Here is a 56,828-nt window from a genome sequence, read left to right on the forward strand (position 1 = left end):
TCTGGTCCACTATGTCCAGCGTTTCAAGGTTGCTCAGACTCGCCAAGGGGGCCACGTTTGCCACATGGTTTCCGGACAAGAAGAGACCTTCCAAATTGGTTAGCCCGGATAGCGGAGAAATGTCAGTGATCGAATTCTCAGACAGCAGCAGGTCTTCCACGTTGGCAAGACCCGCCAAGCCGGAAATGTCCGTGACCTTGTTATTGGACAGGCGCAGAAAGGTGAGATTGGCCAAGCCGCTCAGATCCGAGACATCCGCAACGTCATTTTCGTAGAGGTCAACATGCTTGAGGCTCGTCAGGAGCTTCAAAGGTTCCACGGAAACAACATTGTTCCCAAACAGTCCCAAGTCCGCCAGATTGGGCATGCCTGCCACAGCAGCAATGTCCACGACGTTGTTGTAATTCAGGCCCAGAGTCTGGAGTTTGCCAAGACCTGCCAGCGCAGAAATGTTGACAATGTCGTTTTCTGACAGCTGCAGGACGGTAAGCTCCGTCAACCCAGCCAAGGCAGATAGGTCCTGAAAATTGTTGCCGCGGAGATCAACTTCGTTCACTGAGGTGAATGCTTCAAGCCCTGTGAGCAACGTGATGCCGCGGGTAGCACAACTGAGTACACCGGTGAAGGATCCCGCTTGTGTTTCAGTGATGACTGCATCGGGGGCCTGTCCCAAGGCGACGTTCATGCAGCTTCTAAGATTGCTGTCCGGAACAGCCACATCGCCGGGCGCTGCCTGAGCCGGCAACATGCCAACCAATGCAATCGCGGTGACCGCCGATCCCCCGAGAATCGTCTGCCAAAGTTTCTTCAAAGTATTTTCCCCCATTGTGAATCGCCTTGGCATTTGAGACCTAGCAAATTGATGCCAAAACGTTAAGCATCCCAGTGCTCACATAAACGTATTGTTCGTCTTTGATTATGCCTCAACTGCCACTAACCAAAAGGACATAGAAATGCCCCGCTTTCACTGCCCATAGGAAAGTGATAGCGGGGCATCGAGCCGGTCAAACTAGGGGCGCATGTCACCGGTTTCGATGTAGCGCTGGTGCCAGGAAAGCGCCTCACCCAACAGGTGCGGTGTGTGCTTGCCGTAGGAGTCACGGGAAGCGCGCGCGAAGTAGTCCTCCAGCATGGGCTTGTAGTCAGGGTGCGCACACTTCTCAACGATGACGCGGGCGCGCTGCTTCGGGGCCAAACCACGCAAGTCGGCCAGACCCTGCTCGGTAATGAGGATCATGGTGTCGTGCTCGGTGTGGTCAACGTGGCTGGCCATCGGTACGATGCCGGAGATCTTGCCGCCCTTGGCAGTGGACGGGGACATGAACACGGACAGGAAGCCGTTGCGGGCAAAGTCGCCGGAGCCGCCGATGCCGTTCATGACGTGTGAGCCAACCACGTGGGTGGAGTTCACGTTGCCGTAAATATCGGCTTCGATCATGCCGTTGAGGGCAATGCAGCCCAGACGGCGGATCAGCTCGGGGTGGTTGGAGATTTCCTGGGTGCGGAAAACGATGCGCTCACGGTAGAAGTCAACGTTGCGGTTGAATTCCTCAATGCCAGCCTCGGACAGCGAGAAGGAAGTAGCAGAGGCGAAAGCCAGCGTGCCGTCCTTGATCAGTTCCAGCATGCCGTCCTGGATGACCTCGGTGTAAGCCTTCAAGCCGCGGTAGCCGCCACGGGACAAACCGGCCAGCACAGCGTTGGCAATGTTGCCCACGCCGGACTGCAGCGGCAGCAGCTTGTTGGTCATGCGACCCTTGGCAATTTCGCCGTCGAGGAAGTCCAGCAAGTGTGAGGCGATCTGGTTGGAGGCCTCATCCGGGGCAGCGAAAGCGGAGAGTCGGTCCGGTGCATCCGTCTCAACAACGGCAATGATCTTGTCCGTGTCAACGTGCAGGTACGGAACACCGATGCGGTCTTCAGGATCAACCAGCAAAATGGGCTTGCGGTGCGGCGGCAGTGCGGTGCCGTAGTAAATGTCGTGCATGCCTTCCATGGCAGCCGACTGCTGGCTGTTGACCTCAATAATCACGGCGTCGGCCATGTCCAGCCAGGTCTTGTTGTTACCCACGGACGACGACGGAATCAGCGTGCCGTCCTCACGGATGCCCACCACTTCAATGATGGCAATGTTAATGTCGCCGTAGAAACCGAACCAGGTGTGCTGGGCTACGTGGCTCAGGTGGATGTCCATGTAGTCGAGTTCGCCGTCGTTGATCCGCTTGCGCAGCGCCGGGTCGGACATGTACGGCAGGCGCAGTTCCATGCCCCCCACCTTGGCGAGAACGCCGTCGAGCTCGGGGGCCGTGGAAGCACCGGTGAGAACCTTGATCTTGAACGATTCGCCCTTGGCGTGCACTTCCTCCATCTGCACGGCGAGTGCCTGCGGGACAGCCTTGGGGTAGCCGGCGCCTGTGAAGCCGCTCATGGCTACTGTCATGCCGGGCTTAATCAGCGCTGCTGCCGCCTCGGCTGACATACGCTTCTCCAACAACCCGGCATGGCGGATACGATCGTGCACAGTGGTCCTCTTTCAAAATTTTCCCGGGACATCTTTCAATGTCACCCAGACCACTATAGACGGTGACGCAGAATACACCCAGCCGGGTCTTCCGTCCAGAGTTTTCAGCCAAATGATGGACGACGGCGGCTCTGGGCTTGGGCGCACAGCGGCATGTTCGGGCTCGTGGGGCTTGCGCAACGAACTGAAGATCTGCGGCCATTGCTGATAGAACTAAGGCATGACTGATGCATCCAGCCGCTCAAGTGCCCATGGCGAAGAACTGCTCCCACCGCGTTCGCAGCTGGTGGGCACCCTGGCGTCGCTGGGTGGCTGGGTGGTTGTCATTGTTCCCATGATCGTGATGGCGCTGATAATTTTCTCGGCCGTCACCAACCCCGACGGCGGCATGGCAACCGTGGGCAAGGTTGCACTCATTTTCCTGGGTGCAGCGTTGCTGTTTTGCATGATCGCAGCTCCGCATCTTTTGGGCCAGGCCGTCATTCACCGCGAACGGGCCATGTGGCGCGCCGCTGCCATCACGGGAATTCCCACCGCGGCAGTGGTTTTGTACGTCGTATTCCGCTGGCTCAGCAACCTGGGCTAAAAATGCTTCGCATGCACTGCATGCGTGAACACCCCTAGGCGTGGGCCCGGAACAGATATAATCCATTTGTTGGAATAATGATTACGAGGGCGGAGTTCCTATGTCCCACCCGATGTATGAACATCATGACCAGCACCAGCTCGATGTTGGCGCACGGGCGTCTGCAGTGGCTCGGGTCAAGCCCCGAAATGCCGTATGGGCCGCGCTCATGGCAGTCGTTGGGTATGGTCTTTTTGCGGTGCCAATGATCGTGCTGGTTTTTATCGCCATGTTCAACTCCGCCAGCGGCCCCGGTTTGGGCGGCGGTCACGAGGGCGCTGGTTTCTTTGTATTCCTCTGCGTTGCAGGAATCTTGTGTATGGTCACCAGCCCTGCCCTGATGGCATTTGCGTTCACTTTCCGCAACCGGAGCTTGTGGATAGCAGCCATCTGCACAGCGGCACCAGCACTTGTGGTGGCCTTCATGATCTACATTAACCTCCCGGTGTAGCGAACTGACAGGCTTGCTCCAGCCACACGTGCTAGAAACTTAAGCATGCCCCGTCCCCACAGTGAGATCCCGTCCCAACGCCTGGCAGTATCCCGTTCGCAGGCGCCCGCCCCGGAAGCCCTGCTGCAACGCTCGATCTGGTGGGCCGTTGCCATCACGCTGGTGGGTTGGGTGCTGCTGGCCTACCCGATGGTGTTGCTGGCGCTGCTGTCATTTGTAATCATGACGGGCACGCTGGACAGCACAACAACGGCTGCCAGCGTGGCCCTGGGAATTCTGGGATTCGTGGCCACGCTGAGTATGCTGGCGTTCCCGCTGTTGCTGGGCCTCGCCGTGAAAACTCGACGCCGGCCCTACTGGATTGCTGCCCTTCTCACCGGGGTGCTGGCCATAGCTGCCTGCGTCTACCTCACCGTGGAGTGGCTGATCCCGCTCGGCTGACGCCCGGCAGCGCGACTAGGGTTCGGCGTCGAACTCTATGAAATCCACGGCCTCAGGATCCAGGCGCCGCCGCATGACGTCGATGGCCTCCGGGTTCTGGTCCACCAGCACAAACTTGCGCTCCAGCTCCAGCGCCGCAGCTCCCGTGGTGCCGCTGCCGCCGAAGAAGTCCAGGACCCAGTCGCCCTTCTCCGTGCTGGCGGAGATGATGCGGCGCAGGATGCCCACGGGCTTTTGCGTGGGGTAGCCGGTCTTTTCCCGGCCGTTGGGCGAGACGATGGTGTGCCACCAGGTGTCCGTGGGCAGCTTGCCCAGTGCAACTTTTTCGGGGGTGACCAGGCCGGGCGCCATGTAGGGCTCGCGGTCCACTTCTTCGCTGTTGAAGTAGTACGTCTTGGGGTTTTTGACGTAGACAAGGATGTTGTCGTGCTTGGCGGGCCACTTCTTTTTGGCCCGGGCACCGTAGTCGTAGGCCCAGATGATCTCGTTGAGGAAGCATTCGCGGCCAAACAGGGCATCCAGCAGGACCTTGGCGTAGTGGACCTCGCGGTAGTCCAGGTGCAGGTAGAGCGTGCCGTCATCGGCCAGGAGGCGCCACGCTTCTTCGAGCCGGGGTTCCAGGAACTCCCAGTAGTCCCCGAAGGAATCGTTGTAGCTGAACGCCAGGCCTTTGATGGTGTCGTAGCTGCGGCCCTGGAAGCCCAAGCGCGACCCCGTTTCACTGCGCACATTCTTCATGGTCTGGCGGGTCTGGATCCGGCCGGTGTTGAACGGCGGATCAATGTAGATGAGCCGGAAGCTCTCATCCGGCAATGTTGCCAGGACGCTGAGATTGTCCCCTTTTACAACCAGGTTTTTCCCTGTTGCCTGCCAGGTTGTTGCCGAGGCAGGGTCCTGGGGAGAATCGCTCGCGTCCAATGTCATGCATCAAGGCTAGCTGTGCGGTTGAGCCTGCCGAAACCGGCGCGGCTCAACCGCCTGCTTTTGGGCCAATTCTGGCTTAGACTTCGCTGCGCAGCACGTCTTTGGTGGTGTGGTCGTAGTGGAACGTCACAGGGCCGCCGGCATGCGCGAACTCATGGTTGGCGCCGTCGTTCACGCCGAACGCACCGTAGTTTTCATCCCACGAGCCATTCACCACTGCCTTATAGCTGTACTGCCCGGCCGGCAGGTCCGCGGTGAGCTTCCAGGTGCCCTGCTTGGCATCCAGGCTCATCTGCACGTTGTTGTGGCTGGGATCCCAGTTCTCCACGGCACCCAGCGTGGTGCCGAAGTCGCCGGCCAGCGCCACCGAGGTGGGCTGTTCCTTATGCTCTACGCCGGATTTCTGGCTTGCCTGGTTGTCGGCTTCATTTGCTGGGGTTGCCTTCGCGGACGCCTTCTTCGCGGCAGGCTTTTTAGCTGCAGCCTTCTTGGCGGGGGCCTTCACTGCTTGCTTTGCGGTGGGCTGTTCCGGCAATGCGGTCCCAGCAGGAGCCTGGGCTCCGCTTGAGAGTGCTTCTGCGAGAGTTTCAACAGTGGTGAAAACAACCGTGGCTTTCAAGCCTTCTTCGGTGATCTCCCAGCCGCTGCGGCCCTTGGTCATCCATCCGGCCTTGACCAGATCGGCGGTGGCCTTGGTGAGGTTCTTGTGACCGCGAGGAATGCCGCCACTGAGGATCTCGGCTTCTTCCTTGGTGAACGGGACACGGGCCACCGCCTCAGCGAGGACCACTCCCCCGTTGGGCTTCTCATCAAGCCACGATCCGGCGGCCATGATGTCAAGAACTTCTTTGAGTCGGCGGTTGGTGTTGTCTCGAATGCTCAATGCAGGTCTCCTCTTGAAGCGGGGGTACCTTCCCACTTTGACATGCAAGGTGGTTACTGCGCAGTAGATGACGCGAGACGCGGTGATTGGGCCCGTCGGAACACCGCGACGGCGGAACTGATCGCCATTCGGTCGAACGATTCCAGTTAGAAATGAAACCGGTCATTTCCGTGGCGGGAGTCACTGTCGATGCACATTTGAAGCGCGCTTTGAATGGACTCAAGGTTCTGAATCTTCTCAACGAACGATTCAAGTTGTCGATGCTGGCCGAGTAACGGACGATCAGGATGCATTACATCATTGCGAAGATTGGGCAGGCCTCTAGTCAATCGTTGCCAACCCCCGAATTGTTTTACTCTCTCTTTGAAATCGGGTTGCCGGCCTGCGATCTGAAGCAAGTCCGAGAGTCCGAGAGAGGCAAAGTGATCAATGTATTGATCGCTAAGTTTCAAATTGGTTATCAGTCCTTCGACCTCAAATTTCCGTTTTTCATTCAACGTGGACAGGATTGAGCCCTCGTCAGCATAGCGCCGTCGCAAGAATTTACAGAGGTTCACTTCGACAGCGGCAAGCTTAAGGTACGCAAAAGATTTTCCCGTCGCCGATCCCAAGTCAGCTTCCGTTAGGAATCCGGTGAGGTGGCTGCCTTCTAAGATCAACTGAAAGGGAGAGGCAAGTAACTTTCGTGCCGCATCTAGCAGGAAAGTGTCCGCCGAGATTACTGATTTCAACCCAATCGGCTGCATGGCTTCGCGAGCAGTCAGCCGTGGTTGACAGTCAAATGCGGTAAGTATGCCAATGGGTACTCCCGCATCAAGGACTGGACAGCTACTAAACTGCCTTTCCTCCAAAATTTTGGCCACAACACTGCTATCGTCGGACGCAAGACACGAAACCGCTTCATTGAGCGATCTTGCTATATGACGTGCTCTGATGAACTCAATAGATTCGATCGACGTAGTCATCGGCACTTCCCCTCTCAAGCGGTAGTGGCGGTCGGTGTCACGGCATGAGATCGGGTATTCAATTTCGACAACAAATTTAAACTCGCGAGCGCTAATGTATTTTTACTTCTGAGACGTCGACTACCCGCCCCGAGGGCGGTGTTCCCTCCAGCGAAATCCCACGTCACAGCCCTGATACTAGGTATACTACCTTGCAGACTCCGCAACGCTCATTGAAAATTGACGGCAAATTATCCAGCTTCACCAACGGCCTGCTGCCAAATCCAACAATGCACGCCTATAGGTCCCCGTGATTACGAGCCTCTATTTGGACAGAGGACCTTGTGTTGTTCACACAGCAGGACTCGATGGCCAGCTGGTCAGATGGCCGTTTTCGCGAATGGCTGTAGACGGCCCCCTGGAACGAATACGGAGCCTATGGATAAGCTCGTTTGACGTGCATCCTATCAACAGGAGACCAATGACTGATCTTCATGGAGGGCCGAGATTCTTCGGTCTCGAAAGAAAATATATGAGCACGGCCCAGATTCTTGATCTCCTAGAAGAAATATTGGCCGCCGGCAGTCGCGCGATTCTCAAGGCAATGCCGCGGGGCCCCCTAGACAAGTTCGACTTGGCCGTCTTCGAGCGAGCAGTCTCCACCGGAGATGCTGTACGTCTTCTTCTTTCTAATGACCATTGGGAAACAGCCAGCGCCGCCGTTCGGCAACTATTCGAACTATGCGTACACATGGAACATATCGAAACCTACCCCAACAGGGCCGCAGCTGTAGCCAGATTTTCGGAATACGGAGACTTACAGCAGCTCTTAGGCGCACAGCGAGAACTCCAACACAGTCACTACAAAGGGCAGTCTGCGTCCATTCAAGACGCCACGACAATTGAGATGGCGTTGGCGCACCCTCATAAGTCCCAGTTTCTTCGAACGTCGAAGGATGGGAAAAGAACACATTGGGCGCAGTCGTGGTGCGACAAGAATTTGAAAGAACTCTGCGTCGTATCTGAGCGCAAATTGCGCATGATGAACTACGAAATTCTCTACTCAGCTTGGTCTGAGCAAGTTCATGGCACCCCTGGCTCGCTGTACGAACGTATTCGTTTCCACCTAAGTCCCCAGCCACTCGACTACTACCAAGCCCTTGAGACCGATCGTGTCAACGGCATCGGCACAATGGCCGTCACCATGTTGCTCGAACTCTGGGAACGGCTACCCGGCTCTCCTCCTGGATACGAAGCAGAGCGACATCTTTGGGCAACCCGTCTAACAGACATAGGTACGTTACACGCAATCGATCTAGGTTCCTTGGCCCAGAGGCATACGTGAAAATGTCAGCAATGCCAGGATCCGCGGGCCAGCCATGAGGCGAGTCCATCCCGCAAGACAACGGCTAAAACAGATAGGATTCATGGGGAAAACACTTTCCAATGGCGTCTGTTATTAGGGGGAGACAGCTATTATCGAGCAAATTGTTCCACCCGATCCACATCTGATGGAGTCGATGCGGGCCGTAGGCTACACCCTGCGCACGGCCGTCGCAGACCTCATTGATAACTCGATATCCGCCGACGCCACCACCGTGGATATTTTCTTTGGCGACCAGCCCGAACCCTACCTTGCCATGGCAGACAACGGCTCAGGAATGACGGCGGAAGTGGCAATTGCTGCCATGCGCCTCGCCGGGACCAGTCCGATGAAGACAAGGCACCCGAAGGACTTGGGACGCTTTGGCCTTGGACTAAAGACAGCTTCGTTATCACAGTGCCGAGATTTGATCGTTATTTCAAAACGCAACGGGGCACTCTGCGGCTTCGAGTGGAACATCGATCACATGATCGAAAGGCAAACTTGGAGCCTCCTCGTACTGGCCGAGGAAGAGATACGGCAGCTCCCCCGGTTTAGCGAAATCGCCGACCTTGCCTCAGGTACTCTCGTCATTTGGCGGAACCTCGACAGGCTAGAAGCGACCGTCGGAGACCTCAGCTCGGCGTTCGATACCGCCATGATGGACGTGCGAGACCACCTCGCGCTCGTCTTTCACCGGTTTCTTGCCGGCGAACATGATGGGCGATTCAGCATCTCAATGAACCGCGTTCCCGTAAAAGGCTCCGATCCGTTTCTGGAATCCAATAAGGCCACCCAAGTCGGTCCGTCCGAGTCCTTCTCGGTTGAGGACGAGCGGATTGAGGTCCGGCCATACACACTACCGCACCTCAGCCGCATGTCATCTGCGGACAAGAACCGGGCGCAGATCGCCGGCCGTGTTCGCGACAGTCAAGGGTTCTACATTTATCGTGGACTTCGTTTGGTCATTTGGGGAACGTGGTTCCGAATTGCTCCCAAGGACGATCTCGGGAAGCTCGCCCGGGTCAAAGTCGATATCCCAAATACGTTGGATCATCTGTGGTCACTGGATATAAAGAAAGCTTCGGCCGCACCACCCCCGCAGATTCGGGACAACCTTCGCCGAATCGCAGGGCGAATCGTCGAGCCGAGCAGACGTGTCCACCTCTATCGTGGCCGCATCGTCCAGGAACAGTCCCGGACCAGTCCAATGTGGAACGTCGTCGATGACAGAGGCACATTCCGATATGAAATCAATCGGCAACACCCAGCTTTGGAGATGTTGGCCGATCAGATGAGTCCCGACGATGTGACACAGCTGTCGTCGGTGCTTACGCTCCTGGAATCGACTTTCCCCGTTGAGGACGCATACAACAGACTCGGTCAAGACGAGAGTCACTCACCGCTTCAGCCCACTGCTCCAGAGCTCGAAGGCTTGGCCTCGGCGCTTTGGAAAGCACACAAAGCAAGCGGAGGTGACTCGGAACTGTTTGTCTCAGCTATGTCTTCGATTGAACCCTTCGCTCACACATCCGCCCCCACAGAACTACTTTGGAAGGTCGTAAATGACTAGCCAGGCCGCCACCGATCCCAGTGTCATCCGTTCTCAGATGGAAAAACTTGAGACCGTGGTGAGCTCTCTGCTCAGCGACGACACTTACAGCGAGTCTCACCTACACGACCAGCTGGAAACTTTCCGCCCTGTCGTGGCTCCCAATGTCTCTGACAACGACATCACAGCCGTTCACCGACGCCTTGTGAGTAAATTGAGCATTGACGTGGAGATTGGTGTCGGAATAACCGACAAGGATTTCAAGCCTTGGCTCTCGCAAAAAAAGCATCACATCGAATGGACTCGATGGCTGACGTATAAGCAGTGGCTGAGGAATAACAACCGTTCTCCGAAAGTACTCGAGAAGATGGAGGAGTTTACTGACGACATCCTAGACTACGTCGGCGATCCTGCTGTCCCGGGCCAGTGGGATCGTAAGGGCCTGATTATCGGTGACGTCCAGTCCGGTAAGACCCAGACATATTTGGGACTTCTTAATAAGGCCGCCGACGCTGGATATCGGCTCGTAGTCTTGCTGGCCGGCAACACGGAGTCGCTGCGGCAGCAAACTCAGATCCGTATCGACGAGGGCTTCCTTGGCAAAGACTCGAGCCGCAATGTTACACGATCAGGGACAGCCAAAGCCGCCGACAGGATCGTCGGTGTTGGGCGGCTGAACAAGCAACTAACTCAAGCGGTCGGTATGACGACCGTCGTCCAAGACTTTCTGCAAGCCAGCAAAGATGCAACAAGCATCAGTGTCTCGGCAGAATCTCCACATCCCTTCATCTTTGTCATCAAGAAGAACGTACATGTCCTAAATGCACTCATTGAGTGGGCCGACGACCAAGCCAAATCCCACGGCAAGATTACGCTGCCTCTTCTGCTCGTTGATGACGAGTCGGACTATGGTTCCGTAAATACGGGAAAAGAAGACGACCCGACAAGAACTAACTTCCTCATCCGCCAGCTGCTCGGGAAGTTCGCGCGAAGCTCCTACGTCGCCATAACCGCAACTCCATTTGCCAATATCCTCATCGACCATAAAGCCACGACAGTCAAGGATGGCGAGGTTCATAAGGACCTGTTTCCAAAGGATTTCATTTATGGCCTAGAAACACCAACAAACTATGTGGGCGCCGCCAAAACCTTTGGTACGGAAGAAAACATCAATCGGACGAACGTCATTGATCTTCACGATGTCGAACCAGTATTACCACTGAAACATAAGCAGCACCATTCGTTTAGTAACATCCCGGAAAGCCTCAAGACAGCTATTCGCGTCTATGTCGTAGCAAACGCGATCCGAGACATTCGCGGTCAAGAGGACCAGCCTCGGGCCATGCTGGTCAACATCTCTCGGTTCAAGCGCGTCCAAGCGCATCTCTACGAGCTAGTGAAGCACGAGCTGGACAGCATCAAGAATGCGCTTGAGGCACACGCAATTCTCTACACCGAAGGCGTGAAGAACCACATCATCGATGAACTCCGATCGACATTTGAAAGGTTCTATCCCGACGCAGAGGTTGCCTGGCCAGAGGTGCTGAGCGCCTTGCCGGCTGCGTCGATCGAGATTACAGTCCGGACCTTCAACTCAGATACCGAACGACTTCTAAAAGAGCAGCAGCTAAGCACTGAAATGCCAAAAAGAGTCATAGCCATCGGCGGCGACGTGCTCAGTCGTGGGCTGACTTTAGAGGGCCTCACAATCAGCTACTACTACCGAAACGTACGCGCGGCCGACACTATGCTGCAAATGGCCCGATGGTTCGGCTACCGGGACGGTTTTGAGGACTTATGCAGAATTTGGATAGACCCTGGCGTCGCCGCGGACTACCGATTTATCGCCGCCACCATTGATGAGCTGAGATCCGATCTGAAATTCATGCGCCGCCAGAAATTGACTCCGGAGGACTTCGGGTTGGCGATCCGAATGCACCCTGATACTTTGCTCATCACTGCGAAGAACAAATCCAAATCGGCCGCTGTAGCCGAAAAGGTCATCAGCCTTATCGGACAACGGATCGAAACGTCGCGGCTCGACTCACGACCTGTCATCGTCAAAGAAAACCGGGATGCCGCTGTCGCCCTAGCCGCAAATCTCGTGAAGACCATTGGCCAGCCTGAAAGAACGCAGCGAGACTATCCGCGTTTCACAAACGTACCGCAATCGGTGGTCGCCGAGTTCTTGGATGGCTACACGGCGCACCGGATGGATCCGTACTTTTACCGGAACGCCATCGGCAAGTTTGTCAAGAACAACAAAAAGGCCAAATTCTCTTCGTGGGACGTCATTTTTGTCAACGGGTCCAAGGCTCCCAATTCTGCTTTGAATTTCGGAGACGTCGTCATTCATCCGCCGACAAGATCGATGACAATCGGCGGTTCAGGAGAATTGCTGGTGTCGGGCAAGAGTAGCCGGTTGGCAGGAGGAGACGATCTCCGGCGAATTCTCGATCCTTCTACCGATGCGTCCGTCACCCGAGCCTTCGCGGGCGAAAACCCGGGCAAGACCCTCACTGAGTCTGTGATTTATAAGCACCTTCCCCGGCCGACATTGCTCCTCTACGTTTTGCATCCGAAATTCGATGGACTGCTTCAAGAGGACCTAAAGAAGGTCGCCCACCTCGAGAACGAGCTCGTCGTTGGGATCAAGCTAGCGTTCCAAGGCAATCGGCTTGACGTAAATGATCGAGATGGCGACGTTAAGTATCTCATCAACACGGTGGCCCAAGAGCAATGGTTTGTTGAGTATACGGGCGACGACGGGGACGATGATGTCTAATCCTGTAGAGACTCAGTGGGTCCAGCTCATTAACCAGAAACTATCGCGGACGTTGGAGATTGACCCCGATATTGAACTTCGTCTGGTGTGCGGAACTGATCAAGCTGGGCGGCCGATGTTCTGTTCCATCAGCAGTCTCAAACCGGGCATCCCAGATCTGTCTGATGCCGTCGACGTGACCCGCACGCAGAGGAGCATCGATGGTCATTGGGTGCTCCTGCTTACACTCAGGACGGCCAAATTTACCGACGTCTTCGTCCAGCTCTGTGGACACATCGTAGATCGAGTGTCCGAGTCCAGCTCCGAAGCTCAGGGACTTGCAGCGTTCATGGCCGGTGTCGAGGACTGGCGAACCCTGCTCAAGGCTCCCCCGAGTCAGCGACTCTCGTTGGACGCCGCGCGTGGTCTCTTCGGCGAGCTCTGGCTCGGCTTTTTGAACTTAGTACCGGGTTGTTCTGTCCGACACGTAATGGAAGCATGGCATGGGCCGTTCCAAGGTGACCAAGACTTCCAGTTCCCAGGCGGGCCATTGATTGAAGTAAAGACTGTTCATAGTCGCGCTCGACGCATTCAGATTTCGTCTGAGAACCAGCTCAATCGCCTGCCGGATGAGCAACTCTTCGTCTGCGTCGTGGCCGCTGATGACGCCATGGCGGAGACGCCAGGGGCACTGACGATTCCTGCGCTCCTGGACCAAACGGATCGACTTCTCCAGGATGCTGGCGTCTCGCAGTCTGAACTTGCAGACCGCCTCGCTGAGCTAGGTTTCGATCGATCTGACGACGCCTATGCCGATATGCACTTCCTCCCGACGGGCGTTCGATATCTGGAGGTAACTGCGTCCTTCCCGCGAATCGTGCCCAGCGCCCTTCCAGCAGGCGTCAGTCGCGTCTCCTACTCCTTGGACTTGGCAGATCTATCGCCCTTTGAATGTGACCATTCACAGCTGGGACTCCCCATAGCAGAACTGAAGGTGTCGTCGAATGAACCTTGAAGATTTCTATCTGGATCTGCAAAACACCGTCAACGCTCGTGCAGCAGTCGATAATGACTACACCTCAATGGCGTTCATGGCAGAGGTGTCGGAACGCTTCGCCGAAGCTGGTGAGGTTGAAGATTTTACCGTGCTGCAGTTTGAAGGCTCCGGCCAACGGAACAAAAAGCTTGCAGTCAACGCATACGACTTGGACGACGCCGACGAATCGGTCTCACTGGCCGTTCTTTTGCACTCGAACTCCGACTCTATTGACGTAATTACTGCTACAGACGCAAAGAAACGCTTGGCTGCACTCGAGAACTTTCTGTCAGAAGCAGTTTCCGGGCAATTCGCTGTTGGCCGGGAAGAAAGTTCGGCCGCCTATCAGCTTGCCGAAGACCTCAAGCATCGCGGACGAGCAGTCTCACGCTATCGTCTGTACCTCGTCACCAATGGCCGGCTCAGCGACCGTATCAAGGAAGTCCCATCATCGATTCTTAACGGTGTCCCTGTAGATTTCCACCTGTGGGACCTGCAGAGACTTCACCAAGTTCAGGAGTCCCAGCGGGGCCGTGAAGCCCTCGAGATCAACTTGACGAAGTGGGTTCCGGAGGGACTCCCAATACTAGAAATAAGCGGCGATTCGACGGACTTCGCAACATACATGGCCGCCGTTCCAGGCGCCCTCGTTGCTGACTTATATGCGCAGTACGGAAGCAGACTCCTTGAAGGAAACGTCCGTTCTTTTCTAAGCGGGCGGGGCAAGGTCAATAAGGGTATCAAGACGACCATTCTGTCCGAGCCTGAGATGTTCATGGCGTACAACAACGGCATCACCGCCACCGCCACCGGCCTCACTCGAACTTCAGATGGCCTCAGAGTAACGGCTCTCGTTGACCTCCAGATCGTGAACGGTGGACAGACTACTGCCTCGCTGTTCTATGTGGCTAGGGAAAACGCCAAAAGCTCCATACTGAGCGATGTATTCGTACCAATGAAACTGGTGGTGGTAGACCCCGAGAAAGCTGTCGACCTCGTTCCAAAGATCTCGAGATTTGCCAACAGCCAGAACAGAGTCAGCGAGGCAGATTTCTTCTCAAATAGCCCATTCCATATCCGCATGGAAGAACTGTCGCGCAGGTTGCTCGTCCCTGCCCGCCCAGGCGTCAATTACCAGACCAAGTGGTACTACGAGCGAACTCGGGGACAGTACCTCAATGAAAGAAACAAGCTCGCCACCGCCGACGCGAACAAGTTCTTGGCAACCTATCCACGAGGTCAAGTCTTTACTAAAACGGATGTGGCAAAATATGCGGTCTCTTGGGATCAAAAGCCTCACGTAGTAAGCGCCGGCGCTCAGAAAAACTTTGTGGCCTTTGCCGAAAGCGTCGCCAAAATCTGGGAAAGCTCTAACGAGGAAATAAATGAGCAGTATTTCCGTGAAATCGTCGCGAAATCCATCATGTACGAGGAAATTCGACGTTCCGTTGCCAAAGCCGACTGGTACGACAAGGGCTATCTCGCAAACATCGTGACCTACACCATGGCCAAGTTGGCTTTCGAAATCGGCAGACAGACACTTGGTAAACACTTCAACTTCGCGGTGACTTGGCAGCGTCAGGCCCTAAGCGAAGCGATGCTGACGACGGCGCTTTCCGCCGCTAAACTCGTCTCCGAATTGCTCACCTCGCCCACCCGCCGGGTCGCCAACGTAACCGAGTGGGCGAAATCGCAGGCGTGCTGGGAGGCGGTGCGGACAGCGCAGTTCAAATTGCCAAGCTCCTTCGTGAAAGAGCTCGTCGATTCCTCAGTTCGAGCGGAAGCTCAGAGCGAATCCAAAACCACACAGAGGCTAGACAACAGCATCGATATCCAAAAGCGAGTCTTCGCTACCACTCCCCAACAGTGGGAAGCGCTGAGATCGTTTGCCATCGACTACCGTGTAGCCGGACCGACGGACTTGGGCATCTTAGATCTCGTTACCGGGCGAAAAAACGGGTTTCCCTCCGAACGACAAAGCGCTCGCCTTATTGCCACACTGGAAAAGGCGCGGGCGAAAGGCTTCTCCGACTTCTAATCTTTGCTATCGTCGTTGTTCTTGGTGAGACGTAAAGTCTCGACGACTTTTTCCGCAATGAGGAGAGCCAGCAAGGGCGGCACTGCATTTCCCACCTGGTGAAACTGTGCCGTTCGGCTGCCTTCGAAGAAGTAGTTGTCGGGGAATGTCTGCAGCCGTGCGGCCTCGCGCACAGTCAAGCTCCTCATCTGCGTCTCATCGGGGTGGATGTAGTAGTGTCCATCCTTTGAGATATGAGAGACGACTGTCGACGAAGGAGCGTCCCAGACTTGAACTCTAAATCGATCCATGAAGGGCGTGACGTCATTTTTGATGTTCTCGTGATTAGGTACTAGATCATCCGGAAGATCAGTGAATTTTGGAGTTTTCCCCAATTCGATTGCTTTCGCAGCCAAGTGTCCATACCGCTTAATATCGCTGGTCATATGACTACGAGATTCATGGTGGACAGTTGACCTGATTCGTGGATCCTCGATCCATTTCCTATACCGAACAACGGCTTCACCACCGTCTCCATCTACGGCGTCACCATCGGTCTCCGGTTCAGCCATCACATTGTCCGTACCCCGGCTCGTGGAAACCTGGCTACGAACATCGGACCGGAGTTGATCCCACGCTTCGTCGCTGTCGTGCGCCAGAGGCGAGATTCGTGATCGTCGTGATGGCAGATCCCCTATGGCATCCCTCACGGTGACGGGTTTGGTTTCCGTAAGTACAACCCGATCCGTCCGTTCAACTACGTCTGAACGAATGCCGAGCAGGATGATGCGATGCCGTTTCTGCGGAATGCCATACTTTTCAGCGGGAATGACAAAGTCTCGGGGTAGAAGATCCTCTGCCACCTCGTCTACAACGAGCGATCGAATCTCATACTTCAGATGGAGCGGATCCGGATGGCGGAGGTCCCTGAGGATCTGATTGAACATCCCCACGCCTGTGTTGGTGGAGGACAACAGGCCCTTGACGTTCTCCATCACGAACACTGCCGGCCGAAACTGCTTGATTATCCGAAGGTACTCCTCATACAAAAAGTGTTTGGGATCAAGAGCAAACTTCTCGTCGTTCGTCCGACGAGAGCGACCAGCCAAGGAATATGCCTGGCATGGAGGCCCACCAATTAGAACCCAGTCACTGCCTTCCTCTTTGAGGGCACCGCTTAATGCGCTTGCGATTTTTTTGTCCACCTCATCGCGGGTCTTCGCGCCCAGCTCAATTTGGTGTACGTGCGCCTTCGCCGACGCTAAGGCGTCAACGACAGCCCTATCCTGTTCAAAGTCATCCTTTGAAATTTTCCCAGAAACATAGTCGTAGTACGCCTGCGGCACTCGTCCAGCGCGTTTTAGAATCCGGAACGTCGAGCGCAGTGTGAGCGTTGCTACAGCGTTACGTTCCATCTCAAACGACCCAACCATCTGAAAAACTGGGTTGTCCGTATCCTCACCCACACTTGAGAAGCCCTCGTTGAGACCTCCAGGACCGGCAAACAGGTCGATTACAGGGATAGGAGCTGGAGATTGTGTATGGTTCGCGTCTTTCATTATCTAACTAAGTTACCAGGTTATCTCCCCGAACCAGACATCATGCATGGCCGCACTACCCCCAGCCAACAGAGCCTAGGCATCAATATCAACCATTGCACAGCCACCCCGTTCCACTTTGGTAGGGACCATTGACTAGCCTCGAAACTGACGTACATTTTCCATCAGGACATTCTGACGCTGCACTTCCCCCATTTGGAACAACGCATCGTCCCCGACGAAGGACTGACTGAGTGAATTCGCTTGGCTTTAGCGTTTAGCTCGTTGGGGCAGACCTGAGCACGCACTTACATTGCCAAGGTGAGTTCGGCCTGCTTGCCGTCGAAGCGCAGGTGGTCCGCATCGCGGTCTTGATCCCCAGCTGGGACAGCAATTCCCGACTGTTCTGGCCGAAACCGAACCCATCCTGCCCTCGATAACGGTATTGTCGCCCGACATCATGAAAGGTAAAGCCATCCATTTCGAACACGGGGACGGAATCCGCCGAATGTAAGAGACGCTCACGAGCTTGCAGACTGGAAGCATTGGAGGCTTCTCAATTATCGATGACCACCCAGTCGCGTAGTAGGCAACAGATCTACTCTCCGTCGGCATGCGCTGATAAGCATCATGGGTATTGCGGCAAATCAACACCTCCACGAACAATGCCCCCTCCTCGGCCAAACTTCAAAGTAATCGCAGCATAGCTCCTGAAAGTACCACAAGCGTTCTCAAATGTGAGGTCCCGAATGTTGTCTGCAACTGCCAGCCCCCCCTAGCCATTTGGACCAGTCCACACAGATCCGTAAACATCGGATGTTAGTAGTAGAAAGCTGTCATGAAAGGGCGCCGGAAGTCGGTTTTCTTGCCGATATGCGCTTCAAACACCAGAGCAATTAGCCTCACGAGTTGCTCATGACCCCCGCGCAGCCAAACAGCCGCCCAGTCCTCAGGCTCGGAAGTGCTTTTGCACTCACGCCTCTCGTGGCCCAGCTGATTGGCCGCATCGGACCAGCGGCCCGCCACCACACTGGCTCCCCACCCCGCACTGTCCGCCCACGCGCTTTGGTACCAGCAGCCGGGCGCCCTAGCCGGCCAGCCCGACGGCGCTTACGACACCAGCGTCACCGGCTTCGGCTTCGGCTTCGGCTTCTACCAGAATCTCGGCAACGTAGTGGTCAGCTTTGCCGAGCAGCCAGTGGTCTCAGCCCCCGGCGGCCCGTACAAGATCTGTGGATTCGCGGACGTCGACGCCCCCATCGACAACAACTCCGGCCCCAAAAAGTGCATAGAAAGCCCGCCGGCAACGGTGGCCCGGCAGATTAAGCTGCCAGGCCACCGTGGCGATGTCCACGTACACCTTGGCCAGCGCCAATGACGTTCCCGCCCGGGACCCCCCGACATGGTCATTCGCCGGCTCACAGGACGGCACCACCTGGACGGCGTTGGACTCCCTCGATCACGCCCCTTCAAGAACCGCCGCTAGGCCAAGGAATTCACGGCCGCCAACACCACCGCGTATCTTTTCTACAAGTTCGAGTTCAAGCCAAAGTCCGGAGTGAGCCACTTCCAGGTCTCCGAAATCACCCTGGACGGCTCCTTGCACCGAACGGGATTGGCAAATGGGGCCAACTGCGGGAATGGCAGACGGACATGGACAGCACCACCGACATCCACTGGCACACCTCGCACCTCTTTGCCGTGTACCCAGGACGCCAGAGCAACCTGAAGGAATCGCCCGAGCTGGCAGCAGTGGCACTAGTTTCGCTGAAGGTCCACTGTGGCGAGGTTGAGGCCATAGGCGACAAGTCCCCCAATCAGGGCAACCTCACCGTGTCCACGAACGGGAAGAACTACAAGGTCAAGCCCACCAAGGCGGACAGTTTGTTCGCCACCTCTGAGCCCGCCTGAGTGAGCGTCCCTGCCAAGGCGACGGCCCGGCGTCGTGCTCCAACGCAGGGGAATCATTGGGGGTGGCTATGGTTAAGGCACGATGCGCCGCCACAGGCAGCACGGCACTTTTTGACGAACGCTAGGGAGACTTCCGCATGAGTGAGAGTTCAAGTGCGGCCAACGGCACCATTTTGATCGCCGACTTTGTCAACGTTGATGCGGCGGGGAAGGTCAATATCATTGGCGGCGGGATACAGTTTCTTGGCTTCGACCCGGAGAGCAGGCTCTCGGCTCCATTTGCCGTGTTTGTGAATGTCACCGTCAACATTCCGCAGTTTGAGGACACCTCGGCCTCCGTGGAGGTGCTTCTGGTGGACACCGACGGCCAGCCCGTGACAATTACCGGGCCCGACGGAACCAACACCATGCGCTTTAGCCAGGACGTGGATTTCAGGCCCGCGAACGCCGCCCACCTGCAGGAGCCGCCCATGGGGTTCCCCGGAAATTCAAACATCGTGCTCAATTTCCCCAGCGGTTTGCCGCTCCACGTGGGGGCCACTTACGAGTGGATCGTGCTCATGGACCAGACACGGCTGGCATCCACCACGTTCTTCGTGCCGGGGCCTGCAGAGGCGTAGCACTTGTTGTGGGACGGGCAGGCAATGACTGGGCAATGACGGAGCCTGACCGTAGGATCGGATCTACCGACTAAACCGGACTCCAGAAGGGACACCCATTATGAATAGTGCCGCAATCTCCGCTTCAACCCCACAGGATCTGCGCCGTCAGCTGGTGGTGGCGGCGAGCGCCGTTTTCGCCGTCATCGGTTCATTCATTGGCTCGGGAGCAGCTGGCGGAACTCCCATCCAGAACGCGTCCAACGGAGCATTGGCGGCAGACGCCACCCTTATAGCGCCCTACGGTCCAGCTTTTTCCATCTGGAGCGTCGTTTACTTGGGCTTGGTGGCCTACGCGGTATGGCAGTTTTTGCCGGCCCAAAAGTCTGCCCGCCGACACAGGCTCCTTGGCTACCCCGCCGCAGCGTCCCTAATCCTGAATGCGGCATGGATCCTGAGCATCCAATTCGACCAACTCTGGCTGAGCGTGCCCATCATAGTTGCGCTGTTGGCAGTTTTGTCATGGATCTTTGTGCTCCTGCTGCGCAACAAACCCCTCAACATTTGGGACGCGGTTGTTACCGACGGCACCATGGGCCTGTACTTGGGCTGGGTGTGCGTGGCGACGGCGGCCAACATCGCCGCGGTTCTTGTGTCGGCTGGCTTTGACGGATTCGGCCTGAACCCTGAGGGGTGGGCCGTGGTGGTTGTTGCTGTGGCGACTGCCGTCGGCATTGCCCTGGCCATCTACGGCAAGGGAAGGCTCGCCCCTGCCGCGTCTCTGTGTTGGGGCCTGGCTTGGGTGGCTGTCGCACGGCTCAACGGTGATCTTCTCTCCACTCCCACAGCAATCGCCGCTCTGGTGGGCGCTGCCGCCGTAGCAGCTGTGACCGTTGTTGTCCGGCTTCGTGGGGCTAGGTCGCCGCGGCAAATAGCGGCGAGAAACTAGGCCAGTGTGTGGGGTTGACCCAACAATTCCTCACCACGTGACAAAGCGGCATGACGCCTGCGCGATTTCCGTTAACCCAGCGTCAGATGCGAAGCTGGGCATCCATGGCGCCTACTAGCCGGCGCGCAATGGACAGCAGCTGGGTTGCTTTCCCGTCACCCAACAAGACCGGGCTGTACTGCGTTGTAGTTTTCACATCGAGCAGGCGCTTTGGTTGGGCTGCAGAGTTGTCCCCCACCGCACTTACTCTGCGCAACAAGGCAACTGCTTCCTGGTGGTTCTCTCCTGCTGCCCGCTCCCCCAAAGCACTGCCGCAGATGGCATCTGCGGCGGCAATCCCCGCAAGGACGGCCAGTGAACCAATCAGGTTGTTGACGCTGACAACCCCTGCATCTTGGCCTAGATCCAAAACAAGATCCGCTGCCGCAAGGAACGAGCGCGCATGTTCTGCACGCGTTTCCACATCACTCTTGGACATTCTGACTACGCGTGCATTCATGCTGCAACCAATTTCAATAGCTCGCGGAGATCGGGACCTTGGGTAAGTGTTTTTGCTTCGCGTTTCCACGACGCAACCAGCGGATCGTTTTCCGTGGCCATGCGCTGAAGGTCCGGCAACGGCAAGTCAATAATCTCAACACTATTTCCTGTGGCTCTAAATAGCTGCTCACTGAGTTCGCCAAGTACTGCAGATTGTGTATTCTCGTCCATCCCAGATAGCCAAATCACTACTATGTCTAGGTCACTGTCCGGGCCAGCCTCACCGCGTGCGAACGAGCCGTAGAGGGCAACGGTCATTTCTACATCTGAGTAGTTTTGAACTATTTCAGTGACCAGTTCTTCCACTTTCCGGGTCACGTCAAACGCCGAATCGATGACTGTCCACAGCAAGTGGTTGCGATTCACCGAATAAATGACAGCCCGGCCAACAGGCTGCGTTTCAATCAAGCCCACATTTTCCAAACGGGCCAAGATTCGTTGAGTACTACTCAAGGAAACTTCAGCGAGCTGGCTGAGACGGCGACCCGTCAGCCCATCATTCACGGCGGCCAGGCGCTGAAGAATCCGGGCTGTGCTGCGCCCGAACAGGTCGTAGGCGGGATGTGAAAGGTCCATGAATTGCCTCCTTTGATCCAAATATAGGTCATATGACCCATATTTGGGTAGATGCCCCACATCTGGATCATTGACAAACTAACTGGTCACTGACATGTGGTCCTTGCCTGACAGCGCAACTCCACCGTCCGCCGCAGTGCTTTAAGACACCTAACACCAGCATTGTGGGACCCTGCTTTTAGACTGGGAGGATGAGCACCGACATTACAACGTGCCCGCATTGTCACGGGCCGCGGGAATCGCGGTTGATTCCCGGCAACTATCTGTGCGCCGATTGTACTGACAGGGCCACTGATGCCCTGGGCTGGGCCGTATCCATCGTCACGGAAGCGAACGACGACGGGCTCCCCACAGTTCTGTTTGCCGTTCACGAGGACTGGACCCGGTGCGATGACGTTGGCACCCGGCGCAGGGCCTACGTTGACGATGTTGCCTACCTGGCGCTCCCGGGCGAGCTTGGCGAGGCTTATCTGCAGCCGCTGCCCGTGGCCGAGCCGCCGGGCACGGAAACCCTGCCCGGCCCCGCCGACATGGAAAAATTCTGGGAACTGGTCCATGTTGCCCTGGCCGAGGACGTGCGCTGGCTCAAGGATGACGATTTCCTCCTGGTTGACTACAACACCGGGGACCCCGACTACACCGTCTACGGCCAGCTGAGGCCCAAGGATGACGGCTACCACCTCGAGGTGGTCTCCAACCAGTACATGCCCGCTGATGATTGGCCGCTCGACGTCGGATACCTCCAGCAGGCGGGTTGGACGCCGCCGGACGCCGAGGCACCCAATTGGCACAGGTTTCAGCGTGGCGCGGGGAAAGCCACCGCTGCCCTGCTTGCTGGTCTGCGGTACGGCCGGGACTGCACCAACCCCCTGGAGCTTGGCTGGGAGTCGGCCACTTTTCCGCTGGCCGACGAAGGCTGAAGCGGCCTTAAAACCGTCCTAGTAGTACCAGCGGGCTATGGCGCAGCCGTGCGGTGCGGGGCTAATGTGTGAATATGAGCAAGAACCCAGATTATGACGACCAAGATCTGATCCATGACCACGGCGACGCCGATCCGTTGGCGCAGGTTTACACGGGGTTGGTGACACCGGACATCGAAAACATGAACGAGCAAGCAGCCGCCCTGGCCGAGGAAGCCGAGACCGAGCCCGACAACCTCTAAGCCCCACAACAGCGCTTTGTGCGCGTAAATGCGTTTTGACGGCTTGTCTGCGGTTGAGCAACCGCAGACTAGCCGTCAAAGCGCATTTATACGTCAGGAGCCGGCTTCGTGGTGGGCACGGATGTCACAGCCCAATCCCTAGAACGGGCCACACTGGGCCTACTGCGGACCATTGGACCAAATGCAGCTTTGGTCAATACCGACGGCCGCAGCATTGTCAGTGCCGGCGCCGCTGTGGATGCCGGGGACGTAGTCCAGGCAGCCAGTGGTGCACAAGAGTGTGCTGCCGGGCGCCATTTCCACATCATTTCCGCCACCGCGTAATCATTGCCTTCCAACTGCTGCAGCCACCCCACCGCCATGTAATGTAAGTCACTACCACGGCCCGGTGTCCCACATGAGGAAGGAGCGTCCGATGCCTGCACAGAAGAACAGGAACCGGCTCCTTGCAGTCATTGCCACGCCGGAACCACCCCCTACTGTCCGGCACATGAACGGCAGTGACCTGGCCGCATTCCTAATGGACCCGCAACGCACGCACACCGTAGTGGTTGTTTCCTTTCTGCCCGAGAATGCGCTGCGCATAGATGCACAAGAAGTTGCCGCGCTGCTGGGGGCCGACGCCCAGGTCTTTGAACTGGCCAACGGCCCGGAGACCCACAAACTACAGAAAGGGGTGCCTGAGCGGCTGCATGTTTTTGGCAACAGCGCCCGGGTCTACCCCCACGGGGCGCAGTGGATGGGAAGGACGCCAAGGCCGCACATACTGCACAGCGCCGCCTACCTTCCACAGCTGTACACCATCCTTGAACACGATTTTCTGGCCGCCGAGCACTTTGAATCCAACCAGCAAAGTACCACCACATCGCTCCCCGTTCTCAGCGAGGCCGAGGTCAAGGGCTTCCCTTCCGATGACCGCGCCATGGTGGAGCTGCTCTCCAACGGCCAGCGGGCGGTGATTCGCGGCGAAGACCTGCTCCCTGGCATCCCGCTGGAATGGCTGCTGCACAAGGGGCAAAGGCTGACAGGCATCTTTGACCCGGCCACCGACGCTTTGAACGTGAAGTCGCTGCTATTGCCGCACGCCTCCCCCGTCACGGTCTACAAGCACGGTGACGTGGCGCTGGCCCGGGTCAAGTCCGTCACGCCCTCCCATGCCCTGGTGCACCTGTGGCCCGGCAGCGATTTCCGGATTGGCGTTGCCCGCATCTCCTCCAATGACCTGGATTCGGCCGTTGACCTGCTCACAGAAGGGGAGGTGGTGCGCGTGCGGGTCTTGTATGAGAACGGCGCGGTGGTCCTTTCCATGCTGGACGTGGACGACGACGAACCCGCCATCACTGCCCCGCCCCTGTTGCGCGGGGGCCCGCCATGGCTTGACTACGATCGCCCCTACGCCAGCATCTTCACCGCCGCAACGTCCGTGGCGGGGCTTGCCCCAAGTCCTGCCGCCGCTGGCAGCCCAGCGGGAGTATCCGGCGTCGGACAGGCAAGAACCGAACTGGCCGGCCCAGATTCGGCCAGCGAAGAAGCCCTGCTGACGCCCGCCGAGCGGCGCACTGCCTTGCGCAGCACCCAAATGCAATTGGAGCTGGCCAGGCACACTATTGCCGAGTTGCTGGAGGCACAGAAACGGCAGGGCGCCACCGACAAAGTGGCGCGGGCGTTGCAGGACCAGCTCGAGGCTGAACGCAGGGGGGCTGCTGAATTGGCCCGGCTACACAACACTGCCGAGCACCAGATTGAGGCGTTGCGGGAGGACCTGGCGCGGACAAAGTCAGCCCTGGTCCAGCTCAAGCAACAGCGTCGCTCAACAACGTCGCGCACGGATGCGCCCATGGAAAAGCTGTTCCTGGATTCGGCCGAGCAGTTTAAATTTGATGTTCAGCTCGCCTGGGCCCGGCTGGTGCCTGCCGTGGACAAGGCGGCCCACCCCCTGAGCGATTACGGCTGCAGCGCACATTTTTTGGCCTCATGGTCCAGCATTACGGAGCAGCAGCGCAGCAAAACCCTGCGTGCAGTGGTTGATCTGGCGGCCGGGATGACCGGATCCTTGCGCAAGCGCGAAGCCCACCCGCTACGTCTGAACGAGGGTGCGCATGCCGGCCTCACCATGCGCGGCGAGGACGTGTGCATGCGGCTCTACGTGGAAAAGGGCACGGCGGGAGCCCTGCGCCTGCACTATTGGAAGCTGGGTGCTGGCGGAGTTGAGCTGCATGAGGTGGTCTCGCACGACGTGGTCAAACCGTAGACTTGACCCTGACTTTGAGCCAAGAGCGGCTCTTTCGGCTCGTTAGGAGTGGTACGTCCCATGGCGGTCGGCAAAAAAGTTTCTGCACTAAAGTTTGGCCTTTCAGCGGGGCTGGCCATTGGCTTGGTCCTTGGTGCGACGGCGTGTACCAAAGAGAATTCGGATACGGGCACGGTCGTATCGATCACCGACGGGGACACCTTGGTGGCGTCGGTAAATGGCAAGGATGAAAAGATCCGGTTGCTGAACATCGACACCCCGGAAACCAAGGATCCCAAGCAACCCGTCGAATGTCTTGGCACGGAAGCCACCGATTTCTTGGCCGGGCTGCTTCCGGTGGGCTCCAAGATCACGCTCATGTACGACGTCGAACGCAAAGACAAGTACGACCGCACTCTGGCGGCGGTATTCACCCCGTCCAACGAGTTCGTCAGTGCAGAAATTGCCCGGGCTGGCTTAGGCTCCGCTGTTTCTTTTGCGCCGAACACAAAGTTTCTGCCGCCAGTGGAAGAAGCACAACAGGAAGCGAAGGCCAGCTCGCGCGGCATTTTCGATCCCGCCATCGCATGTACACTGCCAGCCCAGATTGAAGCGATCACGGCTGGTCTAACGGCCGCAGATCAGGCTGCGGCTCCGACTACCTCGGCCGCCGCTGGCGCAGCAATAGCCACTGCAGCTACTGCCATCACCACGGCCCATGCCCTCAATGCCTTGCTCAAAGCGGGGAAAACTGGAACCAATCTGGTCCGCTGGGCGGCCTTTGACGACTACGAGCTGGCAGCACACACAACCTTGCTCTCGACCAAGATCGAGAAATCAGAATCTGCCGCCTCGAAACTCAAGGTAACCCAAACAACCCTAGAGAAAGCTGAAACCCAGGCAGCAGCTGACGCTGCGGCGAAGCAGGCAGCTGCAGAGGCACAAGCCAGAGCAGATGCCGAAGCCAAAGCTCAAGCCGCGGCCCAGGCTCAGGCAGCGGCTGAGGCTCAGGCTCAAGCCATCGAGGAAGCTGCCGCACGTGAAGCCGAGCGGATCCGAAATCTTCCCCCTGCACCGCCTGTCTATGTCCCTCCAGCACCGCCCGTCTATGTCCCTCCAGCCCCGGGTTCCGGAAACCCGTCAGGATATACGGGACCACGATGCTACGCACCAGGCGGAAAGACTTGGCGTCCATGCTAGTAATTCTGCGACGTGGTCAAACCGTAGACTTGAGATTGATTTCGTCGGAAAGGGCGTCTTGACATTATGGGTTCCGAGCGAGAACTGGTCCGGCTGCTTGATCCGTCCGGCAACGACATTGGCACAGCTGACAAGGCGCTGGTGCACACAACCGACACGGCCCTGCACCTAGCATTTTCCTGCCATATTCTGGACACCCAGGGCCGCACGCTACTCACCCGCCGGGCCCTGTCCAAGCTGACCTGGCCCGGTGTTTGGACCAACTCCTTCTGCGGCCATCCGGCACCCGGGGAATCGTTTGAAGACGCCATTGTGCGCCGCGCCGCTGTTGAGCTCAACCTGGAGATCAGCAGCATCACCTCCGCACTGCCGGATTTCCGATACCGCGCCGTGGACGCCTCAGGCATTGTGGAAAACGAGATTTGCCCCGTGTTCACCGCCGTCTACACCGGCCCGGGCGAGCTCTCCCCCAACCCGGAGGAAGTCTGCGATTGGGCTTGGGCTGACATTGTGGATGTGGAAGAGGCCGTTACCGCCACTCCCTTCACCTTTAGCCCGTGGCTCGTGGAACAGCTTGCCGAGGGTGTCTACACTGGCGGGCGGTTCCCGCTCACCCAGCCGGTGGAGGGCTAGGCCCCGCCGCCGCTAAACCTCGTTGCCGCTGAGCCCCACCATGGCTGCGCTGCGATCCCAAAGGGACGCCGCAACGGCCTCATCCTTGGCTAGTTTGTTGGTTCTGGCCACCTTGCGCTTGGCGTAGTACTCCCCCGGGGTCCAGTCCTCACCCGGTACGGTGGTTGCCAGCCACACCAAGGTGTCCGCCCCCTGCTCCGGGGAGAGCATGAACCGCCGCATCAAGCCCCAATAGACCATTCTGCTGCGACTTGTTGATTCAGCTGCGAAGTTGCTGCGCACCACACCCGGATGGAACGCGGCAGCATTGACCCCGTGATCACCGAAGCGTTTTTGCAACTCCTTGGTGAAGAGGATGTTGGCCAGTTTCGCATTGCCGTAGGCAGCACTGTGCGAGTACTTCTTTTCCGCGTTGAGGTCATCAATGTCAAAGCGTGCCATGAAATGGTTGGCCGCGCTGGAGGTGTTGATGACAGTGGCACGGTCTTCCACCAAACGCCCCAACAGCAAATTGGTCAACAGGAAAGGGGCAAGGTGGTTGACCTGAAAAGTCTTCTCAAATCCGTCAACTGTCACCTCCCGCTCCGCCATGATGCCGCCGGCGTTGTTGACCAACACGTCAATGCGCGGGTACTTCGCTAACAGCTGCGCCGCCAGGGTCCGCACCTGCGACAGCTCGGTAAAGTCGGCAACAAAGTAGTCAGCCTCCAACTCATTGGCAATGGCCGCCGTTTTCGCAGCAGACCTCCCCACCAGGACCAGTGTGTCCCCCGGGTAGGCCAATATTTTTGCTGCGGCAGCACCGATTCCATCGCTTGCTCCGGTGATGATGACAGTGTGTGACATGTAGCGTCCTTAGAAAAGTTTCAACATTAACCGGTAGGTCAGGCTCGCAGCTTAGTCCATGACTACCCGGAACGTCAGCGAGAGGGGCCTTCGTCGATCATTTCCGCAAGCATGCGGAACTCGATATCGGCCACCGGCTGGTCGTTCGGGTCCATCCCCAACAACCAAGTCAACCCCTTCAATCCCCGTGCGTCGAGACTGACAAGCGCGATCGCGACGATTGTGTCATCGGATGCCTCTTCTTTTGCCCATCGTCGAACCTCGCTAAAAGTGGCTCCGGAAACGTCAACCGTCGTGATTGCGCGGTCGATGCCTTGAGCGAAGTAGACCCGAAAAATGGAGTCATGTTGTTCCCAAGTACTATCGCGCTCGTCTACTTCCTCAATGTTCATACTCAACATGATAGGGACAGCGCTGGCGTTGGCGGCATGCACTAGCCCGCCGCTAGGCTATTGCCCCAGAACCTCGCCTAACTTGTCCAGTGCTTCCGGGTGCGCGGCGATCTCGACCTTGCCGCCATCGCCCATGAGTGTCATGGCTTGGAGCCCATAGACAGGAATGTATTTGCGGTCCTTGCCGTTCATTTTTCGGCGGCCGGGGAGAAGTTCCTGAATTTTGATCGTCGTCGGCCGCCCTGACGGCTCCAAGGTGTCATATACCGCGGGCTGGAACTGGATGGTCCGTGGGCTGGGCGTCGCGATCCCTTGGTTCCAGATGCTATCCAGTGAGCCGGGGCGAGAGTCAGGGTAGCGGAGGTAGACCATGATTTGGCCGTGACCCTCGAGGCGGACTTTGGTTCTTCTTCTTCGCCGTACTTGGACGACTGCAAAGAGCCAGTAAAACAAGGTCCACACAAAAGCGGTGGTAAGGGCATACGTTAGGTCGTGCCGCACTGCGAACCACATGCCGGTGACGAACACGAAGAGAAGTATGTAGCCCACGGCCAGGGCCACATAGGGGTGTTGTCGGACCCATTCCTTCATGGTGCAATGCTCCCTTGGTCCATGAACGGCATCCTAACGCGACAACGCGAGTCGGGGCGGCGTTTCGGGGCCACATTCCTCGGCGGTGGCCGCTTAGTTACTGTGCGCCACCGAGCATGCGGGCCACTTTTTTCTCCAACGCGGCCACCGAAACATCGGGCAGGACAATGAGCCCGTCCAGTTCCTTGCGGGCCCGCTTGTAGGCTGTTTGGCGCTCGGCCGGGCTGGCGGCCTCGTCTTCAGCAATCTTGACGAGCTTCTTGGCCGTGCCCAGTCGTTGCCGGTCTACATCGCTGAACGAGGTGTCCTTGATCCTGTGAGCTTCCCTTTCTGCCACATCAAAGGACACGGCAAAGGCGTTGACGGCATTCCGGTAGTCGTCCCAGCGGCTCTTGGCCGCCACATCGGTGGCAGCGATCGGACGCAAGGCATCGGCGTCGCGCTTGGCCCTCAGAAATGCCACGGTCAGGGGTTCGCGGACATCGCTCATCATGGGGAAGTCAATCAGCTTGCCCACGTCCAGCTCGTAGTCCAGCCACCGCCTGTTGACGGCGTCGTGGTCAGCCATCAGCTTGGCTACGTCCGCGGTCGAATATCCCTGGGGCGCGGGCTCCTCATAGGCAGACACCATCGCAGCGGCTTTGGTGGCGGAAACGTCCAGACCGGCCACCTCCGGATGCGCCAACTTGTACAGTTCTATTTTGCGCTGGTGCCGCCGCTCACCGGACTTGGACCAGGACCTGCCCCAGCCGCCCCCAATTCCGGCGAGGGGAAAGGCCAACCACCAATAGCTGCCAGCAAACTGCCAAAATTCTTGCATCCTCCCATGGTGCCACCTCAGCCGGATGCCGCCTAGACGGTGCGTTGGCGCGTTGACACAATGGCGTAACCATCGATGCCTGTCTGCAGGCGGCCGCGGGGGCTACGGTTTTTCGGCGAGTGCGCGAACGCCCTGGGAAGCGTTGTAGATGAGTTGAAAAGCTACGTCGCTGATCCGCTCGGTGTCGTGCGTGGTCCCGCTCAGCAGGGCATCGAGCATCATGTTGTTGACGCCGCCCACCATGGAGACGGCCGTGAGCCGCGCACCTTCGAAGATTCTCGCGGCCTCCACAACGCCCAGCTTTGCCGTGAGCTGTTCCTGCCCATGCACGGGATCGATCCCGCTTAACAGCAACAGCAGCTGCAGCGACTCGTCGGCGAAATCACTCATGGATTGGTGGCGTTTGGCTTCCAGTTCGGGCGAAACACCCACCACCTCCACCAACATGATCCGTGCATGACGGGGGTCGTTAAGCATGAAGTTAACCACCGCTTCCATGCCCGCCCGCGCTGACGCCAACAGATCCATACCCGGGGCCTGGAGGGCGCCGGCTATTTGTTCCGTCAACAGGGCGTCCAAGTGGTTAAACACCGTGCCAAGCAGGTGTTCGCGCGACTCAAAAGACTCGTAGAAGTATCTCTCGCTGAGACCGGCGCTCTTGCACAAGGTCTTGATCTTGGCACCGGAGTACCCCAGGGTGCCAAAGACTTCCACGCCGGCGGCAATTAGGCGGCGATGCCGTTCCATGGCCCGCTGTGAGGATTCAAGCCCCGAGTAGCGGCGCCCCAACAGTTCCCCGACACTGGATTCAACCGGGGGTTCAAGGTGTAGCTCAGGACTGGGTCGACTCACCCCATCAGTCTAGTTGACGCCCAGCACATTCCCAGCTACAAACGGGCCCCATCCGTCCACTCACAACCGCCGCCGCGAACGAACATTGTTGGCGGTGTTGAGCATCCGAGACCGCCAACTGATGATCGTTCAACATCACGGCCGGGCGGGCGTTGACTCCGCAGCCGCGAGCGCCTCATCCAGGACTGCACCAAAGTTCTTTGCGTCGTGAGCAAACCGGCCAAGGAACAGCCCCGATACATGGGCCAACTCGGGCAGAAGTCCGGGCTTGGCCGAACCACCATAAATGATGGGCAGCGACCCCAACCCATGCCGGCCCAAAAGAGTCCGCAGGGCCTGAACCACAGCAGAAATATACGCGGCCTGTGCCGGTTCTTCAGCGCCGATCGCCCACACTGGCTCGTAGGCGATGATCATTGAGGCCGCCGCATCCCAATCGTCACTTGCTGCGGCAATTTGCTCGTACACAACCGCCGCAGCGTCCGCAGGCTCCGCGCGTTCTAGCTCCCCGACGCAGAGCAGCGGCTTGATCCCTGCGGCCAACGCAGCCGTGACCTTTCTGGCCACCATGGCGTTGTCTTCATGAAAGTGCCGACGGCGCTCGGCATGCCCGAGTTCCACCAAGGTGACCCCCAGCTCGGCGAGCATCGACGGCGCCACCTCACCCGTCCACGGACCGTCATCCCACCCAGCGTTCTGCGCACCGAGAACCAGGGCCGAACCGGAGATAATTTCCGCCGCGGCAGGCAAGACCGGGAACGACGGGATGACAAACGGGACCACCCGCCCGGCTGCCAGAGCCGGACGGGTGTCAACTTCGTGACGCACTGCCCGCAACCAGCGCAGGCTCTCGGCGTAGCCCATGTACATCTTGGTACTGACGCCGACGTACAAAGGTGTCACTTGGTGAGTGGAGTCTGCGGGACTGTATTGCGTCACAATATTTCTACTTTCACGAAACTGGTTGCTGCGATCTACTTCTCGAGTAGGTCATCAGCCTTGCTCTTGAAACGGCGGGTGCCCCACATCATCAGCGCCGCCACGAATGGCAGTATGCCCAAGGCAACAATTCCCATGGCGCCAGATTCGGAGGCAAACGTTTCATTGATGCTGTTACGCATGATCGGTGCCACGAAACCACCCAGATTGCCCAGGGAGTTGATGAGGCCGATGCCTGCTGCGGCGGCCGTTCCCGTGAGGAACGCCGTCGGGTATGACCACGTGATGGGGCCAATGGCCAGGAAGCTGCACACAGCCAAGGTGATGAAAATAATGCCCATCGCCGGCAGGTTGTTGGCCCCGGCCCACGCCGACCCGATAATGCACAGGCCGGTGGAGACGAACAGCCAGGTCCCAAGCACCCGACGCCGAATAACCGTCGTGGCGTACCTGCCGATGAGGATGCAGGCAAACATTCCAAAGAACCACGGCACTGCCGCGAGCAGACCAACAGCCATGCCCACTTTTTGGCCGGTGAGTTGCGCGACCTGTTGTGGAAGGTAGAAGGTCACCCCGTAGACGGCAATCTGCAGGCAGAAGTAAATGATGGTGAAGTACCAAACACGGCCGTTGGTCAAAGCCGCCCGGACTCCTGAGGGCCCGGATTCCTTCTTGATGGTGTCTTCTTGATTCATGGCTTCCGTGAGCGCGTCCTTCTCATCCTGACGGAGCCATTTAGCCTTTTGTGGCCCGTCGATGAGAAGGAAGAACGCAAAGATACCGGCGATGATCGCCAGGGACCCTTCAACGAAGAACATGACCTGCCAGCCGTGGACACCGGGGACTTTGTCACCAATGTTGATGAGCCATCCCGAGAGCGGCGACCCGATGACCTGCGAGAACGGCTGGGCCAGGTAGAAGATGGCGAACATCTTCACGCGGTGCTTGTTGGGGAACCATTCGGCCAGGTACATGATGACGCCAGGGAACAACCCGGCCTCGGTCACACCGAGCAGGAAGCGCAGGGCAATGAATGAAGCGTCGCCCTGGACGAAGGCGAAGCAGGCGGAGACGATGCCCCAGGTGATGGCGATGCGGGCCAGCCAGAATTTTGCGCCAACCTTCTTCATCATCAAGTTGCTGGGGATCTCAAAGATCGCGTAACCGATGAAGAAGATACCGGCGCCTAGAGCATATGCTCCGGACGAGATGCCCCGATCGGCCTCCAGTGCAGCTTCTGCGAAGCCAACATTGGTGCGGTCCAGGAAAGCGACAATGTAAAGGATGACGAGCATCGGCATGAGCCGGAAGGTCGCCTTGGAAATTGCTGATTTCAGGGCCGGTGATTCCAGCGCCTTCTTTTCTTGCTTTAGTTCAACAGTCATGGGGAACTCCTCATTGAGTCAAAACCTTGAAAACTTCGTCTCTGACGCGTACTGACATGCACGCCGATGGGCTTGGTTAGCGCGGGTAGGTCATCATGACGATGGCGACGCCACAGATGACGATTCCGACTAAGAGGTATAACTTGCGTGCCATGCTCCACTTGGTGGAGTTCTCGTTATTCATGTGCTCTCCTAGTGCATGTACAGGCCGCCATCCACATTCAGCGTCTGCCCGGAGATGTATCCGGTGTCCTCGCTGATCAAGAAGTGGATGGCTGTGGCGATGTCGCGGGTGGTTCCCACCCGGTTGACGACCAGGTCCTTGACCAGGTCGTCCTTGCGTTCGGGCGAAAGTGTTCCGCCCATGATGTCGGTATCAATGGGGCCCGGAGAGATGGCGTTGACAGTAATGTCATACGGGCCCAACTCGCGGGCGGTGGAACGGGTCAATCCAATGACGCCAGCTTTAGCAACGGAGTAGGGCGTCTTGGAGAATGTCCCGCCCCCACGCTGTGCCGAAACGGAGGAGATGTTCACGATCCGGCCGATCCGATTCTTCACCATGGTTTCGGCGACGCGACGGGTGGCGTAGTGGACGCCGTTGAGGTTGATGCCAATCACGCGGTCCCATTCGGCTGGTTCCAATTCCAGGTACCCGACGGGCGAGCTGACGCCGGCAACATTGGCCAGCGCAACAATCTGCGGCAGCTCTTCCTCCAGCTCGTCAATGGCGCTGCGAACGGAGGCTTCATCACCAATGTTGGCGCCAACGCCGTGAGCCTTGACCCCGAACTCGGCAGCGACGGAAGCGGCAACGCTCTTGCAGGCGGCGTCGTCGAGATCAATGATGCCAATGTTCCAGCCGTTTTCGGCCAGATAATTCACGGTGGCCCGGCCGATGCCGCGTTCGGAGACGGCACCGGTGACAATGGCGGTGCGTTCTGCGGGGAACTTTACTGCGGTTTCAGACATGGTTGCTCCTAAGAATTTGTTGTGCCGGAGTGCCAGTTAGTGAATGGGAGCGGGGCCGAGGTCTTCGAGCAACGCCGACATCGCAACGTAGGCCTTGTTGCGGTACGCGATGAGTTCGGCCGTCCGCTCGGCCGGGACGTTCAGGAAGCCGGCGCCAGTCTTGGTACCCAGCTTCCCGGCGTCGACCAGGTCAGTAAGGATCTTCGGTGTGGCAAAGCGCTCCGGGAATCCGGTCTGCAGGGACTTGTAGCAGAAGTCGTAAACATCCAACCCGGCCATGTCGGCAATGGCGAAGGGGCCAAAGAAAGGCAAGCGGAAACCGAAGGTCGTGCGGACCAGGGTATCGACGTCGTCCGCGGTGGCAATCCCCTGCTCAACCAACTGCGCAGCCTCATGGAACAGCGCGTACTGGAGCCGGTTCAGGACAAAGCCCGTGACGTCCTTGACGACGGCCGTCTGCTTGCCCGTTGAGTGGACCATGTCACGCGCGGCACCAACGGTGGCACTGGAGGTCTCAGCGTGAGGGATGATTTCCACGCCGGGAATGAACGGGGAGGGGTTGGAGAAGTGAACGCCAAGGAAGCGTTCCGGGTTGATCACGGGCTCGGCCAGTTCGGCGATGGAGATCGTGGAGGTGTTGGAGCCGATGATGGCGTCGGGCCGGGCGGCGGCACTGATGCGTGCCAGCGTTGCATGCTTGATGGCGAGCACTTCCGGGACGGCCTCTTCGATGAAGTCCGCGTTGGCGACAGCTTCCTCAATGTCCTGGGCGGCCCATAGGTTCTTGCGTAGAGTCTCGGTGGCACCTTCGGGGAACAAACCGTCGGCCACAAACTGATCCGACTCAACCAGCAGGCGCTCGTAGTTCTTGGCTGCAATTTCGGCCGAGACATCAGCTAGCGCCACGCGGGCACCACCCAGTGCCAGTACCTGGGCGATTCCGCCTCCCATGTATCCTGAATCCACGACGGCGAACTGCAGCTGCTTTTCGGTGTTTTCTGCGTTGTTGCTCATGATCAGACTGCTTTCGTGTAAGTGGGTTCGTAGGAACAGATTGCTTCGACTTTTTCCGCCGACGCCGATTCTTCATCAAAGGTGTAGGACAGCCATTCGGTGACCAGTTTCTTGGCCAGTTCTAATCCGATGACGCGCTGGCCCATGGTGAGCACCTGGGCGTTGTTGCTGAGCACAGACCGCTCCACGGAATAGCTGTCATGTGCTGTGACAGCACGGATTCCCGGCACCTTGTTTGCAGCAATGGCGACCCCCAGGCCGGTGCCACAAACCAACAGCGCCCGGTCAGCTTCTCCGTCAGCAACCTTACGTGCCGCATCAACGGCAACGTGCGGGTAGGCCCGGGAATCGTTGCTTCCCACCCCAATATCCACCACAGAATGGACACGGGGATCAGCCTCTAGGAGTGCTAAGAATGCGTTCTTGTATTCGACGCCGGCCTCATCGTTTCCGACGACAATCCGGTAACCAGTTGCTTGCGTGGCGCTCATGCTCGCGTCCCACTTTCCATTAGTTCGTTGTCAAGGTGTTGACCCAACCGCTCCACAATCAGGCCGAAGGAGATGGCGCCAGGATCGGGGTGTCCAAGGCTTTTTTCTGCCAGGGGCCGGGCGCGGCCCTTCAAGGGACGTAGTGCTGACGTGGCGTTGGCCGCCTCCTGGGAGACGACGGCGGCGCCCTTGAGTGCTTCCACCACCGATGTTCCGGAATCAAGGGATGCGATGAAGGCGTCTCGGAACGGCAGGATGGCATCCACCATGGTCTTGTCCCCCGGTTCGGCCTTGCCGAGGGTGGTGATGGCGTCCGCGAAAGCTCCCACGGCGACGGCGGCATCCTTGCTGGAGTAGGAATCCCTATTGCCCAGTGCGGTTGCGGCGGCGATAAGGGCCGTTCCCCACAGTGCACCGGAGGTTCCGCCCGCCTTTTCGGACCACGCCTCACCGGCTGCGGTCAGCACGGCGGCAACCGAAGCGCCGCCCTCAAGAGTGGCCGTCTTTTGTGCCGCCGCGTTGGCGGCGTCAACGCCACGGCGCATGCCGATCCCGTGGTCGCCGTCGCCGGCAATGGCGTCCAGGTTCCCCAATGCTTCTTCGTGTTCCATCACCACATCGCGGATGGCCGAAACAGCTGTCACTGCATGCAGGCCCAACTCGGCGGCTGCCGGCGTCGGGGTTTCCATTTCGGCGGCTTCAGCCTGGACTTCCTCGGCCACGTTGCGCTGGGCACGGGGAGCCAAATTACCCTTGCGGAAGGCCGGCGTGTCAGCCGGTGCGGCCCAGTATTCCTTGAGCTCTTCATCAAGCCACAGCAGGGTTAGGGACAGCCCGGACATGTCAAGGCTTGTTACCAATTCGCCACATTCGGGCTCCACAACGCTCAACCCTGCAACACTCAGGAGCTTCTCCACCTTGCCAAAGAGGAGGAAGAGCTCGTCATATTTGACGGTTCCCAACCCATTGACGATGGCGACAACTTCAGTGCCAGCGTCGTCGGGCTTGTCGGCCAGCAGCCGCGAAACCAGCAGTTCCGCCAGCTCGGACGCCGTCGGCATGGGGTGTTCGGAGATACCAGGCTCCCCGTGGATACCCAGCCCCAAGGCCATCTTTCCGGCGGGAACATGGAAGAGCGCCTCATCCGCACCGGGCAGGGTGCAGCCATCAAACGCCACGCCCAGTGAACGCGTCCGGTAGTTGGTCTTGATGGCCAGACGTTCGACGTCGTCAAGGTTCAGGCCCGCTTCAGCGGCGGCACCGGCAATCTTGAAGACTGTCAAGTCTCCGGCAATGCCGCGGCGCTTTTCCCACTCATCGATGGGCGCGCTGGCAATGTCATCCGTCACCAGCACGGTGCGAGTTTCAATGCCCTCAGCGTTGAGCCGCACCTGAGCCTGACCAAAATGCAGGACGTCACCGGCATAGTTGCCGTAGCTGAGCAGGACGCCACCGTTCATGGCGGCGGCCTTGGCCACCCGATACACCTGCCCGGCGGACGGGGAGGCAAACATGTTGCCGCAGGCCGATCCGGCAGCGAGGCCCGCCCCCACCAGGCCAGCGAACGCCGGGTAGTGGCCGGATCCTCCACCAACAACGAGGGAAACTTGTCCCGGGTTCATCTCGGTGGAGCGAACCACGCCGCCATCCACCCTGGCGACGTAGTTCCGGTTTGCGGCAACGAAGCCGTCGAGGGCGTCGTCAGCAAATTCTGCCGGATTATCGAATATCGAAGTCATGATTCCTTCTTGGCCCTAGGCGTTGAGCAGTGCTGTGGATGACTGTGCCGAGGACGCCAAGGGAAGCTGACGGCCTTGGGCCACCTGGCTGGTGCCCAGAACGTAGTCCTCGGTTTTCGGCAATACCTGTGAACGGAGGTATTCCTGGTTGCTGGCCGTGACGCTAAGACCGTCTCCGCCGTAGTGCTCCGTGCAGATGATGCCCTGGTAGCCCACCGAAAGGGCCACCTTAAAGGCTTCGCGGTAGCTGATCAGGCCGCTTTCCATGGGTGCCGGCATGGCTGTGTAGTTGCCGCGGGCCACGTTTTCATCGCGAATGTAGTTTTTGACGTGCCAGTAGTTCGCGTACGGCAGGGTCTTGGCCACTACTTCGCGCCAGTCCTCAATGGGACGGTGCAGGCGGATGAGGTTTCCAATGTCCGGGTTCAGCCCAACGTTGGCCAGATCGATGTCCTGGACCAGCTGTACCGAGGAGTCTGCGGTCCCCAGGTAGGTGTCCTCGTACAACTCCAAGGACAGGAGCAGGCCGGCGTCCGCTGCGTGCTGACCGAGTTCGCGGAGGCGGGTCACGGCCTTGTTCCAGGTGTCAGTATCGCCCACCGGGTCCACGTGTCCTTGGACTGTCCAGAACCACAGCTGCTTCTGCTGCTCAGCAGTCAGTGCCTGGTGGAGGCCGAAGGACACCACTTCACAGCCCAAGGCGGCTGCGGCGTCGATGGTGCGGTGGCTGTAGGCCAGGTTGTCTTCCCAGTTGGCCTCGTCGATGACGCTGCGACGAATCGCGGAGATGACCGGAATGCCGATGCCCACGTGGTCAGCTGCTGCCTTGAATTCCGTCAGACGGGATTCGCTCAGATCGCCGGGGCGTACCCAGCTGTCGGTGAGGTCGGCGTTGGCAAAACCAGCATCCTTGACCTCTTGGAACACGTCAACCCAGGCCGAGGACTGTGCATCGTTGATGTGGACTCCGGCGGCGCTAGTGCCCGGGAACTGCAGCAGGGCCGCGGTGATGGGCCAGTTTTCTGCTGTGTAAGCCATGTCTTTCACTCCCTTGTGATGAATCCTGTTTCCTATAGGATCTACTATCGTGAAGAGCGGCGGATATGTCAAGCGTCACAGTCTCGGCGGTTGTTGAGTGCGTTGAATCCGTTCAAATGAAAGCGCCAGAGCGGACAGCGGTGGCTGCCTCGGCCTGTAAAAATCGTTGCCAAGCTGCGGATCTCGGGGCCTTGAAAGCCATCAAAAGCCCATTTCTGGGCAAGAGCTGGGCGCCGGCGTCACGGCCGCGTCACAATTCTTTTTCGTGAGGGCCGGCTCCGCCGTGGCACAGCAAAGCCCGCCATGGAACGTCACATGGCGGGCTGCACTTTTAGAACTCGGGCGCGTCAGGCCTCGGGCGCGTCAGCCATCGCTCTGGCGCGGACATTGGAGACATGCTCGGTCATCTTGGCTGCCGCTTCAACCGCGTCACCGGCGCGGAGCGCGTCGAAAATCGCGTGGTGCTCCGCGATCGCATGATTGGCGTCAGTGATGCCCACTCCACTGAACAATCGAAAGCGTTGCACCTGGCCACCCAGGGCGTTGTAGGCCGCAAGTAAAAAGGGGTTCCCGGCATTCTCGGCGATCAGCCGGTGAAAGCGCTCATCGGCATCAAAATAGTCCCGAAACTCCGCGAAAGATGGGCCCCGCGGCGCTGTTTCCAGGTCATGGATGGATTGTTCCAGAGCAGCCATCGTCTGCTCCGTCATCCTTTCGCTGGTCAGCCTTGTGTTGACGGGTTCGATGACCAGCCTGGCTTCCATCAACTGGGCCAGTTCCTCCGCCGTCGACACAGGCGCCACCTTGTAGCCCTTGAGCGCCACGCGTTGCACCAGCCCGGTGTGTTCCAACCGTGCCAACGCTTCCCGTACGGGCGTGGGTGAGACCTCCAGGGCACGGGCAGTTCCATCGATACTGACCGAGTCACCCGGCATTAGTCGCCCATCCATCAACGATTCCAAGATCTCGTCATAGACGTGGTCTGCCAACACTTGGCGGTTGACTGCGTGAGATCCGTTCGATGACTTCATGTGGCAAACCCTATAGGATTGCCACCCACTTGGCGGAATTGGTATCAGTGCCCACGAATACCCACCCGCGCAGGCGGCCGCGGGGGCTACGGTTTTTCGGCGAGTGCGCGAACGCCCTGGGAAGCGTTGTAGATGAGCTGAAAAGCTACGTCGCTGATCCGCTCGGTGTCGTGCCTGGTCCCGCTCAGCAGGGCATCGAGCATCATGTTGTTGACGCCGCCCACCATGGAGACGGCCGTGAGCCGCGCACCTTCGAAGATTCTCGCGGCCTCCACAACGCCCAGCCTTGCCGTGAGCTGTTCCTGCCCGTGCACGGGATCGATCCCGCTCAACAGCAACAGCAGCTGCAGCGACTCGTCGGCGAAATCACTCATGGATTGGTGGCGTTTGGCTTCCAGTTCGGGCGAAACACCCACCACCTCCACCAACATGATCCGTGCATGACGGGGGTCGTTAAGCATGAAGTTAACCACCGCTTCCATGCCCGCCCGCGCTGACGCCAACAGATCCATACCCGGGGCCTGGAGGGCACCAGCTATTTGTTCCGTCAACAGGGCGTCCAAGTAGTTAAACACCGTGCCAAGCAGGTGTTCGCGCGACTCAAAAGACTCGTAGAAGTATCTCTCGCTGAGACCGGCGCTCTTGCACAAGGTCTTAATCTTGGCACCGGAGTACCCCAGGGTGCCAAAGACCTCCACGCCGGCGGCAACTAGGCGGCGATGCCGTTCCATGGCCCGCTGTGAAGATTCAAGCCCCGAGTAGCGGCGCCCCAACAGTTCCCCGACACTGGATTCAACCAGGGGTTCAACGTGTTGCTCAGGACTGGGTCGACTCACCCCATCAGTCTAGTTGACGCCCAGCACATACCCAGCTACAAACGGACCCCATCCGTCCACTCACAACCGCCGCCGTGGCAGCGCAGCTGAAAGTTCCAACACATCGTTGTGGAAAGAGTCACGGGCACGGGCCACCGCACCGAGCATCACGGCATCGGCACCCACGGCCGAGATGTGCAGTTCCGGTTCAAACATGCCTAGGCGTGCCACAGCCGCCCGCAGCGGGCGCACCAACAGCTCCCCGGCACCAGCCATGTCCCCACCCACACTGATGGCTTCCGGATCAATTGCCAGCGCAAGGGCCGCAATCCCGTTCGCCACACCATTGGCAAAGTCCTCGATGGCAGCAACGGCCCACCCTTCGCCCTGAGCGGCACCCGCCACGACAGATCCAACAGGGTCGACGGCGTTAGCCGTGCCTGCAGCGCTGGCCAGGGCAGCCGCCGCTGCGGCCCAACCTAGACTCCCCAGTCCACCAATTTCACCCGCTGCACCGTGATGGCCCCGCATCACCTTCCCGTCAACAAGCAACCCGGCACCCATCTGCTGCCCTAAGATCACGTGGACTCCGTTGTCCATCCCAGCCAGCACCCCACCGGCCGCTTCGGCGGTGGTGGCCAGCCGCGCGTCGTTGTCCACATGCGTCGCCGCCGGTTGCAGGAAGGTGGCAATGTTGCCCATGGTTCCGCTCGCAATCCAGTCCGGCACCACCACCGAATGCACCAGTTCCCCGCCGCGGCTGACAATGCCCGGCACCCCGATCACGGCAGCAATCACCGCCGAGGGCTGCACGCCGGCCTGGGCAAGGACTTCGCTCACGGTGTTTTGCACCGCGGATTCGGCGGCGGCCCCCGCGGCGATGTCCAGCCCGCCATGGCGCACGCTTGCCACCGTTTCTCCCTGCAGGGTGGCCAGCATGGCATGGACCTGCCGCGGCCCTAGGTCGATCCCCAGCAGGTACCCGGCATCAGCACGGAACTGATACAGCCGTGCCCGGCGGCCGGCCTTGTTGGGCGTGGGCGCCGGGCTGCTCTCCCCCACCCAGCCTTCGGCCAGCAAATCCACCAGCGCGGCCTCCACGGTGGGCCGCGTCAGCCCCAACCTCCCCGCGAGTTCCGTGACACTGTACTGCCGGCCCGCTTCCACCAAGGCAGCCAGCAGGGCTCTGGAATTCATCCAGCGCAGGGTCTTGGGTGAGTTGATTCCGAGGCGTTGCATGGTGCCGGCCTTTCTGGGAGCAATCCAACGAGCATTATGAAATACTCTATTGCAATAGCGATTGAACTTCTCACGCCAGCCACGAAGGAACCGTCTCATGCCGTTCACCGCCCTGCCGCTGCTGCCCGTCCCCGTCCATGAAGAGCACGCGGCCGGTGAGTTCCTGCTGAGCGCCGCCACCACGCTTTCCTGCACGCCGGGACTGGAACCCGTGGCGATCGGCCTGCAGAACGCGCTTCGCCCGGCCACGGGTTTTCACTTGATGTTCGACGCCGGCGACGCCGACATTTCCCTCCTCCTTGACCCGGGGCTGGGCCAGGCGGAGTACACACTAGAGGTCTCCCCCGGCAAGGTTGAGGTGCGCGGCGGCGATGCTGCGGGAGTCTTTTACGGCTGCCAGACGTTGCTGCAGCTGCTGCCTGCCGCCATTTTCCGCACCGCTCCTGTTGCCGGGGTGCGGTGGGCTGCGCCCGCCTGCCGCGTGGCGGACAAACCCCGTTTTGGGTGGCGGGGCACCATGCTGGACGTGGTGCGCCACTTCATGCCCAAACGAGAGATTCTGCGGTTCATCGACCTCATGGCCATGCACAAGCTCAATACCCTGCACCTGCACCTCACTGACGACCAAGGCTGGCGCGTGGAGATCCTGCGCTACCCCAAGCTGACACAGATCGGCGCCTGGCGCCGCGAAACCCAGATGGACGCCGGCACCGATGCGGGCTCCGACGGCCGTCCCCACGGCGGCTTCTACACCCAGGACGACATCCGCGAGATCGTGGCCTACGCCGCGGCCCGCTTCATTGACGTGGTTCCGGAAATTGAAACCCCAGGCCATGTGCAGGCAGCCCTGGCCGCCTACCCGGAACTGGGCGTGCAAGGACATGCCATGGAGGTTTACACGCGTTGGGGCATCAACTACAACGTGCTGAACGTGGAGGATTCCACCGTGGAGTTCTTCAACAACGTCTTTGACGAGATCATGGACTTGTTCCCCGGCACATACATTGGCATTGGCGGGGACGAATGCCCCAAGGACCAGTGGCTCGCCGATCCTCGCTCGGTGGAGCGCATGACCGAGCTGGGGCTGGACCGGGTGGAAGACCTGCAAACCTGGTTCATTGCTCAAATGGACAAGCACATTTCTGCCCGCGGGCGGCGCATTTTTGGCTGGGATGAAATCCTTGAGGGTGACCTGGCACCCACGGCCACAGTTGCCTCCTGGCGCGGCATGACAGGTGCCTTGAGCGCTGCCCGGCGCGGCCACGACGTTGTCTGCTGCCCTGACAATCTGGCGTACTTTGACTACAGGCAGTCGGAGCTGGCAGCGGAGCCCATCCCGGTTTCGATCCCCCTGACCGTAGCCGACGTGTACGGTTTTGACCCGGTGCCGCCGGGGCTGAGCCCCGAGGCGGAGCACCACATTCTGGGCGGGCAAGCGAACCTGTGGACCGAGTACATCGACTCCCCCCGCATGCTGGACTACATGGCGTTCCCGCGGTTGTGCGCCATGGCCGAGGTTTTGTGGAGCACCCCTGAGAAGAATTTGCCGGGCTTCTCCACGCGTTTGGAGGCGCACTTGAGCCGGCTGGACGCAGTAGGGGTGGAATACAGGCAGTCCGCCGGCCCCCTACCGTGGCAGCAGCGTCCAGGCATCAAGGGCCGGCCGGAGACAGTGGCGGAACGGGCCGCCCACATTGGCAAGATAGTGGCCTCCATCGAGAGTTAGCCAGCCGGCGGCACTCCCGGCCGGGAGGTCGGCACCCATGGTGCGTGCCGCCGTCGTACCTTGGGTGGGAAGGCGTGGCACAATGGCAGTGATTCATCATGAGCACCAGCACAGACGTTCAGCCCGTACAGCGGGACAGCGAGCCGGAAGGGCCCGCCCCCGCCGCCGGAAAAACGCGCCAGATTCCTGATGTTCCGCGGCGCATCGTCCTGGCCACGCTGGCCACGGCGGCCATCACCACAGCATTCCAGGCCAACATTGCCGCCGACTATCTGCTGACGGAGCGCAGCCAATACCGCATCACCACCCCCGACAATGAGGAAAACAGGACGGCCGCACAACGTTTCTCGGGCAAGACCTGGTACCTGCTGGGCGGATTCAGGGTCAGCCACCGGGATGCCGGGCGGAAGTTGGCGGCCCTGCAGGGGGCCATGAACCAGCGCGCCCCGGCGTCGTACATTGGCTACTCCAACGAGGGCATTGACATTGCGCAGCTTTTCATCGCCATCCAGCGCGATGCGCATGCGCGCAAGATCAACACCGTGTACTTTTACGGCGACAGCTTTGGCGGCATGGCGGCCGCCGTTCTGGCATCACTGCTGGCACAGAACGGCATTGCGGTGCCCGTGGTGGTGATGGGTTCAAGCCCCAGCAATGTGCTCGATATTCTGGATCCTGGCAAGGCGTACATTGCCCTGGCCGGCAGGGTGGTCCCGTATCTGGGTCTGCTGGGTCGTGTGGGCGCGGGCCTGTTTGGCGGGCTCTCCAACCCCAACGGCCAGGGCATGTATCAAGCCGCGCGCAGCGGCCTTGCCCGGTCCTTCGACCTGGAAAGCAACTCGCTCATCCTCAGCACCACCCAGGCAACGTTCCTGCAGTCCTTCCCTGCCCAGTACGACGGCGGGGTCCCCGGCAGCACGGGCATCGGGCTGATTTACGATCCGGGCGACTTTATTGTCAACGCTCGAGCAGCCACGCTGGGCTGGGAGTCATTGTTCCCCCGCAACCCGCGTTTTGCCTACAACGTGCCCAAAACAGGCCACGCGAGTCCCGAGATACACCCGGATGATTACAGCACGGCACTGCGCGTGGTGCTCGATCAGCTGGACCCGCCGCCACTAACCAGCAAGCCGGTCCAACCCATCTTCTAAGGCTGGGCTGCTTCCTTGCGAGGCTAGGTTCCTTGCGAGTCTAGCGGGCCTGCGTTTGGGCCAGCAGCTGCTCGAAGGGCAGGGAGGTCATGTCAAAGGATTCGCGCTGTGCCCTTTTTTCCCGGTGCCCCACAATTCCGTGGCCAACACCGTGCCCCACAACGGGGCCGCCCGCCAATGCCGGGGACGCGGCGGACAGCGAGGCGGACGTGTCCGTGCCGGCCGGCGTCGTGCCTGCGTGTGAAACCCGGGCCATAACGGCGGCAAGTTCTCCGGCACCCTGGGCAATCCGGCGTTCCAGCGACTGCGTCCCGGCACTGCCCCAATCCTCGGGTGAGGCGTAGACGGCCGTTGCCATGGTGTTGGCGCGCAGGTAGCTGAACAGTGGGCGGATGGCCATGTCCAACACCAGCGAGTGGCGCGAGGAACCGCCCGTGGCGCCGAACAGCACGGGCATGCCGTCAAGGAATTTCGGGTCCAAAACGTCAAAGAACGACTTGAACAAGCCGCTGTAGGAGGCACTGAAGGTGGGGGTCACCGCAATCATGGCGTCCGCCGCGGCTACCCGCTGCACCACATCGCTCAGGGCCGGGCCGGCGTACCCGGTGACCATGTTGTTGGCAATGTCAGTGGCGAAATCGCGCAGGTCAATAACGTCCAGCACAGCCGTGATGCCCTGCGCAGCCAACTGCGTCTGGACCTCAGCACCCATCTGGTCAGCCAGCATGCGGGTGGAGGACGGAACTCCGAGACCGGCAGAAATGACCACTACAGTACGTTGCACAACTACTCCTTATACTCCCTGGCGAAATCAAACACTTCATGCGTTTGCATCTAATGGAGTCAACCTCGGGGTGCCGGAGGATATTCCCGGCACCCTCGCTGCACCCTAGTCTTCCGCCTGAGGCCCACCATGGTGCGCACCCATCGGGTGGCTGTGGGTGTCGATGTGGCGGTCCGCCGCGATCTGATTGATCCGCCCGCGACTGAGGTACCAGCCCACGATGAGCGCCGGGATGATGACCACCAGCGAACCAATGGTCCAGGTGCCCACAGGGCTGTCGAACGCCATCAACACCAGCACGGCCAGCAGGAACGCGAGCGTCAGGTAGCCCGTATACGGGGCGCCGATCATGCGGAAGGAGGGCCGGATGGCCTTCCCCTTTTTGGCCAGTCGGAACAAGGCCAGCTGGCACAGCACAATCATGCCCCAGGAGGCGATGATGCCCAGGGCAGCCATGTTCAGCACAATTTCAAAGGCCTGGGACGGGACCACGGCGTTCAGGATGACACCCAGGCCGGCCACGGCGGCGGTGAGCAGGATGCCACCATAAGGGACGCCGGCTTTGTTCAATTTGGCGGTGAACTTCGGTGCCGAACCGGCCAGTGCCATGGAACGCAGGATCCGGCCGGTGGAGTACAGCCCGGCGTTCAAGGATGACATGGCGGCTGTGAGCACCACAAGGTTCATGATGGCGTCAATGCCTTCAACACCTATGGAACCGAAGAAGGTGACAAAGGGGCTCTCCCCCGCCTTGTAAGCGGTGTACGGCAGCAGCAGTGAGAGAAGGATCAAGGAACCGACGTAGAAAACGGCAATCCGGATGATGACAGTGTTAATGGCCTTGGGCATAACCTTTTCCGGGTTCTGCGTCTCCCCGGCCGCGGTGCCAATCAACTCAATGGACGCATACGCAAACACCACGCCCTGCATGACCACCACCACCGGCAGCAGCCCGTTCGGGAAGAACCCGCCGTTGTCCGCGATCAGGCTGAAGCCCACTTCCTGCCCGGCCACAGGGGTGCCGAAGATGACAAAGTAGGTGCCCACCAGCAAGAAGGTCACCAGCGCAACCACCTTGATCAGCGCGAACCAGAACTCCATCTCGCCAAAGACCTTCACGGAGACAAGGTTCAGCCCCAACACCAACAGCAGTGCCGCCAGCGCCCAGATCCACTGCGGCACTGTGCCCATCCAAGGCACATATTTGGAGAAGAAGTGCATGTACAGCGCCACGGCGGTGATGTCCACAATGGCTGTCATGGCCCAGTTGAGCCAGTAGAGCCAGCCGGAGACAAAGGCCGCCTTCTCCCCAAAGAACTCCCGCGCGTAGGACACAAACGAGCCCGAGCTGGGGCGGTGAATGATGAGTTCACCCAGGGCCCGCAAAATCAGGAAGGCAAAGAATCCGCAGATCGCGTAGCTGAACATGAGGGCGGGGCCCGCACTGGCAAGACGCCCGCCGGCACCCATGAACAGCCCCGTCCCAATGGCCCCGCCAATGGCGATCATCTGGATTTGGCGGGTTTTCAAGCCCTTGTGCAGCCCGGCGTCCTCCGCTGTCAGCGAGGCGCTGGGGGCATCTTGAACTAAGTCAGACACGTCGGTTGTTTCTTGGTGGTTCATGGTGCAAATCCTTTTCGTCTGTGCCGTGTGGCTTCGCCGCCCCCTGCGTCGTTGCCGGTTGGCGTCATTGCCGGTTGGCGGTATCAGTCAGCTAGGTTGGCGAGATATTCCGGGCGCAGTAATTCTTGAAGTTGCTCAGCCGTGAGCAACTTATGTTCCAGCACCAGCTCCGCCACGCCGCGGCCGGTGGCCAAGGCTTCCAGGGCGATGGCGGTGGAAGTGGTGTAACCCAGGCGCGGGGTGAGCGCGGTAACAAGTCCGATGGAGTGTTCCACCTGTGCCCGCAGCTTGTCCTCGTGGGCTGTGATGCCGCGGATGCACTTGTCGGCCAGCGTGATGCAGGCTGCCTCCAAGTGGGTCATGCTCTTGTTCAGGCTGTGCACAATGATCGGCTCAAAGGCGTTGAGCTGAAGCTGCCCGCCCTCGGCCGCCATAGTGATGGTGACGTCGTTACCGATGACCTCATAGGCCACCTGGTTGACGACTTCCGGGATCACGGGGTTGACCTTGCCAGGCATGATCGAGGATCCTGCCTGCACGGCGGGCAAGGTAATCTCCCCAAAGCCGGCACGCGGTCCGGAGGAGAGCAGACGCAGGTCGTTGCAGATCTTGGACAGCTTCACGGCCACCCGCTTGAGCACGCCGGAGAGGTGCACAAAGGCGCCGACGTCGGAGGTGGCTTCGATGAGGTCGATGGAGGTTGTCAGCGGCAGCCCGGAAATCTCAGCCAGGTGGCGGCAGGCCAGTGCAGAGTACCCAATGGGGGCATTGAGTCCGGTACCGATGGCTGTGGCGCCGAGGTTGATCTCATGGACCAGCATGGTGGATTCGGCCAGGCGCGCACGGTCCTCCCCCATGGTGACGGCGTAGGTGTTGAATTCCTGGCCCAGAGTCATGGGCACCGCGTCCTGCAGTTGGGTGCGGCCCATCTTCACCACGGTGCGGAATTCCACCGCCTTCACGGCAAAGGCATCGCACAGGTACTCCATGGCGATCACTAGCGACTTTGCCCCGAAAATGGTGGCAACGTTGACCGCCGTCGGATATACATCATTGGTGGACTGGCTCAGGTTCACATGGTCGTTCGGGTGCAGGAACTGGTATTCGCCCTTGCTGTGGCCCATGATTTCCAGGGCACGGTTGGCGATGACCTCGTTGGCGTTCATGTTCGACGACGTCCCGGCACCTCCCTGGATGACGTCCACCACGAACTGCTCATGCAGTGCCCCGGCAATGATCTCCTTGCATGCTGCGATGATGGCCCCGGCACGGACATCATCGAGCAGGCCCAGCTCGTGGTTGGCCTGGGCGGCCGCCTGCTTGACCATGGCCAGCCCGTTGACCAGGTGGGTGTTGGTGCTCAGCGGAATCCCGGTGATGGGGAAGTTTTCCACGGCACGCAGCGTGTGCACACCCCAGTAGGCGTCCACGGGGATGTTGCGGTCGCCGATCAGGTCATGTTCACTGCGGTACGCCAGCGGATCGGATACGGGGTTGTTGGGCTCTGTCTGGGGCATGGTTCTCCTTGATGCTGGCACTTCATTGGGCCGAAAATACGGATGGTAATGGTGCGGGAAAATCTTTGGTGGTGAGTCTTTGGGGGTCTGTCTTTGGTGGTCAGCTACCGAAGGGCAGTCCCCGCAAGTCACCTACGGGATGGCCGCCGCCGTACACGGGCAGCTCGTTGAAGGGTGCCAACAGGTTTGGCTCAACGCCCAGTGCCAGCAGGGCCGGAACGGCCGCCGGCATCCGGGCGCGGTCGCCGCCGTCGGAAATCTTCAGGGCCAACGCGCTGCCGTCAGCCAGGGCGATGACCTGGATGCCCTCGAAGCCGTCCTTGGCCAGCAGCCCGGGGACTGCTTCCATCAAGGCGGTGACGTCCCGACCGCGGCCGGCCACCATCTCCGGATGACTGCGCATGGCGTCGGCAACCTGGCGTTCGGGCGTGCCTGGGGCCGCCGTCACCAGGCGGGCGAAGGCGCGGGCCATGCCGGTCAGGGTCAGGCCAAACACCTCGGTCCCGCAGCCATCGGTGCTGATGGCCGTAATCGTTTCGCCGGTCAGCTCCGCCACGACCTCGCGGATCAGGACGGTCAGCGGGTGCTCCGGGTGCAGGTAGGTCTCTAAGGGCCAACCATTTTTGACGCAGGTGGCCAGCAGGGCAGCGTGCTTGCCGGAACAGTTCTGGGCCAGCTGTGTGGGTCCGTTGCCGGCACGCAGCCAGTGCTCGCGTTCGGCTGGGCCGTAGGGAATGTCTGTGGAATTGCGCAGGTCCTGCACAACAAGACCGGCATTGGCCAGGATCGCGGCCGCCGTTTCCTGGTGCTTTTCTGCGCCGGAGTGGCTTGCCGCGGCCAGGGCCAGCTGCTCGGTGGACAGCTCCAGGCCGGCCCGCAGCATGGCCACGGCGATCAACGGCTTCAGGGCCGATCGGGGGTACATGCGGGCGCCGGGCTCTCCGCGCGAGAGGAGGCTCCCGCCGTCGTTCTTCAGGGCAATGAGCGAACCAAAGTGGACGCTTTCAACGAGGTCGCCACGGGTCTGCACGGCGAGCGGTGCGTGGGCGGGAAATGGGTTGGTGCTCAAGATTGTTCTGCTCCCATGATGGTGCTCAGTGCGGCGTCGACGGCGGTGAGGTGGATGGCCATGGCGCGGCCGGCGTCCGCGGAATTGCCGTGGGCGATGGCGTCCAGGATGAGGATGTGTTCGGCATCCGAGGTGCTCTTGCGCCCGGTGATCAAGTTGATGGTCTCGGATTGCTTGGCCATGGCGTCCCGGATGTCGTTGATGACACGCTCAAAAACGCCATTTCCGCTGGCCTTGGCAATGGCGGCGTGGAAACTGGCGTCGAGGCTGACCCAAATTTCGGGGTCGTCCTCCTCCGCCATGAGGGCCAGGATGCCGCGCATCTCCTCGAGCTGCTCGACGGTGCGGCGGGTCGCGGCAAATTCGGCGGCCGGCACTTCGATGTGGGGGCGGGCCTCCATGAGGCTGCGCGCGGAGAATTTGCCCAGGATCAGGTCGCTTGAGGCGCTGTTGGCAATGACAAAGGTGCCTTTGCCGGTGAGCGTTTCGGTCAGGCCCAGGGCGGTGCAGGATCGCAGCGCCTCCCGGATCACGGAGCGACTCACGCCGTACTGCTGGGCCAGGGCGGTTTCGCTGCTGAGCTTGGTGCCGAGCTGCAGGGCGCCGTCCTCAATGGCAGTGCGGATGGCTTTGAATACGGCCTCGGCGGCACTGACCCGGACAATCGGTCCCTGTCCTGCTGTCCAGCTGTCTGACAAGTTCATAAAGGAGACTATGACACGGCTCACAGGGCGGTGTCAATCCGCGGCCCGCTCCCCTCCCTTCAGACGCTCCTTCACATCCTGGGCGTTTTTTCCCAACGCTCCCTCACATCCGGGGCACTTTCTGTAGACGCTCGCTCGGTGAATGAAGGAGCGTTCCCGGAAACAGCCCCGGATGTGAAGGAGGGTCCCCGGAAACAGCCCCGGATGTGAAGGAGCGTCCCCGGAAACAGCCCCGTATGTGAAGGAGCGTCGGTAGTTGGAAGGGCTACTGCATGCTGAACTGGTACTCCGCCGGGACGTCCTCGCCGGGGCACACTTCACGCCACAGCTCCGTCAGAGAATTCACGCCTTCGCGCAGGTCGGGGACCTCAATGCCAGCCTTCAGTATTTCTGCGGCTGCGGCGCTGTCACCCGTGCGCGCAAGGGCCAGGGCCTGCAGGAACTTGACCCGGCCCAGCTCTGCCAAGGACTGCGGCGCCCGGCTCACCAACTCCAGCGCCAACTCCGCGTTGCCGCTGTCCACCGCCATGGTCATGGCCTCCACGAGAAGCCAGCGGTTGTCCACTTCCAGAGCACATGCGGTGCTGAACTGGGCCAGGCCGCCGGTGATGTCGCCCGCCGCCAACAAGGCCAATGCCAAGCCACGCAATGCCAGAACCCGGCTCCGCGGACTGAGCGGAACTGCTGCAGTTGGGGATCCGGCCAGAACCGTGCGGTACAGGTCTGCAACAACCGCCAGATCGCCGGCGCTGCTCGAAGCCCGCGCATGGACCATGACGGCATGGTGGAAGGCTGCCTCGGCGCTGGCGTTGCGGCTGGCGGTGAGCAGGTCCTCCCAGTCAAGGCCCCGCACAAAGGAGCCGGCACCACCAAAGGGCTGGCTGCCAGCTTTTACGGCGGCGGGTTCGAAGGGCTTTTCCACGATGCCTTCATTGCTCTTGAGCAGTTCCAGCCACGGTTGCTGATCGGCGGTGAGGGTTTCAGGCGCAAACGGGGTTCCTGTTCCATCCAACCAATCCATGGTGGCGTGACGGCGGCGCAGCACCTCCAAGGCGCCCCAGCCGCTGCCGGCCACCACCATTTCCGTCGGCGCCAGATCAGCCCAGCGACCGGCGTCGGACAAGGCCTCCGCAATGGCCGCTTCCGAAACCAAGTCCTCGACGCGCTGCGCGCCGTGGGCCACGGCATCGTCCCAAGGACCGGCTGCGAGCGCAGGGTCAAGGGCGGCATTGCCGTACGCTTCAACCCACTGCCAGCTTGCGCCGGCGGGCATGGGCACGTGCTCAAACTGGGTCTGGGCCAGCCCTGCTTGGATCTCCGCGTAGTGGCGCGGCTCCCCCGAGACGGTGGGGGTGAGCCATTCCTGCCAGCGGTGCCCGCCCACAGTTTCACCCCAAACGAACAGCTTCCGGCCGCGCAATTGTGCCGAGGAAACCAACGCCAGCCCGTCCCCGGAACCGTCGGCGGCCACCTCCCAGCGGCGCTCCTGGGGAGCGATGTCGAAGAAGAAATCGGCGGCCTGGGCGTTGTTGATGGGCCACGTGGCATCCGCGCCATGGAAATGGGTGGCATCAACTCGGGTCATGGAGCCGTCGTAGTCGGTGGCGTAGGATTCCCTCGCCGGGGCAATCACGCGCGTGGCAGGTGTCTGCGGGACGGCGGCGTTGGACCACCAGTACATGGGCACGGTCTTGTCATTCGGGTTCTGGATGCGCACGGCCACGAACACCACGGGCGAGTTCTCCGGCAGCCATGCGTCAATCTGGAAAACTACCTCGCGGAGCCTGTCAAACTCCCACATGCGCAGGACTTCCTGCCCCTCTGGAGTCCGCACAATGGCTGAATGCAGGGGCGAACTGGAGGTGGGTGAGTGCCCACGCGTGCCAATGTTGTATTCGATCCCACCGGCAAACCACGCATTGCGCAGGGCCAGATTGCCGAACATGATGCGGTCCTGGGTGTGCAGCAATTCCTTGCCCGTTGCCTTGTCGGTGAGTTCCCAGAGCCGCCCGCCCAGCTGCGGCAGGAACAGTGCCCTGACATGCTCATTTTCCAGCACGACGGCGGTCAGTTCCGTGGGGCTGACCTCCCGGGAGTAGCTCTCCTGCATGGGATAGGGATAAATGTTTTTCACCTTCCCCCAACCCACTCCCGCGGCAACTTCCGCCGGAATGCCCTCACCCACCGTGTACGGCGGTTCCAGCAATGGTTGAACGGACGGCATGGGCGAATCCTGACCCAGTTCGGCCAGTTCAATCATGCGGGTGGTGAGCCTCAGGGTGGAAGTCATGCGGGGTTCCTGTTCCGGGAGGGGTGAGGTGGCAGGCGCATTGGTTCTGCGGTCCACTAGTGGATGATCAGGAGCCTACCGGCAACAGCGGCTTTGTGGGTGCTGCTACTTCCCAACAAGCACTTTGCGTCAATAGCCATGCCTTCCAGCCAAAATGTCCGGGTACGCAACGCCGATAGAATTGCCAGCAAGCCCCAAAAGCAATGAAGCATCGAAATGGAGAACCTGGTGAACGAATCCGCCTACCCTCAACTGCGCCTGAACGTCTCCGCGCTTGAGCGCAATATCAGCATCATGGCCGCCTGGTGCCGGGAGAGAAATGTGGTCTTGGCTCCGCACGTGAAAACCACCATGTCGGCACCCATCATTGAGCGACAAATTGCCGCCGGAGCCGTGGGGGTGACGGTGGCAACTGTGGACCAGGTGCACACCGTGCTCGAGTGGGGACACCGGAACGTCTTCGTCGCCAACCAGGTGGTGGACAGCTATGGCTTGGGCCGGATTCGAGCGTGGCTCGAGGCTGATCCGGCTCAGATCATACGCATTTTCGCCGACTCCAAGGCAGCCGTGGCCGTGGCAGCGTCGGTTTTTGACGGCAGTGCCCGGCCCCTGGAGATGTTGATTGATGTGGGCACTCTGGCCGGGCGGACGGGCGTGCGCTCCATCGCCGAGGCGCGCGAGGTGGCCGCGGCCATCACGGCAGCGCCCGGACTGCGGCTGGTGGGTGTTGCCGGATATGAAGGCGTGGTGCCGAATTCGCGCGACGCCATCAACCTGGACGCCGTTGACCATCACTGCCAACTGGTGCATGACATCTACGTTGACATGGCCGGGCTGTTTGAAACGTCGACACCGATCTTCTCCATGGGCGGTTCGGCTTTTCCGGACCGCGTGATCGAATTCCTGCCCTCGTCCTCCGAGGTTCCCGGCACCGTCAATGTGCTGCGTTCCGGCTGCTACGCCACGCATGACCACGGCACCTACGCGGGCGTCAATCCCCTCCCCGGCCTCACCGCGGCGCTGACCGTCCGCGCCCTGGTTCTCTCGGCGCCCGAGGATGGCTTGGTGGTTGCGGGTGCCGGCAAGCGTGATCTGCCGTACGACGCCGGCCTGCCGCCTTTTCTAGCCGCCTACACCGCCGCCGGGGTTGAGAAGCCTGACGCCACGGCCACGGTGCACAAGCTGTTCGACCACCACGCCGTGCTGCTGGGCGCCGAGGGCCTGGCCGTGACGGACATTGTGGAACTGGGCATCTCGCATCCGTGTTCCGCGTTCGACCGCTGGCCGGAGTACCTCGTCACGGATGGCTCGGGTGCGGTAGTTGATCTCTGGCGCACCGATTTTCACCGGGAATCCCTCGGCGGGTAGCTTGCCGGGCCCTAAGCGTGGCGCCGGGCCGACGCCCTAGGGACGCTGGTCCCCGCTGCGTTGCGTCCCGAGATGTCCGCGAGTGCGCGGGCTAGGTCCGGGTACTGCCAGATGAATCCGGCGTCCTGCAGTTTGCCGGAAGAGACCCAGCGACTTTTGAGCACCAGCTCTGTTTCGGTGCGAATAACCACTGCCCCGATCTTGAGCAGCCAGGCGGGTGTGGGCAGCCCGAAAGGCACCCGATTTGCCGCACGCACGGCCGCCATCAGCTCCTTATTGGTAACCACTTCGGGGGCGGCGATGTTGACCGGACCGGTGATCTGGCGGTGTTCGTGGAGGAACACGACTGCCCGGAACAAATCCTCGACGTGAATCCAGCTGTATTTCTGCTGGCCATCGCCCATGCGCCCACCCAGACCGAGGCGGGCCAGGTTGTTGAAGGGCCGCATGACACCGCCGCCCGGGCCCATGGCGATGGTGATGCGCAAGGGAATCTTGCGGGTCTGTGGCGTGTCCGCCGCGGCGAACGTCTCTTCCCAGCCCCGCGCCACGTCAACGGAAAAGCCTGAGCCGAGTTCGCCGTCGTCCTCGTTTTGCGCACGGTCCCGGGCATCCCGGTAGATGGTCCCGGTGCTGGCGTTGAACCAGTCCCGCGGCGGGCGGTTGCAGGCGGCGACGGCGCGGCCCAGTTCGGCGGTGGTCTCCATGCGCGAGCGGATGATTTCAGCGGTGTTGGCCGGGGTGTAGCGGCAGGAGACTGACTTGCCGGCCAGATTGATCAGCAGATCGGCGCCCTCCAGCAGGCCCGTGATGGCGGAGGTGTCACCCCAGACGGCGTCGCCTGAACGGCCGACGGTGCGGACCCGCCATCCGGCCCCGGCAAGGCGGCTGCGAAAGTGTGTGCCGATGAATCCGGAGGCTCCGGCGATGACTACAGTCTTCACAGCTGCACCTTCGCCTTGAGCGCCAGGGCTTCCTCCACCAGCGGTTTCACCACGGGCAGCCTCGAAAAGGACACCAATTTCGCCACCAGTGGTGCCGCCCCATCTATCAGGGTGCGGGTGCGGCGCTGATTCGCGGAGGTGTCGTAAACCCAGAACAGGACCACGCCCATGTAGGCCAGCCACAGCAGTTCGGGCAGCTGCGGGCGCAGAAAATGTGGCACCTTGGTGCCGTCAATGACGTCGTCGAACAGTCCCACGGCGTTCTCCCGGGCTTCCCTGGACGCCTCTCCGAAGGGGCTCAACGCAGACCGCGGAGGCAGGGCGCTGGAGATGAACGCGCCGCCGAAGTCGTGGTACGGAGTCAGCGCGTCCACACCTGCGTGCAGGGCGGCCTTGAGCCTGTCAGCCAAACCATTGACACCGTCCATGGCCACGGCCGCAGCAGCACGCTGTTCGGCCACGGACTCCCGGTACAACTCCAACACCAACTCATCCTTGGACGCGAAGTAGTAGTAGGCGCTGCCCAGGGAAACACCTGCCTCGGCGGCAATGGCCCGCATGGTGGTCTTGGCAAAGCCCTTGGTGCGAAACATGCCCAGGGCGGTATCCAAGACCCGTGCCTTGGTTTGCGCGCTCTTGCCATCCATATCCAGATCCCCTTTTTGAACGTGTTCAATTATGAGTAAAGCACTCTTTTTGAACATGTTCAAGAATGGTCTTCGGGGACGCGCCTTTTACCGGCGCAACTCACGGCCCGCGGCTGTGCAAGAATTTGCAGCATGTCAGCATCATGGATCGACGCTTTGATCATGCCAGGACGCCAGTTGCGCCAGCTCGACGGCGGGCTCCTGACAGCGCTTGAGCCGGACGACCGCGGGTCCGCCTATGACGGGCGGGCGGCGATGTACGACCGCGTCATCGGCTCCCGCCTCTACAATCGCCTGGTGTGGGGATCATCGCCAGCCACCTACGCCGATTTTGCGGCCACGGCTGTCAACAGAGGTCACGGACCGATGCTTGATGTTGGTTGCGGCAGCGCAGTCTTTACGGCAGCCGCCTACAGCAGCACCGACCGTCCCCTCATCCTTGTTGACCGGTCGTTGGGGATGCTGGCCCGCGCCGCAGAGCGCCTGGATGCGCGCGGCATCCACAGCGGGCGGGTCGCTTACATTCAAGCTGATTTGTTCGATCTGCCGTTCCGCCCGCAGGCATTCTCAACGGTGGCCAGCTTTGGCATGTTGCATCTTTTCGAGGACCTCGCAGGCACCATGAGCGCCCTGAAATCACAAGTGTCCCCGGGAGGCTCACTTCATGCCACCTCGCTGGTCGGCGAGTCCCCCATTGGACGCCGAGCCCTTGCCCTGCTGCACCGGTCCGGCGAGGTTGCAGCCCCACGAACCGAGGGCGAGCTGGCCGCGGCTGCACGCGACGTGCTGGGTCCGACGTCGTCCATCAGCAGGGAAGGGTCCATGGCATTCATGAGTTGGCATGCCTGAGCACGTCACCAGAAACCCGCGTCCCTTGCGCCTGCGGGCCAGCCGCGTTAGGTTCGAAAAGGACACCAGATCTGCCCCAACCGGAAGGAAACCCCATGGCTTACATCACCGTTGGAACCGAAAACAGCACCTCGATTGAGCTCTACTACGAGGACCAGGGGTCCGGCCAGCCGGTGGTGCTAATTCACGGCTACCCCCTCGACGGACGCAGCTGGGAGCGCACCACACGCGAACTGCTCGACGCCGGCTACCGGGTTATCACCTACGACCGCCGCGGGTTCGGCCAATCAAGCAAGGTTGCCGCGGGCTACGACTACGAAACTTTTGCAGCAGATTTGAACACGATCCTGGAGACGCTCGACCTGCAGAACACCATTTTGGTGGGCTTCTCCATGGGTACCGGGGAGCTGGCGCGCTACGTGGCCACCTTCGGCCACGCCCGCATTGCGAAACTGGCTTTTCTGGCCTCACTGGAGCCATTTTTGGTGGCACGCGAGGACAACCCCGAGGGCGTCCCGCAGGAAGTATTCGACGGCATTGTCAGCAAGGCCAAGGAGGACCGCTTTGCGTGGTTCACTGGATTCTTCAACGATTTCTACAACCTTGGTGACAACTTGGGCACCAAGATCAGCCAAGAGGCCGTGACAGCCAGCTGGAACGTTGCCGTCTCAAGTGCACCCGTGGCCGCCTACGCCGTGGTTCCAGCGTGGATAGAGGATTTCCGCGGCGATGTGAAGGCCGTCCGTGCCAGCGGCTTGCCGGCATTGATCCTGCATGGCACGGCGGACAACATCCTGCCCATCGATGCCACGGCCCGCCGCTTCCGCACGGCATTGCCGGGGGCTGACTATGTGGAAATCGAGGGCGCTCCCCACGGATTGCTGTGGACCCATGCCCAGGAAGTGAACGCGGCGCTGCTGGCCTTCCTGCAAAAGTAGGCGGGCAGTTCGACGCGACGCCGCTGCTGCCGACGCCGCTGCTGCCGTGGCGTCAGGACGGGGCCGGAACGTCCCCCACAGAGGCCATCAGCACCTGCTGTTCCCCACCGGCCCAACTGACGGCAAGTACGGGCCCGGGGCCGGCCGTTGCGGCGGTGTCCAACACCCTGTTGAGCGCCAGAGTCATCGGCCCCA

The 56,828-nt window shown here is 60.0% G+C and carries 55 protein-coding genes (2 of these 55 cut by a window edge); 23 read left to right on the top strand and 32 right to left on the bottom strand.

Going from position 1 to position 56,828, the window contains the following annotated elements; all coding sequences use genetic code 11:
* Window positions 1-826: the 5' portion of a leucine-rich repeat domain-containing protein gene (locus CVS28_RS04180; RefSeq protein WP_165788061.1), read on the bottom strand. The gene continues 731 nt to the left of window position 1, outside the view; 826 of the gene's 1,557 nt are visible here — the first part of the coding sequence; its start codon is at window positions 824-826; its stop codon lies beyond the left edge, outside the window.
* A gap of 183 nt (window positions 827-1,009) precedes the next feature.
* Window positions 1,010-2,521 carry an acetyl-CoA hydrolase/transferase family protein gene (locus CVS28_RS04185; RefSeq protein WP_103466175.1) on the bottom strand — a complete coding sequence of 504 codons (1,512 nt, stop codon included), beginning with the start codon at window positions 2,519-2,521 and terminating at the stop codon, window positions 1,010-1,012.
* 220 nt (window positions 2,522-2,741) lie between these two features.
* On the opposite strand from CVS28_RS04185, the gene CVS28_RS04190 reads away from it, so the two are divergent.
* The 3 genes from CVS28_RS04190 to CVS28_RS04200 all read left to right on the top strand — a co-directional run bounded on the left by CVS28_RS04190 (window position 2,742) and on the right by CVS28_RS04200 (window position 4,038).
* Window positions 2,742-3,107, top strand: coding sequence for a hypothetical protein (locus tag CVS28_RS04190; protein ID WP_103466174.1), 366 nt, complete (start codon window positions 2,742-2,744; stop codon window positions 3,105-3,107).
* Between the two features lie 100 nt (window positions 3,108-3,207).
* Entirely contained in the window at window positions 3,208-3,597 is a 390-nt protein-coding gene (locus tag CVS28_RS04195; protein WP_133159043.1) for a hypothetical protein, read from the top strand.
* 45 nt (window positions 3,598-3,642) lie between these two features.
* Window positions 3,643-4,038, top strand: a complete 396-nt coding sequence (locus CVS28_RS04200; protein ID WP_103480746.1) for a hypothetical protein — start codon at window positions 3,643-3,645, stop codon at window positions 4,036-4,038.
* 15 nt (window positions 4,039-4,053) lie between these two features.
* Here CVS28_RS04200 and CVS28_RS04205 read toward each other — a convergent pair whose 3' ends face one another.
* The 3 genes from CVS28_RS04205 to CVS28_RS04215 form a co-directional block, all read right to left on the bottom strand.
* Window positions 4,054-4,962, bottom strand: a complete 909-nt coding sequence (locus CVS28_RS04205; protein ID WP_103480747.1) for a DNA-methyltransferase — start codon at window positions 4,960-4,962, stop codon at window positions 4,054-4,056.
* Window positions 4,963-5,038: 76 nt separating this feature from the next.
* Entirely contained in the window at window positions 5,039-5,845 is an 807-nt protein-coding gene (locus tag CVS28_RS04210) for a pullulanase X25 domain-containing protein (RefSeq protein ID WP_243399687.1), read from the bottom strand.
* Window positions 5,846-5,991: 146 nt separating this feature from the next.
* Window positions 5,992-6,810 (bottom strand): DUF294 nucleotidyltransferase-like/CBS domain-containing protein, encoded by an 819-nt coding sequence (locus tag CVS28_RS04215; protein WP_133159044.1) that lies wholly within the window; start codon window positions 6,808-6,810, stop codon window positions 5,992-5,994.
* Between the two features lie 460 nt (window positions 6,811-7,270).
* Here CVS28_RS04215 and CVS28_RS04220 point away from each other — a divergent pair, with 460 nt between their 5' ends.
* From CVS28_RS04220 to CVS28_RS04240, 5 genes are all read left to right on the top strand, one after another.
* On the top strand, window positions 7,271-8,134 hold the full coding sequence (locus tag CVS28_RS04220; protein WP_103480749.1) for a DUF5677 domain-containing protein: 864 nt from the start codon (window positions 7,271-7,273) through the stop codon (window positions 8,132-8,134).
* Between the two features lie 175 nt (window positions 8,135-8,309).
* Window positions 8,310-9,725 (top strand): ATP-binding protein, encoded by a 1,416-nt coding sequence (locus CVS28_RS04225; RefSeq protein ID WP_165788062.1) that lies wholly within the window; start codon window positions 8,310-8,312, stop codon window positions 9,723-9,725.
* On the top strand, window positions 9,718-12,489 hold the full coding sequence (locus CVS28_RS04230; protein ID WP_103480751.1) for a Z1 domain-containing protein: 2,772 nt from the start codon (window positions 9,718-9,720) through the stop codon (window positions 12,487-12,489). Before CVS28_RS04225 ends, CVS28_RS04230 begins: the two co-directional genes overlap by 8 nt.
* Window positions 12,482-13,483 (top strand): PD-(D/E)XK motif protein, encoded by a 1,002-nt coding sequence (locus CVS28_RS04235; RefSeq protein ID WP_165788063.1) that lies wholly within the window; start codon window positions 12,482-12,484, stop codon window positions 13,481-13,483. Before CVS28_RS04230 ends, CVS28_RS04235 begins: the two co-directional genes overlap by 8 nt.
* Window positions 13,473-15,542, top strand: coding sequence for an AIPR family protein (locus tag CVS28_RS04240; RefSeq protein ID WP_103480753.1), 2,070 nt, complete (start codon window positions 13,473-13,475; stop codon window positions 15,540-15,542). Before CVS28_RS04235 ends, CVS28_RS04240 begins: the two co-directional genes overlap by 11 nt.
* On the opposite strand, the gene CVS28_RS04245 is transcribed toward CVS28_RS04240, so the two are convergent.
* Window positions 15,539-17,080, bottom strand: coding sequence for a DNA cytosine methyltransferase (locus tag CVS28_RS04245; protein WP_103480754.1), 1,542 nt, complete (start codon window positions 17,078-17,080; stop codon window positions 15,539-15,541). The two genes, CVS28_RS04240 and CVS28_RS04245, sit on opposite strands and share 4 nt — an antisense overlap.
* 976 nt (window positions 17,081-18,056) lie before the next feature.
* On the opposite strand from CVS28_RS04245, the gene CVS28_RS04250 reads away from it, so the two are divergent.
* The 4 genes from CVS28_RS04250 (at window position 18,057) to CVS28_RS04265 (ending at window position 20,518) form a co-directional block, all read left to right on the top strand.
* Entirely contained in the window at window positions 18,057-18,437 is a 381-nt protein-coding gene (locus tag CVS28_RS04250; protein ID WP_103480755.1) for a hypothetical protein, read from the top strand.
* Window positions 18,434-18,970 (top strand): glycosyl hydrolase family 95 catalytic domain-containing protein, encoded by a 537-nt coding sequence (locus CVS28_RS20385; protein WP_423716377.1) that lies wholly within the window; start codon window positions 18,434-18,436, stop codon window positions 18,968-18,970. The genes CVS28_RS04250 and CVS28_RS20385 overlap by 4 nt, the downstream gene beginning before the upstream one ends.
* Window positions 18,971-19,107: 137 nt before the next feature.
* The gene (locus CVS28_RS04260; RefSeq protein ID WP_103480757.1) at window positions 19,108-19,590 is read left to right on the top strand and encodes a hypothetical protein; all 483 of its coding nucleotides are present in this window, start codon (window positions 19,108-19,110) and stop codon (window positions 19,588-19,590) included.
* Window positions 19,591-19,690: 100 nt separating this feature from the next.
* Window positions 19,691-20,518 (top strand): TspO/MBR family protein, encoded by an 828-nt coding sequence (locus CVS28_RS04265; RefSeq protein WP_103480758.1) that lies wholly within the window; start codon window positions 19,691-19,693, stop codon window positions 20,516-20,518.
* An 82-nt stretch (window positions 20,519-20,600) separates the two neighbouring features.
* Here CVS28_RS04265 and CVS28_RS04270 read toward each other — a convergent pair whose 3' ends face one another.
* Window positions 20,601-20,996 (bottom strand): hypothetical protein, encoded by a 396-nt coding sequence (locus CVS28_RS04270; RefSeq protein ID WP_103480759.1) that lies wholly within the window; start codon window positions 20,994-20,996, stop codon window positions 20,601-20,603.
* Window positions 20,997-21,013: 17 nt separating this feature from the next.
* On the bottom strand, window positions 21,014-21,634 hold the full coding sequence (locus tag CVS28_RS04275; protein WP_103480760.1) for a nucleotidyltransferase domain-containing protein: 621 nt from the start codon (window positions 21,632-21,634) through the stop codon (window positions 21,014-21,016).
* Between the two features lie 191 nt (window positions 21,635-21,825).
* On the opposite strand from CVS28_RS04275, the gene CVS28_RS04280 reads away from it, so the two are divergent.
* The 6 genes from CVS28_RS04280 (at window position 21,826) to idi (ending at window position 26,859) form a co-directional block, all read left to right on the top strand.
* A complete protein-coding gene (locus tag CVS28_RS04280; protein ID WP_133159045.1) occupies window positions 21,826-22,554 on the top strand; it encodes a TY-Chap domain-containing protein in 729 nt (242 codons plus the stop codon).
* Between the two features lie 74 nt (window positions 22,555-22,628).
* Window positions 22,629-22,796, top strand: a complete 168-nt coding sequence (locus CVS28_RS19590) for a hypothetical protein (protein WP_165788064.1) — start codon at window positions 22,629-22,631, stop codon at window positions 22,794-22,796.
* 108 nt (window positions 22,797-22,904) lie between these two features.
* Entirely contained in the window at window positions 22,905-23,120 is a 216-nt protein-coding gene (locus tag CVS28_RS04285) for a hypothetical protein (protein WP_103480762.1), read from the top strand.
* Window positions 23,121-23,211: 91 nt separating this feature from the next.
* Window positions 23,212-25,047: a hypothetical protein gene (locus CVS28_RS04290; RefSeq protein ID WP_103480763.1), complete on the top strand. Its 1,836-nt coding sequence runs from the start codon at window positions 23,212-23,214 to the stop codon at window positions 25,045-25,047.
* Window positions 25,048-25,107: 60 nt separating this feature from the next.
* Window positions 25,108-26,226: a thermonuclease family protein gene (locus CVS28_RS04295; RefSeq protein WP_103480764.1), complete on the top strand. Its 1,119-nt coding sequence runs from the start codon at window positions 25,108-25,110 to the stop codon at window positions 26,224-26,226.
* A gap of 66 nt (window positions 26,227-26,292) precedes the next feature.
* On the top strand, window positions 26,293-26,859 hold the full coding sequence (gene idi / locus CVS28_RS04300; RefSeq protein WP_103466157.1) for an isopentenyl-diphosphate Delta-isomerase: 567 nt from the start codon (window positions 26,293-26,295) through the stop codon (window positions 26,857-26,859).
* Between the two features lie 12 nt (window positions 26,860-26,871).
* Here idi and CVS28_RS04305 read toward each other — a convergent pair whose 3' ends face one another.
* From CVS28_RS04305 to CVS28_RS04375, 15 genes are all read right to left on the bottom strand, one after another.
* Window positions 26,872-27,705, bottom strand: a complete 834-nt coding sequence (locus CVS28_RS04305) for an SDR family NAD(P)-dependent oxidoreductase (protein WP_103480765.1) — start codon at window positions 27,703-27,705, stop codon at window positions 26,872-26,874.
* Between the two features lie 74 nt (window positions 27,706-27,779).
* Window positions 27,780-28,097, bottom strand: a complete 318-nt coding sequence (locus CVS28_RS04310; protein ID WP_133159046.1) for a hypothetical protein — start codon at window positions 28,095-28,097, stop codon at window positions 27,780-27,782.
* Window positions 28,098-28,154: 57 nt separating this feature from the next.
* On the bottom strand, window positions 28,155-28,688 hold the full coding sequence (locus tag CVS28_RS04315) for a hypothetical protein (RefSeq protein ID WP_103480767.1): 534 nt from the start codon (window positions 28,686-28,688) through the stop codon (window positions 28,155-28,157).
* 97 nt (window positions 28,689-28,785) lie between these two features.
* Window positions 28,786-29,508 (bottom strand): hypothetical protein, encoded by a 723-nt coding sequence (locus tag CVS28_RS04320; protein ID WP_103480768.1) that lies wholly within the window; start codon window positions 29,506-29,508, stop codon window positions 28,786-28,788.
* Window positions 29,509-29,610: 102 nt separating this feature from the next.
* Window positions 29,611-30,360 (bottom strand): TetR/AcrR family transcriptional regulator, encoded by a 750-nt coding sequence (locus CVS28_RS04325; RefSeq protein WP_133159047.1) that lies wholly within the window; start codon window positions 30,358-30,360, stop codon window positions 29,611-29,613.
* A 135-nt stretch (window positions 30,361-30,495) separates the two neighbouring features.
* Window positions 30,496-31,263, bottom strand: coding sequence for a triose-phosphate isomerase family protein (locus CVS28_RS04330; protein WP_279325058.1), 768 nt, complete (start codon window positions 31,261-31,263; stop codon window positions 30,496-30,498).
* Window positions 31,264-31,334: 71 nt separating this feature from the next.
* Window positions 31,335-32,684, bottom strand: coding sequence for an MFS transporter (locus CVS28_RS04335; RefSeq protein WP_103466152.1), 1,350 nt, complete (start codon window positions 32,682-32,684; stop codon window positions 31,335-31,337).
* A 192-nt stretch (window positions 32,685-32,876) separates the two neighbouring features.
* A complete protein-coding gene (locus CVS28_RS04340; protein ID WP_103466151.1) occupies window positions 32,877-33,656 on the bottom strand; it encodes an SDR family NAD(P)-dependent oxidoreductase in 780 nt (259 codons plus the stop codon).
* Window positions 33,657-33,692: 36 nt separating this feature from the next.
* A complete protein-coding gene (locus CVS28_RS04345) occupies window positions 33,693-34,670 on the bottom strand; it encodes a 3-hydroxyacyl-CoA dehydrogenase family protein (protein ID WP_103480770.1) in 978 nt (325 codons plus the stop codon).
* Window positions 34,671-34,672: 2 nt separating this feature from the next.
* Window positions 34,673-35,161, bottom strand: a complete 489-nt coding sequence (locus CVS28_RS04350; protein WP_103466149.1) for a ribose-5-phosphate isomerase — start codon at window positions 35,159-35,161, stop codon at window positions 34,673-34,675.
* Complete coding sequence (dhaL, locus tag CVS28_RS04355; RefSeq protein ID WP_103480771.1) at window positions 35,158-36,900, bottom strand: dihydroxyacetone kinase subunit DhaL; 1,743 nt, start codon at window positions 36,898-36,900, stop codon at window positions 35,158-35,160. Before dhaL ends, CVS28_RS04350 begins: the two co-directional genes overlap by 4 nt.
* A gap of 15 nt (window positions 36,901-36,915) precedes the next feature.
* Window positions 36,916-37,938, bottom strand: coding sequence for a sugar phosphate isomerase/epimerase family protein (locus CVS28_RS04360; protein ID WP_103480772.1), 1,023 nt, complete (start codon window positions 37,936-37,938; stop codon window positions 36,916-36,918).
* A gap of 347 nt (window positions 37,939-38,285) precedes the next feature.
* The gene (locus CVS28_RS04365; protein WP_103480773.1) at window positions 38,286-38,969 is read right to left on the bottom strand and encodes a GntR family transcriptional regulator; all 684 of its coding nucleotides are present in this window, start codon (window positions 38,967-38,969) and stop codon (window positions 38,286-38,288) included.
* 86 nt (window positions 38,970-39,055) lie between these two features.
* A complete protein-coding gene (locus CVS28_RS04370) occupies window positions 39,056-39,805 on the bottom strand; it encodes a TetR/AcrR family transcriptional regulator (RefSeq protein WP_133159048.1) in 750 nt (249 codons plus the stop codon).
* A 60-nt stretch (window positions 39,806-39,865) separates the two neighbouring features.
* Entirely contained in the window at window positions 39,866-41,023 is a 1,158-nt protein-coding gene (locus tag CVS28_RS04375; protein WP_165788065.1) for an ROK family transcriptional regulator, read from the bottom strand.
* A 97-nt stretch (window positions 41,024-41,120) separates the two neighbouring features.
* Here CVS28_RS04375 and CVS28_RS04380 point away from each other — a divergent pair, with 97 nt between their 5' ends.
* Window positions 41,121-42,749: a beta-N-acetylhexosaminidase gene (locus CVS28_RS04380; RefSeq protein ID WP_103480776.1), complete on the top strand. Its 1,629-nt coding sequence runs from the start codon at window positions 41,121-41,123 to the stop codon at window positions 42,747-42,749.
* A 98-nt stretch (window positions 42,750-42,847) separates the two neighbouring features.
* Complete coding sequence (locus CVS28_RS04385) at window positions 42,848-43,900, top strand: hypothetical protein (RefSeq protein WP_103480777.1); 1,053 nt, start codon at window positions 42,848-42,850, stop codon at window positions 43,898-43,900.
* 40 nt (window positions 43,901-43,940) lie between these two features.
* On the opposite strand, the gene CVS28_RS04390 is transcribed toward CVS28_RS04385, so the two are convergent.
* The 6 genes from CVS28_RS04390 to CVS28_RS04415 all read right to left on the bottom strand — a co-directional run bounded on the left by CVS28_RS04390 (window position 43,941) and on the right by CVS28_RS04415 (window position 51,887).
* Window positions 43,941-44,684 (bottom strand): FMN reductase, encoded by a 744-nt coding sequence (locus CVS28_RS04390; RefSeq protein WP_243399688.1) that lies wholly within the window; start codon window positions 44,682-44,684, stop codon window positions 43,941-43,943.
* A 105-nt stretch (window positions 44,685-44,789) separates the two neighbouring features.
* Window positions 44,790-46,307, bottom strand: a complete 1,518-nt coding sequence (locus tag CVS28_RS04395) for an amino acid permease (RefSeq protein WP_103480778.1) — start codon at window positions 46,305-46,307, stop codon at window positions 44,790-44,792.
* 83 nt (window positions 46,308-46,390) lie between these two features.
* Window positions 46,391-47,824: an aspartate ammonia-lyase gene (locus tag CVS28_RS04400; protein ID WP_103466140.1), complete on the bottom strand. Its 1,434-nt coding sequence runs from the start codon at window positions 47,822-47,824 to the stop codon at window positions 46,391-46,393.
* Between the two features lie 100 nt (window positions 47,825-47,924).
* The gene (locus CVS28_RS04405; RefSeq protein WP_103480779.1) at window positions 47,925-48,893 is read right to left on the bottom strand and encodes an asparaginase; all 969 of its coding nucleotides are present in this window, start codon (window positions 48,891-48,893) and stop codon (window positions 47,925-47,927) included.
* On the bottom strand, window positions 48,890-49,597 hold the full coding sequence (locus tag CVS28_RS04410; protein ID WP_103480780.1) for a FadR/GntR family transcriptional regulator: 708 nt from the start codon (window positions 49,595-49,597) through the stop codon (window positions 48,890-48,892). The genes CVS28_RS04405 and CVS28_RS04410 overlap by 4 nt, the downstream gene beginning before the upstream one ends.
* 265 nt (window positions 49,598-49,862) lie before the next feature.
* Window positions 49,863-51,887, bottom strand: a complete 2,025-nt coding sequence (locus tag CVS28_RS04415; protein WP_243399689.1) for a DUF5107 domain-containing protein — start codon at window positions 51,885-51,887, stop codon at window positions 49,863-49,865.
* Window positions 51,888-52,115: 228 nt separating this feature from the next.
* Between CVS28_RS04415 and CVS28_RS04420 the strand changes: the two genes are divergently transcribed.
* Entirely contained in the window at window positions 52,116-53,255 is a 1,140-nt protein-coding gene (locus CVS28_RS04420; RefSeq protein WP_243399690.1) for an alanine racemase, read from the top strand.
* Window positions 53,256-53,266: 11 nt separating this feature from the next.
* On the opposite strand, the gene CVS28_RS04425 is transcribed toward CVS28_RS04420, so the two are convergent.
* Together CVS28_RS04425 and CVS28_RS04430 are read right to left on the bottom strand one after the other, a co-directional pair.
* Window positions 53,267-54,199 carry a TIGR01777 family oxidoreductase gene (locus CVS28_RS04425; protein ID WP_103480782.1) on the bottom strand — a complete coding sequence of 311 codons (933 nt, stop codon included), beginning with the start codon at window positions 54,197-54,199 and terminating at the stop codon, window positions 53,267-53,269.
* Window positions 54,196-54,846: a TetR/AcrR family transcriptional regulator gene (locus tag CVS28_RS04430; protein ID WP_103480783.1), complete on the bottom strand. Its 651-nt coding sequence runs from the start codon at window positions 54,844-54,846 to the stop codon at window positions 54,196-54,198. The genes CVS28_RS04425 and CVS28_RS04430 overlap by 4 nt, the downstream gene beginning before the upstream one ends.
* A 132-nt stretch (window positions 54,847-54,978) precedes the next feature.
* Between CVS28_RS04430 and CVS28_RS04435 the strand changes: the two genes are divergently transcribed.
* Window positions 54,979-55,695 (top strand): class I SAM-dependent methyltransferase, encoded by a 717-nt coding sequence (locus CVS28_RS04435; RefSeq protein ID WP_103480784.1) that lies wholly within the window; start codon window positions 54,979-54,981, stop codon window positions 55,693-55,695.
* A 95-nt stretch (window positions 55,696-55,790) separates the two neighbouring features.
* Window positions 55,791-56,633, top strand: coding sequence for an alpha/beta fold hydrolase (locus CVS28_RS04440; RefSeq protein WP_103466133.1), 843 nt, complete (start codon window positions 55,791-55,793; stop codon window positions 56,631-56,633).
* A 52-nt stretch (window positions 56,634-56,685) separates the two neighbouring features.
* Here the strand turns inward: CVS28_RS04440 and CVS28_RS04445 are convergent, their stop codons facing one another.
* On the bottom strand, window positions 56,686-56,828 hold the final stretch of the coding sequence (locus CVS28_RS04445; RefSeq protein WP_103480785.1) for a CG0192-related protein. 499 nt of this gene lie beyond the right edge of the window; 143 of the gene's 642 nt are visible here — the last part of the coding sequence; its start codon lies off the right edge, out of view; it ends in the stop codon at window positions 56,686-56,688.

Source organism: Arthrobacter glacialis (genome assembly GCF_002909415.1).
Lineage (GTDB): Bacteria > Actinomycetota > Actinomycetes > Actinomycetales > Micrococcaceae > Specibacter > Specibacter glacialis.

Excerpts from the sequence above, each read along its gene's own strand:
- CVS28_RS04270 (WP_103480759.1), bottom strand. The coding sequence starts at position 20,996 with ATGTCCAAGAGTGATGTGGAAACGCGTGCAGAACATGCGCGCTCGTTC.
- CVS28_RS04365 (WP_103480773.1), bottom strand. The coding sequence starts at position 38,969 with ATGAAGTCATCGAACGGATCTCACGCAGTCAACCGCCAAGTGTTGGCA.
- CVS28_RS04335 (WP_103466152.1), bottom strand. The coding sequence starts at position 32,684 with ATGACTGTTGAACTAAAGCAAGAAAAGAAGGCGCTGGAATCACCGGCC.
- CVS28_RS04200 (WP_103480746.1), top strand. The coding sequence starts at position 3,643 with ATGCCCCGTCCCCACAGTGAGATCCCGTCCCAACGCCTGGCAGTATCC.
- CVS28_RS20385 (WP_423716377.1), top strand. The coding sequence starts at position 18,434 with ATGACGTTCCCGCCCGGGACCCCCCGACATGGTCATTCGCCGGCTCAC.
- CVS28_RS04235 (WP_165788063.1), top strand. The coding sequence starts at position 12,482 with ATGTCTAATCCTGTAGAGACTCAGTGGGTCCAGCTCATTAACCAGAAA.
- idi (WP_103466157.1), top strand. The coding sequence starts at position 26,293 with ATGGGTTCCGAGCGAGAACTGGTCCGGCTGCTTGATCCGTCCGGCAAC.
- CVS28_RS04215 (WP_133159044.1), bottom strand. The coding sequence starts at position 6,810 with ATGACTACGTCGATCGAATCTATTGAGTTCATCAGAGCACGTCATATA.
- CVS28_RS04430 (WP_103480783.1), bottom strand. The coding sequence starts at position 54,846 with ATGGATGGCAAGAGCGCGCAAACCAAGGCACGGGTCTTGGATACCGCC.
- CVS28_RS04240 (WP_103480753.1), top strand. The coding sequence starts at position 13,473 with ATGAACCTTGAAGATTTCTATCTGGATCTGCAAAACACCGTCAACGCT.
- CVS28_RS04375 (WP_165788065.1), bottom strand. The coding sequence starts at position 41,023 with ATGCAACGCCTCGGAATCAACTCACCCAAGACCCTGCGCTGGATGAAT.
- CVS28_RS04260 (WP_103480757.1), top strand. The coding sequence starts at position 19,108 with ATGAGTGAGAGTTCAAGTGCGGCCAACGGCACCATTTTGATCGCCGAC.
- CVS28_RS04280 (WP_133159045.1), top strand. The coding sequence starts at position 21,826 with ATGAGCACCGACATTACAACGTGCCCGCATTGTCACGGGCCGCGGGAA.
- CVS28_RS04290 (WP_103480763.1), top strand. The coding sequence starts at position 23,212 with ATGCCTGCACAGAAGAACAGGAACCGGCTCCTTGCAGTCATTGCCACG.
- CVS28_RS04310 (WP_133159046.1), bottom strand. The coding sequence starts at position 28,097 with ATGAACATTGAGGAAGTAGACGAGCGCGATAGTACTTGGGAACAACAT.
- CVS28_RS04435 (WP_103480784.1), top strand. The coding sequence starts at position 54,979 with ATGTCAGCATCATGGATCGACGCTTTGATCATGCCAGGACGCCAGTTG.
- CVS28_RS04320 (WP_103480768.1), bottom strand. The coding sequence starts at position 29,508 with ATGCAAGAATTTTGGCAGTTTGCTGGCAGCTATTGGTGGTTGGCCTTT.
- CVS28_RS04305 (WP_103480765.1), bottom strand. The coding sequence starts at position 27,705 with ATGTCACACACTGTCATCATCACCGGAGCAAGCGATGGAATCGGTGCT.
- CVS28_RS04415 (WP_243399689.1), bottom strand. The coding sequence starts at position 51,887 with ATGACTTCCACCCTGAGGCTCACCACCCGCATGATTGAACTGGCCGAA.
- CVS28_RS04275 (WP_103480760.1), bottom strand. The coding sequence starts at position 21,634 with ATGGACCTTTCACATCCCGCCTACGACCTGTTCGGGCGCAGCACAGCC.
- CVS28_RS04385 (WP_103480777.1), top strand. The coding sequence starts at position 42,848 with ATGAGCACCAGCACAGACGTTCAGCCCGTACAGCGGGACAGCGAGCCG.
- CVS28_RS04345 (WP_103480770.1), bottom strand. The coding sequence starts at position 34,670 with ATGAGCAACAACGCAGAAAACACCGAAAAGCAGCTGCAGTTCGCCGTC.
- CVS28_RS04295 (WP_103480764.1), top strand. The coding sequence starts at position 25,108 with ATGGCGGTCGGCAAAAAAGTTTCTGCACTAAAGTTTGGCCTTTCAGCG.
- dhaL (WP_103480771.1), bottom strand. The coding sequence starts at position 36,900 with ATGACTTCGATATTCGATAATCCGGCAGAATTTGCTGACGACGCCCTC.
- CVS28_RS04340 (WP_103466151.1), bottom strand. The coding sequence starts at position 33,656 with ATGTCTGAAACCGCAGTAAAGTTCCCCGCAGAACGCACCGCCATTGTC.
- CVS28_RS19590 (WP_165788064.1), top strand. The coding sequence starts at position 22,629 with ATGAGCAAGAACCCAGATTATGACGACCAAGATCTGATCCATGACCAC.
- CVS28_RS04225 (WP_165788062.1), top strand. The coding sequence starts at position 8,310 with ATGCGGGCCGTAGGCTACACCCTGCGCACGGCCGTCGCAGACCTCATT.
- CVS28_RS04195 (WP_133159043.1), top strand. The coding sequence starts at position 3,208 with ATGTCCCACCCGATGTATGAACATCATGACCAGCACCAGCTCGATGTT.
- CVS28_RS04190 (WP_103466174.1), top strand. The coding sequence starts at position 2,742 with ATGACTGATGCATCCAGCCGCTCAAGTGCCCATGGCGAAGAACTGCTC.
- CVS28_RS04350 (WP_103466149.1), bottom strand. The coding sequence starts at position 35,161 with ATGAGCGCCACGCAAGCAACTGGTTACCGGATTGTCGTCGGAAACGAT.
- CVS28_RS04360 (WP_103480772.1), bottom strand. The coding sequence starts at position 37,938 with ATGGCTTACACAGCAGAAAACTGGCCCATCACCGCGGCCCTGCTGCAG.
- CVS28_RS04315 (WP_103480767.1), bottom strand. The coding sequence starts at position 28,688 with ATGAAGGAATGGGTCCGACAACACCCCTATGTGGCCCTGGCCGTGGGC.
- CVS28_RS04395 (WP_103480778.1), bottom strand. The coding sequence starts at position 46,307 with ATGAACCACCAAGAAACAACCGACGTGTCTGACTTAGTTCAAGATGCC.
- CVS28_RS04400 (WP_103466140.1), bottom strand. The coding sequence starts at position 47,824 with ATGCCCCAGACAGAGCCCAACAACCCCGTATCCGATCCGCTGGCGTAC.
- CVS28_RS04230 (WP_103480751.1), top strand. The coding sequence starts at position 9,718 with ATGACTAGCCAGGCCGCCACCGATCCCAGTGTCATCCGTTCTCAGATG.
- CVS28_RS04440 (WP_103466133.1), top strand. The coding sequence starts at position 55,791 with ATGGCTTACATCACCGTTGGAACCGAAAACAGCACCTCGATTGAGCTC.
- CVS28_RS04410 (WP_103480780.1), bottom strand. The coding sequence starts at position 49,597 with ATGAACTTGTCAGACAGCTGGACAGCAGGACAGGGACCGATTGTCCGG.
- CVS28_RS04220 (WP_103480749.1), top strand. The coding sequence starts at position 7,271 with ATGACTGATCTTCATGGAGGGCCGAGATTCTTCGGTCTCGAAAGAAAA.
- CVS28_RS04245 (WP_103480754.1), bottom strand. The coding sequence starts at position 17,080 with ATGAAAGACGCGAACCATACACAATCTCCAGCTCCTATCCCTGTAATC.
- CVS28_RS04205 (WP_103480747.1), bottom strand. The coding sequence starts at position 4,962 with ATGACATTGGACGCGAGCGATTCTCCCCAGGACCCTGCCTCGGCAACA.
- CVS28_RS04380 (WP_103480776.1), top strand. The coding sequence starts at position 41,121 with ATGCCGTTCACCGCCCTGCCGCTGCTGCCCGTCCCCGTCCATGAAGAG.
- CVS28_RS04265 (WP_103480758.1), top strand. The coding sequence starts at position 19,691 with ATGAATAGTGCCGCAATCTCCGCTTCAACCCCACAGGATCTGCGCCGT.